Source organism: Paenibacillus sp. 1_12, assembly GCF_900114475.1.
Taxonomy (GTDB): domain Bacteria; phylum Bacillota; class Bacilli; order Paenibacillales; family NBRC-103111; genus Paenibacillus_S.
The window spans coordinates 403,701-461,371 of record NZ_FOTE01000002.1; the positions used below are offsets into that span (position 1 = coordinate 403,701).

Below are 57,671 nucleotides of genomic sequence, written 5' to 3' on the forward strand. Positions count from 1 at the left end.
TACCTGCAAATTTGTCGCTGCCAGCGCCATCGTCTCCCTCCCCTGTTATTTCTTCGTCTGCCAACATCAATTCTCCACCATGAGCTTGGGCAATCTCCAGAGCAGAAGTCAGCTCACTGTGATCCACGAACACTTGAACGATCGTTTGCCCTTCTTGTTCAGCTTGATGAACATGGTAGCCGATCTCCACTAACGTGTCATAAGCCAGCGATGCCGATCGGTCATCCGGAAATCGGAAAACAATAGGTACATAGCTCATTGGCTGATCACCCACTTTCTTATCGATAATGAAATTCTTTCCCTAGATTAAAAATAGCTTCTCCCAATATGAGCCTATTATTCTAATTTGTGATCGGTTAAATCCGTTTGACAGAAGAAAAGCTAGTCGTCTTGTATAGAATCAGAATCGTGGACTTGGATGATTTCACTGACGGATGAGCATACTTATAATTAATGGAAAGGAAGGTCCGATATGGAACGACAAGTTATGATTACCAATCATCAATTGCTGGCCTTAGTAGTCATCTCTACGGTTGGAGCTTCAAGCTTATACGCTCCAGCAGCACTTGCCCACTATGCGGAACGCGACTCCTGGTATTTAATATTGATGGGTGGAATCATCGGCTTATTCAACATATTTGTATTCGTGTGGCTGGACCGGCTATTTCCCGGTAAAAATATAATTTCCATCAGTATTTCCCTGTTAGGACGCTGGATAGGCAGCATGGTGGCTGCTTTAATTATTTTTTATTTTATGGACGTATCGACATGGACACTTCGCGAGTTTGCAGAATTTTTTATTATTGCTCTTGATCCTACAACTCAACAAATATGGTACATGATTGCATGCGTAATTATGTGTTCTTATGGTGTTTTTCATGGTCTTGAAGTTTTTGCCCGTGTGTCTGAAATTATTTTCATTGTCATCCTGTTCACGTTTTTAGGTATTTACCTGTTGTTGGTCAACCAGTATCATCCGGAATACCTGCTTCCAATATTAGAGAACGGACTCATTCAGCCTTTGAAAGGTTTATTGCTTGCTGTATCCTGGTTTGGCGACTTGATGTTTATTTCCATGATTCTCAAGCATGTTCGCAAGACCCCACAAACCCCTTTTTACGCAGCTGGTGCAGTTGGACTCATTACTTGTGTGCTATTAATGTCAGTCATGGCCTGTACCCTGTTATTTGGATGGAGAACAACATCCGCCTTTACCTACCCAAGCATCAGTCTGATTCAGAACATTCGATTATTTACCAATATTGAACGATTTGATGCTGTACTTATTGTTGTATGGGTCATGAGTTCATTCATTAAAATAACGGCTTATTTCTGGTCTGCCCTTCGAGGCCTGACAGATTTGCTGCGGCTTCAACATCCTCATATGTTCATCGTACCTATGGCTATCATATTTGTCATATGCTCCAAGTATAAGGTGTGGGGCCTTATCGAATTAGCATCCTTATATGATAAAAAGGCATGGTATTTTGTAACCTTTCAATTATTCATTCCTACCCTGCTGTTAGTCATCGCCCTTGTGAAAAAAAAGTCTTTAAAAGCGGGTGAGCCTCATAAAAGCTAATAAAACCTTATTGACGGACAATGTTTCGTATAACAAGCAATTGTTGTTAGAGCGGCTGCAGCAAACTGAGGATCTGATGATGGTCGATTTGTGTATGGATGCCGGGCAAACCATAACGGTGTGTTACCTCGAAGGAATGACCGACACCCAAAAGCTGGAGCAGATGTTGCTGCTGTTTAAAGAAAACAAGGAAATCTTGCGGCCTTTTCAAAAAGAGACCCAAGTCTACACAATTGAGGATGCTGCTGATCATCTCGTATCCGGGTTAACCGTGCTGCTCATTCCCTCTGAGGGATATGGATTCGCTATTGCTACATTTGGCGTTCAACTCCGAAATGTGGACGAGCCCAGTAGTGAAGCTACGGTGAAGGGGCCGCGAAGCGGGTTTACAGAATCTTTGCAAAATAATATTGCTTTGGTTCGATTTCATTTTCCGTCTACGAATCTGAAGGTCGAATATCGGAAAGTCGGCTATTTAAGCAAAACAAGCTTGGCAGTTCTGTCTATTGGCCAAATAACGAATCCTGACATCCTTAATGAGCTTCACCTCAGACTTAGTGAAATCCCCGTAGATGCGATATTGGGAACCAATTATATTGAGGAATGGATCATTGATAATCGGTATACTTTGTTTCCACTAGTCGAGTCAACAGAAAGACCGGATCGGGTGATCGGTGCATTGCTCGACGGAAGGATCGCTGTTGTTGTTCAAGGGACTCCTTTTGTCATTCTGCTCCCATTCGTATTCCTGCAGGCGTTTCAAGTGAGTGAAGACTATACCTGGAATTTTTATATCGGGTCTTGTGTTCGCTTGCTCCGTTTATTTTGCGGCTTTCTTGGCCTGATTCTTCCTGCTTTTTATGTGGCGACGGTAAATTTTCACCATGAACTCGTGCCAACTCCACTATTACAAAGCATTGCAGCAGCAAAAGAACCCGTCCCTTTTCCCGCGGTGGTGGAAAGCTTTATGATGATGTTTGCTTTTGAAATTATGCGCGAAGCCGGTGTACGTATGCCCAAGCAGGTTGGCCAAGCCGTAAGTATTGTTGGAGCGCTTATTTTGGGACAAGCAGCTGTACAGGCCGGGATTGTATCTCCAATTATGGTGATAATCGCTGCATTAACGGGGATTTGTACGTTCACACTTCCGCCAACGGCCATGAACTACGCTATTCGGTTTCTCCAATTCGCTATGACGCTGTTCGCTTACCTGTTAGGCTATGTCGGGATTATGGTAGGGATTATTATGCTGCTGACCTATTTGGCTTCACTTCGTTCATTTGGAATTCCTTATTTGGGACCTGCCGCCCCGTTTGATATGGATCAATTGACCGATATCATGATTCGAAGACCACATGCGGTCAACTACAAGCGTCCCAGTTTGTTCAGGCCCCTGAATAGAACCCGCTTTATGGGTAAAAAAAGATGAAGCTGCGTATAGGGATGATTGCAGTCCTTCTTAGCATTTGCCTGATCATCCTTTCGGGGTGCAGAGGCAATATGGAACTGAACGAATTGCATCTTGTCCATTCGGTCGCCATTGATGCTGGGAGCAATGGATCCGTTAAGCTTACAGCCGAAATAGCTGAACTATCCCCCAGCGGACAACAACCAAAAGGGATGCATAACGGTACCTTTTTTCTGTCTACGGAAGGAAAAAGCTTGTTTGAAGCCGCCCGCCTAATGAGAACCAAATCGGACCGAACGCTGTTATGGGGACATACCACGGTTATCTTATTCAGCAAAAAGGTGGCTGATACTGGTATCGATAAGCATATAGAGGGCATTCGACGATTAAAGCAGTTCCGTAATTCCACGCTGCTTTATGTAACAGATGGCAATGCCTCTGACGTCCTCCAGGTGTCTAAGCCGGACGGTCCGATTTTTTCACAAGCTTTAAAAGGATTGTCACTGGGTGATAAAGACACCGCATTAACACAGCAAACGAGTTTAATTGATGTTTATAAAGAGCTGGTCAATCACACCCAAGATTTAACTATACCAGCGCTTCAGGTTCTCAAGGATCCAATTAAAGGAAATAAACCTCAGCTGCAAGCAATGGGCCTATATGCATTCCAGGGCGAGCGACTCATCAGTCTTATGAGTGCAACGGAAACCAAGGGATATTTACGATCCTTAAACAAGATGAAGAGCTCTGTAGAAACGCTCACCTGTGGATCCAACCAGACCATCACATTTGAAAATGTCAGTAACAAGAGTCTCATACAACCATTTGTCGATGGCACTCTGAAACCAAAAATCCATATTGAGATTTATGCGACGTTGAATATTACCGGATTTGAGTGTAAGGGGGCTCAAATCACTCCCGATAAGATCATTGATTTGGAAAAACAGCTAAACAAATCAATCGCCAGTGAAGTACAGCAGTATATCCGTTATTCTCAAAAGCATAAGGTCGACTTGCTCGGTATCGGGGAAAAAATTCATCGCAGCCATCCAAAATATTGGAAAAGCATGCAAGCAGCATGGCCAGATATTTACGCCTCCTCCCAAGTTACGGTCACGGCCCATTGCCGAATTGATCACACGAATTTTATTTTCGAGATCGAGCCCGGTGTGGGTTAAACATTTACAGCCCGGTCGTGTGATTATTGTACATTTGGAGCATAAACATAAAGCCGATCCTTCCTGACTTGCAGGAGGGTCGGCTTTTAATTGCATAACTAGACGCGAACGGTTTTGACAGCTTCAAGTGCCCTCAGTGTTTCCCTAATAAAAGCTGGCTCATCCTTAGGCGTACGCGACGTTATCAAATTGCGGTCAACTACAACCTCGGCATCCTTAAAATTCGCTCCTGCGTTGGTCAAATCATCTTGTAGCGGCGGGTAGCTGGTCATGGTGCGGCCTCGGGTCAGCTTGGCGCTAATCAAAATTTGCGGTCCATGACAAATCGCCGATATCGGCTTACCCTGCTTGTCGATTTCACGAATGAACGATTGGATGTCAGGATCAAGCCTAAGCTGCTCTGGTGAAGAACCTCCAGGAATCACAACCGCGTCGAAGCTTGCCGGATCTGCATCCTTGGCAGCTTTTTCGCTCACATAGGTGACCGACTTCTGCTTGCCCTCCATTTCACACCGGCTTTTAATCCAATAATAACAGTATCATGTCCAGCCTTGCGAATAGCCTCATATGGCTGCTGCATCTCACTATCCTCAAATTGCGCTCCTAACAAAAATGCTACTTGTGCCATTATCATCAGCTCCTTTCAATAACGAGATTGTTATCAAAGCCTATGTCATTTTACCCCATTATACACGCTATTAATCAACGGTTGATTCGACTTAGGGGTCTTATGGTATACTGTAGGCAGATCTTGGTAAAGGTATTTAAGGTCATTACTTCGACAATTTAAAGGAGGTCAGCTCATGACTTTGACATCAATTGTTGTTATTGTGCTTCTTGTTATTGTCGTCGTCGTTATCAGCAACGCCACTATACGTAAATCCAATCAAGAGAATTTCTCCAGTCGTGACCGTCACAAACGTCAAAAACCGACTGCGCCAAGGAGAAAGGTTCAATCAACTCAAGCAGCCTCTTATGAGGATACTCCGGTTCCATCCTTGCTCGGTATCCAACCCACAATGCCCATGAAGCAAGCAGTGCTTCGATTGGAAAAGGCATTGACGGCCGAATTTACAGCTAAGCTCAAAACCCGCATACTAAACAAACAACCGCAAATGTCTCCGGCTGAATTTGAATGGAAATTCCTTGAGCTAAAGCGATATTTTTTGATGACCGCGATTTTGAAGGATGTTCCCATGTTTAGTGATGCTGTTGACGATATCTGGCATGAAATGCTTATGTTTACACGTGAGTACAGCCAGCTTGGAGAAGCTTTTCTCGGTTCTCCCATCCATCATGCTCCACATATCGACGGTGTTCCTGACCCCGATGGCCGGGCTTGGTTTGATTGGATATATGCCCATATGTTCATCCATACTGCTTATTCCAGTCGGATCTGGGGTCCCTTCTTCCGGTATCCCTTAAATCCCGAGCGGCTTGAGGAGCTTAGGCAGGCAGAAGGAGCAGCCATACGGTCTGGTAGATTCAATCAACAGGCTTCGGATCGTTATCCGGAGATCCATGAAACTATTAATAAGCTAATCCATCAGGCCAAGGAACAAGTATCTAAGGCAATTCCCGGTACTACTTACTCCGCAGAGCGACCCGCTTCCCAATCGGCAGCCTATATGCCTTTTTTGGCTGGAGCCTTACTGTTTTATTCAGCTACCCAGCTCGACAGCTTCGATTCCCTGATGGAACAGCATTATACCCAAGAAGAACTCATCAAGCGTGAACAAGACACTACGGGCTATGGCGGCGCCTCATCCTGTAGCGGCAGCGATTCAGGTTCATTAAATCACGAAAGCAATTGCAGCAATGATAGTGGTGGCGGCCATGATAGCGGCAGCTCCTCATCGTCAAGCTGCTCCTCATGTGGTGGCGGAGGGGATTAGTTCATCAGCAGTCTAGAATAATTGAAATTCAAGTGAGGAAAGGAAGATCATAATGTCACTCATCGGTGAAGAACGCAAACGCATAATTATTGATCTTCTGGAAGATAACGGAGAAGTCACCACAGCAGAGCTGGTTCTTTTATTACAGGTGTCCAAGGAAACCGTGCGCAGATATCTGGATGATCTTGAAGCTCAGGGTAAGCTAAAAAAAATTTACGGTGGCGCGGTTAAACGCAGCTATGCTCAGGAGGAATCCCCTTACCTGGAGCGTGTAAACCTGTTTCAGAATCAAAAAACACAAATAGGCCGCCTTGCGGCTGGCCTTGTGCAGGACGGGGACGTCCTCTTTTTGGATGAAGGTACCACTACCCTATCCATCGTTCCTCATTTGAACCATCAGCATCTTACTATTGTGACCCACTCATTCCCCATAGCGGCCTTGTTGATAGAAAGAAGCCATCAACATACATTTAAGGGACGCGTGCTGTTTCTTGGTGGTGAAATCAGTGTGAAGCAAGCACGCTGCTCCGGGTCCATCACCGAAAACATGCTAAGTTACTACTATGTAGATAAAGCGTTCATTTCTGTCGATGCTCTTCATCCTGAAGCAGGAATCACAAGTTTGGATGAAGGCAAAGCTCTCATTTCCCGAAAAGCGATCGCACAAACGAGCGATGTTATCGTCATTAGCGATTCCTCCAAGCTGGGTCAACGCTCTCCTTATAAAATTAGCGGTCTGGAGCACCTATCCCGTATTGTTTGTGATCTGGAGCCTCCCATTGAATGGAGGACGGCGTTGCAGCAGCACTCGATCGAATGGCTGACTGCGGCTGAGATTTAGAAAGATTTAATCCAGTGCCGATGTGGACGCTTTGTTCGTCTCATTGGCGAATAAGCCACTAGGCAGCTTTGCATCCCAAGCTTTAGGCGCTTGGAGCCCAAGAGCATGGGCGACGACAGCGGCTGTATCCATGATTGTAAAACCTTCAAGTGCTGCCCCCGTCTGAATACCTGGACCGATACATCCCCAGAAAATAGTTTTGTCGAGTGGATGGTCACTTCCATGTTCCTGTGGATGAATACCTCCGCCTCCATGATCGGTTACAATAATAAGCAAGCTGTCCTCCCCTATTCCCGCTGCTTGTATGGCATCAAGAATAATCCCCGTGTGTGCATCTGTCTCCTCAATCCCTCGAATCTGCTCCGGCGTATTGAAGCCATAACGGTGTCCCATTGCGTCCGGCCAGTCCAAGTCAATATACATCAATAACAAGTCAGGATTGTCACGAATATAATTCGCTGCTGCTTGAGCCAGTTCACCATCTACTGGGTTATTGACTTTGTACACACTCAATGAACGTTCAATAATTCCATCATTAATGGGCTGCCAAGCGCTGAAGGATGCCAGCTTTTTATGAGGATAAGCTTCCCTTGCCAAGCGAAAAACGGAAGGATATGCTGAATCCTCTGGAAAGGCTGCTTCTGCTGCCAAGTCATTGGTTAAACCATGCTTCTCAGGGACAACTCCGTGCAAAAGAGCCCCCCAGCATTGCGCACTAATAGAGGGTAAAACCGTCTGAGCATCGAAGGTAAACGCCCCCGACTGAATGAATCGATCCAAATGAGGCGTATGTGCCCTTTGCACAAAAGTTCCTGCTCCGTCCCACCCGATAATTATGACACGATTAATTGGCTCCATACCAGATCACGCTCCTAATATGAGTTTACGGGTTTCCCCAAATACCAATCGAAATGACACCTGCAGTGATTACTCCAGATAAAACAATTCTGCGCAAGCCATCCGATTCTTTTAATAAAAAAATGCCAAATATAGCACCGAAAACGGTTCCAATCTCGCGCATAGGGGCCAAATACGATAATGGTGCAAGCTTCATCGCAAATAGAAACAGCAGGTATGAACCCGGTGAGCATACCGTTCCCAGCAAAATCGTCTTGAAATTCATTTTCCATTCCTGCTTGATCAAACCGGATCGAAGCGCAATCGGACTTAACACAAGCAAATACGCGATATTCGCAAGCTCGATTAAAGCTACTGGCGAGAGCGTCTGTAATACAATTTTGTCAGTCATGACATAACCAGTGATACACAATCCTACCGCCAATACGGGCAAAAAATTTCGAAAAGCAAACGTTTTGTTCTCTCGTTTCTTGGTAAATCCACCGAGTGCAAACAGACCCAGAACGATACCGCATACACCAGCCCAACCTACAGGTGTCATCGATTCACCCATGAATACTACGCTTAGAACCGGCACAAGCAGCGCACCTGTTCCACGCATGATAGGATACATTTGAGACATGTCCCCAAGCCGATATACAATCGGAAGCAGAAGACAATAAGCCATTTGAAATGTCATGGAAAGCAGCATGAGTGCCAACACAGATGAGGAAAGCTGAGTCTGCAGCAATTCGCTAACAAACTGGGGGAGCAAAAGCACAAACGATGTAATGTGAATCGACCATAGGAATACAATTTTATTAGTGCTGGTTTTGGTGAATAAATTCCAAACTGCGTGCATCAGCCCTGAGCCTATAACGAGTATAAAAGCAATAACGATAACCGTTTTCCACCTTTCCAAAAGATGAATACTTATGGCTTCATCATACTCCGCGGTCGACATCATGTCAACTAAAAACAATTAAAAGCAACAAAAAGCAAGTACCACTTAATTACTAGCCTGAGTACTAGACAATAGCAAAGCCCGCCGGTTATTCACTGCGCCAGCGGGCTTACTATCCGATTATTTCCTATTCATCCACAAGTGTCATTTCCTTGGAATTATTTTCGTAAAAATGATTGTAAACTTCATTGAGCAGCAAGATGAGCGTTCTGCTTTGCTCCTCCCCCAACTTCTCGATGAGACCAGAGAAAATAAACTGGTATCTTTCTGTGGCTTTCTGAGCAACAACTTCTCCTTTTCCCGTCAGCCGCAATAAAGTAATCCGCTTATCTGTAGCATCATTAAAACGTTCTACTAAACCAGCAGCAATTAAATTTTTGATCATTTGTGTGACAGTCGGTGAGGTAACCGATAATCTTTTGCTAATGTCAGAAATATTGACCCCATGATCGCTTTCATTCGTGAGTAGATTTAAACAAAGCAGAACTCGGATCTCGCTTGATTTAATACCGTTGACGGTTTGCTTTCGCCACGCGGTTTTACCAAACCGCTCGAAGGTTTCAGACATTTCCTTTACAATAGAAGCCATTTCCTCAGCCACTGAAAATATTACCTCCATTTGATGTTAACATTTACAGGATTACTCCTGTTCAAGAATGGATGCCTCTCGATCACGGATTATCCGTCTGAGCTCGTTCGCAATGTCCCGAGTAATTATACCACGCTCGTATAAGGCCTGTACCTCATCTCGCTCCGCTTGGATGGCTACCCAATGCAAATCTCTTTTGATTTCTTCATTTCCTTCCTTATTTCCTTGTCGTGAAAGATAAGGCTTTGACAGTTTATCTTTAATAAAATGGTAGTGGTTAATAACCTCCATTACTTCTTTCTCCTTTGATCCGGAATGGAGCCGTCCCAAGGTTTCGATAACCACATTGCTGGTTTGAAGCTTAATTTGTCTCATTGCCTCTCGATCAGACCTCGATTGAGCGTCCGAAAGCCTCGATTCCTCCTTGAAAAAGATTCCCTTAAACCTTTTAGCAATAGACTTTAGGATAATAAGCAAGAGATGCGTCCGATTTGATAAAATCAGCTCAAGCTGTTCCAAGCTGGCAAGAAATAAGCCGGCATGCTCCTTGCTAATCTCTTTACTTGCCAACAAACGACGCGTTTCTTCACGCTCTATTTCAATAGCTTCGATTCGAAATTTGGGTTCATTCTTACTCATGTGCAGCCTGCCATACCTGCCTTCACTTGGCTGAATGTGCTTCATCCAACGATTATAATCTGCAAGGACAGCCGCGGATTCAACTTCGTTGTCTTCACTCGTAGCGTGATGAACCGCCTCAATCGCTGCGCTCATCATCTTGATCTGACCCAGCCGTTCTTTTTCCAGACGCTCCACTTCATTCTTCTTTCCATCGTTGTTGGCTAGCAAGGGAAGCACAATGCTAGCTGTAAGAAGAGACAACAAGATAACAACCGTTGCCAGAAAAATAACCAAGCTGCGTTCTGGAAATGGGTCACCATTCTCGATAATCAGCGGAATTGAGAAGGCTCCCGCAAGCGTCACAGCACCGCGAACACCGGATAAAGAAGTCATCGCAAGAATTTTAAAGGATATATTCTCACCGTTTTTATTACGGCCAAATAAGCTTCCTACTCGCGAAAAGACGAAGGTCCATAGATACCGAAGTACGATTAGCATAATGAAAATAGCCAACGCATAAAACATGACTTCCCCATTGTTAAATTCAGGGCTTCCCAGTACTGTACTGAAAACACTTGGAATTTGTAAGCCCAGAATAACAAATACGAGCCCGTTTAACAGGTAAAGGATCACGGACCAAGTATGGTCTGAAACCTCGTTCGTTCGCGGTTTGGCTTTTTGCGACTTATCCCGTTCCACAGCATGCATAACACCACCGGCCACAGCGGCTAATATGCCGGATAAGCCTATTTCCTCTGCTGCCAAAAAAAGTGCGAACGGAGTCAGAATATGTATGAGCATATGCATGGTCTCGTCTTCGAGTCCGGATCTGCGGAGTAAAATACGTAAACCGGTAATGAGCGATGCCAACACCGCACCAACCACAAGGCCGCCAATAGCGATTATCAAGAAGCTGACGCCAGCCTTGGGTAAAGAAAATACGCCGGTTACAGCAGCTGCCACAGCGAATTTGAAAGCGACCAGCCCTGAAGCGTCGTTCATCAATGCCTCACCTTCGAGCAGATGCATCAAGCTTTTAGGCAGACGGATTCTCCCTGCTAATGCACTGACAGCTACGGCGTCTGTGGGCGATAGTATGGCAGCGAGGCCGAATGCCACAGGAAGTGGGATTGATGGAATCATCCAATGAATGGCATATCCAATCACAAAAACAGTTGCAAACACAAGGCCGACAGCCAGTAATAAAATAGGAGCGCGAAGACGCCATAGTTCACCGCGTGGTGTGTGTTTACCATCGTTATAGAGTAGAGGAGCGATAAATAGAAGAAAGAAAAGCTCAGGCTCAAGGTGCATATGAATGCCCATTGGAATAAAGGTTACAGCAACACCTAAAGCAATTTGTATGAGGGGAACGGGAACGAATGGGATTTCCCGATTTATAACATTAGAAACCCCAATAAGAGCAAGTAGAACCAAAATCGTAATAAATAATTCCATACCCAAGCTTCTCCTCTTCAGAAATGGCATGACAGGAAACAATCCAGTACGCCTCTTTCATATATTAATGAGCAATTGACTTTTCGAGCTTATTGTTTTTCACTTCTAACTGAGCTTTTTTAGCATGTTCGGGCATGAATATATTAAATCACACAATTAAATAGGTTTGCAACCTATTTAATTTCTTGCGAAAGTTAGCACAAAGAGCCATCAGTAAAGTGATCGTATTTAGATCCGATGAAATTAATGTATCCCTCAATAGAAATTTGATACCTTTTATTTACAAACAGAATATTCAATGACAGCATTGTCGTAACGGCTGGGGCTTCGATCCGATCACTAAACGACGCCGAACTTATTATGAATTGGGTCGAGACGCATTACCAGGAGCCTTCACCATCCACATACTCGCCAAGGAGATTCATCTGTCCCATAAGCATATGTTTGCGCTGTTCAAGCAAAAAACGGGGGAAATACAGAAAGCAGTATCTTGGATCTACAGCTCTCGTTTGGTTTTCAACTGGTTGCGTTGGTCTCTGGGGGAAATCCCTCTGTACAGCTTGAATTGCTTATTAAAGTAACTCAAGGAATGGAACCCGCATTCAAAAGCGATGTCAGTGATCGATTTGGTCGTGTGGTCCAGCAGATAGACCGCAGATTGTAATCGAAGGCGGCTAATAAACTCATTGGGGGAAAGATTCGTAATGCCTTTGAATTTTTTATAAAACAATGTTTTTCGCAGATTGGACATCACAATCATATCATTTATATCGATATCCTCGGAGAAATGGGACAGCATATATTGAATGACATTAATGATCCCTTGGTCCGTTTTTGAATTAGCTAATTCAGCCTGCTGCATAGCTTCATAATAGCGGAATATCATAACAAGAATATCGATAAAATAAAGAAATTGCTTGGCTCTCCACCCGGGAAGCTGCTCTTCCCCTTCGGCTATCGCAAGCTTGGAAGCGTGTTGTATGGCTTGAGCATACGGTGTATGCGCAGGAATTAATGGCGAAAACTTGTCAGCTGCATAAAATGGCGTCAGCAGCTTATGCCCTTCTGGAATGGATCTTGCAATGGAAGGGGCAAACAACACCATCGTCCATTCCACCGGTTTATCGCCATCCTCAGCCAGATTCCAGTGCGGCTCAAAAGGACGAAACACATAAACATCGCCAGGCTTGCCATGGTAATCACGGTCGCTCAGATGATATTTCACATTATTTTTTAGCACGATGCTAATCTCAAGCGCATCATGAACATGCAGCTCGTGCTCGGTTAAAGTACCGACTTTTTTGACAAAATTAAGTTCATCGTCCAACCGAATATCATCGTAAAACATAGCTGCTCCCTCCATCATCCCAGCTGAAGCTGAAATACTTGTCAGCCTTTAAGTATAGCAGAACTCTTTTTAACATGAAAGCGATTCCAAAATTCATAAAATCACAAAGGATACCAGTCACCCGGTATCCTTCGTGTATAAAACGGATATTAGTTAGTTATAACTATTTGACTTGGTCCAGCAGCTTGGCAATTAGGGTAACTGCTTCTGCACGGGTTGCACTCGCATTTGGCGCAAACAAATTATTGTCTCTTCCGTTAATGATTCCCTTATTGGCAGCAGCAGCAACATGCGGACGTGCCCAAGATGGAATGTGTTCTGCATCTGCAAACGAGAGCATTTCTTTTCCATCAGTAGGAAGCTCTAATGCCCTGCCCACCATCACAGCAATTTCCGATCTGGAAATTTTGCGGTCTGCACGGAATGTTTGATCCTCATAGCTCGTAATAATACCTGCACCTACTGTCTGAGCCAAGTGTGGTTTCACCCATTCTGGAATGCTAGAGAGGTCAGCAAAAGCTAATTCGGTAGCTTTACCCTCTAATTTAAGCGCTCGACTGATCATTACCGTAAATTCAGCACGATTGATTTCACCGTCAGGGCGGAACGAACCATCCTCATACCCATTTACGATACCAAGTGCCAATGCACGCTCAATAGCTGCTTTACTCCAATGGTTCTGGATATCGTTTAGAATGGTCTGCCCTGCTGTTGGATTAACCATTGGTTGATTACCCTCGATGATTGAGGTCAAGGTTGCATTCTGATCAATGGCCTTCATGCTGGACTTATCGTACGCTACTTCAACCTCATAGGACTGGATGTTATTGGGTGCCGTCTCATCCAGTTTGACCCAAGCTTTTGATCTCGCCGATAAATCCTTTACTTCGTATTCGATCTCACGTGTATTCGTCACATCATTCTTGCTGAGGACACTAACCTCTGACAAGCTTCCATTTTGCTCAACCCTAAACTCAGCAATTTCTTTACTTTGTTTAAGGATAAAAGAAATATATGGCTTCCCACCCATAATCCTTACAATACCCGGTCTTGTCACATACTCCTCAATGACCGATTTCTCATCAGTTCCGCTTTTGAAAATCGTGAAGTTCATACTGTACTTGCCATCAACCAACGTAGATGACACTGCAGCTGAACCGCCTCCAGAGCCGCCTCCAGAGTTGCCTGTGCCTGGCGTTGTTGGCGTTGTTGGTTCGTCAGGTACATTGACTGGAATGACCTTGTCAAATACCAGTTTAAAGGTATGAGCTTCCCCTTCTGAACCGGTTAATTGAAGTGCATAGGTAGCTGTCAAATCCTCAGTTTCGAACTCTACCTGCCTGGTGCTTTCCTCATTAGCCAGTACTCTAACAATCCCGGATTGTTTAAGTGAGTATTGCGGCAATAACTCGGATATGGTGCCATCAGCTTTAATAAGTTGAATTTTCGAAACCGTTACTCCACTTTTTAATTTAATTACTGCCATTTTCTTGCCGTTAACAACTTTCAGAGTGCCTCCATTGGCGACATAGTTACTGATTGGAGTTCCGGAACCATCCTCTGACACTGCTGCTTTGAAGGTAAAGCTGTATTCACCGTTTTTAACCGGCTTATTTAAATCAATAGCCTTATCGACTGCTGCTGCTTTGAACAAAGTCAATGCTGCTTGCAGAGATGCCTGTGCTCCATCCAATTGCTGCTGGGTTGCAGCTGTAAGACCAGCCGTTGCCTTGGCTTCGTTAATAGCCACTAGCAATGTGCTCTTAGCACCTGTTGGATATTGGCCATTATTGGTTCCTTCTACAGCTGCATCATGGAAGGCTTGAGCTTCTGCTATGAGTGCTTGTAAGGAGATTGTTTTCACAATATCAAATCTCAAGCGAATCGAATGATCCATTTCATAAGGCGATCCATTCGGGAGTTTGGTAGACACATGTACCGCTGCATTCAGCAACGCCGTCATGTCGCTCACCTCAAACTCAACCACTCTTGTATTCGCTGCTGCATCTGTGCTGACTACAGTCGTTTCGACCAAAGTACCGTTCTGCTCAACCTTGAAGCTCGGCACCACCGTGCTTTCTTTGATCGTGACCGATACCTTGTTCTTGCCATTCATAATCTTCCATTTCGCTGGTTTGTTAAAGTACTTATCCATGGAGGAAGCTTCATCCTTGGTTGCATGCAACGCTGTGAAGTTCAAATCTCGTTCGGAGGTTATACTGGAAAAAACAAGCTCCACATCGTAATCATTGTCATACAAGAAAGTCGGCGTCACCTGCCAGTAAATTTTCACCCATCCGTTCAATCGTTTAGTCAAATCATTGACTTCGAATTTAATGACTCGGGAGTTGTTAACGGCATCACGGCTTACGATATCCGCTTCTTTCAAAACTCCAGCCTGCTCAGTCTTGAACGAAGTGATTTCAGCACTTTGCAGCAAATTAAACGAAACGTATTGTTTACCGCCGACAACCGTCAATTTGCCACTGCTCTTGTCTACGTAATCGTACATCACCGAATTCTCATTCGTGCCTTTTTTGTAAATGTTGTAGTTGATTGCATACTGACCGTCAGCTAATCCTCCCGTTCCTGTCCCCGGGTTAGTGACAACAACTACCACTGCTTTGAACGCAGTCAATGCTGCTTGCAGTGATGCCTGTGCTCCATCCACTTGCGGCTGGGTTACGGTTGCATTGCCAGCTGTTGCCTTGGCTACGTTAATAGCCACTAGCAATGTGCTCTTAGCACCTATTGGATATTGGCCATTATTGGTTCCTTCTACAGCTGCATCATGGAAGGCTTGAGCTTCTGTTATGAGTGCTTGTAAATAGCCTTTAAACATCACGTTATCAAATTTTAAGCGAATCGAATGATCCATTTCATAAGACGATCCATTAGTGAGTTGGCTAGACACATGTACCATAGCATTCAAAAATGCCGTCATGTCGCTCACTTCAAACTCAACCACTCTTGTATTCGCTGCTACATCCGTGCTGACTACAGTCGTTTCCACCAAAGCACCGTTTTGCTCTACTTTGAAGCTTGGCACCGCCTTGTTGTCATTGATCGTGACCGATACCTTGTTCTTGCCATTCACAATCTTCCATTTGGCTGGTTTGTTAAAGTAAGTATTCATGGTGGAAGCTTGATCCTTGGTTGCATGCAAGGCTGTGAAGTTCAACTCTTGATATACACTATCGCTCACATTTCCGCCATAGACCGAAGTCGTGGTAGATTCTAATTGTACGATAGGATTGTTGCTGACCGCCATGGCATCCGGAAGCGGGATACCTGCTAGCAGGACAAACAGGATGAGTAAGCTTGACAAGACTTTCTTATATTGCGCGTTCACAGTATCTCTCCTTTACGAATAAGCAGCTTCGATAGGCCACCGATAAAACTCAGCAAGGGCTAATAGTTCCTTTAAATAATAACGATAATCATTCTCATTAATATCACAAAAAAAATATTATTACGCCTTCTTATTCACTTTGTATTTGCTAATCAATCTTCATTCCTAACGTATACCGAGATAAATGGATTGCCGTATGCATACAATTTCGATAATAAATGAAGGAGCAAATAATTGTCAACCCCCAAATAAATATATTTGTGCTTGATAGGTGGCATTAAAATTTGTTATAAATTTTATCATTGACAATGAGAATCATTTTCAATATTATTTAATTTAATGTGTAATTATTCACTTTAATTTCTGAAGGATGATAGGTTCAACCCGTGCTGAGCATTGGCAATCCCTCTACCCACTAATCTGATGCCTCTGAAAAAAATAATGCTACTCACGTTATACAACCATGAGTAGCTTAACATGAATTAATCACAACAATTAAATCATAATAATTCATGCAGCAGTACAATCACCTCTTGTAAGGTGACAAATCTTCGCGGTCTGTCAGCAGCTTACCAGTCTCGGCATATCGACAGACGGCCGATGCCACCTGGAAAGCATATGCTCTTCTTGGCAGGTCAGTATGGTTGGTTTTACTATGATGCAGCGTTTCCCTATGGAAAATAACAGCATCTCCGGGAGCCATAGGCTTGCAGGCTATTCCATTTTCCGGTTCAGCAGCACGGCGATGCGTTTCTCCAGCTTCATTCAGATCCTTTTGGCGACCCAAGCGATGGGATCTAGGTGCCAACCACAAGCCAGCGTTTTCTTGAGTGATATGATCCAATGCGACAAAGCCATTAAGCATATGCCCCAGAATATGGGTGTACATATTATCCTGATGCCAGGCTAAGCCTTCACCACGGGGAGGAACCACTGCATACATCCCCATCCACAGCTTAACATCATCACCCAAAATGCGTTCAAAGGATTCAATAATTGTTGTATTGCTCAGGAAATTGACTGTTTCCGGGAACTGCGCCTGACTTTTAGCCAAGCTCAAAGTCGGATTGGACTTCCATTTGCCATCATGGGACTGCTGGGTTGCAAATTCCGCATTTTCCTGGTTAATTTTATCAACCGTTTCTTGGGTCAAAAATCCGGGTGCGTAGAAATAACCTTCGCGATAAAATTGTTCAATCATTTCCTCAGTCAATACAAAATTCGATGCGTTGGTCATTAGCATGGGTTGAATCCTCCTTGATTGGTTTGCAATAAATATAGCAAAGAAACACTTTATTCACTGCTTCAATCCAATCAATTAGTTGTACTTTTGTTCATGAGACTTAGTTCATCATATGGCGGGTTCTAATTCGATTTCGGCCAATGCCACTCTATCAGGTCATCACTCCAAGCGATTCCAATACAAGCGTGTGTATCAAAGATGACCTGCTCGTCCTCAGGACCGCTCCCATGAAAGAACATCAGAAATTTTCCAATCCCTTCAACCTGCTTACAATCCAATACGAAACCCGCTGTAATCCTGCCTTTTGCCCATTCCCATTCCTGCTGCCCCAAGGTCAGCAAACGGTTTTGATGCGTCCAGCTTTTCAAATCCGATGATCTCATCACTCCGATACCGTTCTCGGGTGAGTGGAACATCACATATTCATTGTCTATTTGGAGAATGCACACGTTCTCTCCAGCACGCTCGTTTCCATAATAAGTCCAGTTCTCTAAATCATAGGAGTACGAGAGACTTACCCCATTTTGCTTGTAAAAGCACCACCATTTCCCCGAATCTTTATTATCTTTAATCAAATAAGGATCAATCATCCGTCCCATTTGCTCAGCGGGAACCTCTGGGCCTTTTAACAACAGCAATTCCGGCTCTGCCCAGTTCACAAGATCCTCGCTCGTCATCGTCCAGATTCGGGAGTCACGGCTGCCATACTTCTCACCGTCTGGTCGCGGATAGGTTTGCAGACACATCACCCAACGATTCTGATAGCGAATCACATTGCCAGGACTGGAATAATTCAAGCTTCGGTCTCTCGGTGTCAATTTCCTTGGCTCGCTCCACGTCAACAAATCCTTGCTTTCACTCGTAGCTGTATACATGTATATACTTCCATCCGGCTCTGTTTCCGTTAGCGTATAAAACAACCTGAATACACCTTCATGATGCATTGCAGCCGGATCGCGGTAAGCGATCCGGCTATTGCCTTGCAGCAAAATAGGTGATGATATTTCATCCAGTCTCAAGACAGCCAAATTCATCCCTCCATTCATACATCAAGCTATTGATGAGATCCGATCTAAGCTGAGGCTGATTCAAGCACTTGGCCTAAAGTCTTCGGATTTCTTTATAGGCCGAATTTGTCCGTTCACATCGAATTCGATGCGAAACGCACCCGGCTTTTCCTTGAACGGAGCACTGTCGTTATTGCCAAAAAATGTACTCCACCACTGACCTGCTTTATCCTGAAAAATCGTATTATGCCCACCGTGCGGAATCGCTACATATCGGTCGCCATACGGACCATACAGCTGATCAGAGCTTGCCGCAAAGCAGTGATAATCACCGTCTACAAAATCCGCACCGACCAGATGGTATCGTCCTTCTGCTTTAAACAGAAACGTTCCTTCGAAGCCGACATGCTCGGCATTGGCAGGTTTTAGCTGCTGCAGTTCCTCTGCCAATGCCGTCAAATCTTCATTCATTCTCGCAATTTTACCATTATCACATAAGAAGTATACCTGACCGTCATCATCTTGAAAAAGTGAAGCATCAATATGAGGACTTATCGGTGCATCGACCTTCATGTTGTCCACATAAGGTCCCTCCGCCTTGCCGCTGAGGCTCCGCAGCAATCCGTTTCCAAGCCGCGGAATGCTGTAGGTGATCCAGAAGGTGCCTTTTAAATAATGGATCTCGGGTGCCCAGAGGGGACGGAACGGCGCTCCGTCGCGCAGCTGAATTTCCTTCTGCCACGTACCGTCCCGATCCACATTCCATACGGTCGTCCGCTTGCGCGGTTCCGTAATCAGCGGTGTCCAATGCTTTAAATCTAGCGACTTCCACAGCTGAATATCTCCTGTCACCGCCCACCAATCGGGAAACCCGGTCGTTCCGGTCATGTAATAGGTACCGTCTTCCCCTAGACAAATAGAGGTATCACGAATCGGATAGTCCAAAAAAGGTGTCAGGACGTGCGGCAGTTCCGGCATTTTCATCATTGTGATCTGTTCCTTTTTGTCATGATGGGTTCGCAGTATTACAGATGATGCTTCCCATTCTGTTTATTTAGCGTTTTTGTTATAGTCGGCTGTAAATTCTTCCATGATCTTGTCGCCGCCGCCTTTAACCCATTTGTCTACTGCATCGCTCCAGCCTTTGTCATCCAGCTCGCCTAGAACAAACTTGGTTTGTGCATCCGTAATTGCTTTTTTCAAGTCCACGCCTTTTTGTGTGTTAGTATCGGATAATAAAGCAGCGCTTAGATCATTAACCGCGATACCTTTATTGTCAGCGAACATTTTGTCAATCTTGGTTTCAACTGCATTTTTAGTAATCTTGATCCCGCCGTACTGATCGCCCCATCTTAAGTTAACAAACTCTCCAGATAGCTGCGAGCCATCGACTCTTTTGGCTGCTCCATTTTCAACCTTGTAGTCGGTGCCTTCAATCCCATTATTGAGCAGTGTGAGCATCTCTTCATCACCCAATTTATCGAGGAACGCAAGCACCTGCTTCATTTTGGCTTCTGTCGTTACACTTGACTTCGGAATCACAATCAGGGAATCGTAGCCGAGTGTACCTCTTACCTTTTGTCCTTGCGGGCCATCGAAATTTTGAGCAACATCAACGACCACTTTCGGATTCGCTTTAACCATATCCAAATGGCGGGAACCGCCATCATCAATTACAGAGAAGTACATGCCTGCTTTACCTTGATTGAAGTAATCGTATTTTTTGGCAATCGGGAAATCCGGGCTGATCAGCTTTTCGCTAACCATCTTTTTGTAGAGATCCAACGATTTCTTGAACTCTGGATAGAGGAAATCCGGTGTAATCTTGCCGTCTTTCAGTCCCCAAGCATTCGGACCCCCATTATAAATGGTCAGCTGCTTCAACAATTCCATCGTAGCGTCTTCCTGGATACCCGTCGTATTGTTCTTGCCATCCTTATCAGGATCATTCAACGTGAAGGCTTTGGCCACATTGTAAATATCATCGGCCGTTTTCGGTGTTTGCAATCCCAGATTATCCAACCAATCCTTGCGGAATATCATCCCATAACGAGCCAATACGCGCTCCCGAGGGATCCCATACAGCTTGCCGCTGACGCTCGCATTTTTAACTGCAACCGGATTCATTTTACTGAGGTTTTTCGTGTCTTTAATAAATGGCGTCAAATCCCAGTACATGCCTGACATTTGCGCGTTCAGCATGGCAGATTCCTTCGTTTTACGGATCAGCATTACATCAGGCAGCTTACCGGAAGCATTCGTTGCACTAACCTTGTCATCATAGGCTGTACCCGCCCCAGGTACCCAGATAATATCAAGCTTCGTATTGGTATACTCCTCGATCTTTTTCTGAATAGGACTGTCCTTCTTGGGCGGCTCAGCACCTTGTTGAATCATCATAATCTGAAGCTCTAACGGTTTGGCGGGTGTGCCTGCTGCCGGTTGTCCCGCAGGTTTTTCGGTTTTACTCGTGCAGGCTGCCAGCAGTGACACTGACATGCAGGTCAAACAAACAATGCTAATCATTTTTGCAAATTTACGAGTTTCATTCTTTTTCATAGTAAAATCGCCTCTTTCATCTGTAGTTTTAGTTTAGCCTTTTACTGACCCCAATAACGCGCCTTTGGCAAAATGCTTTTGCAGAAACGGATATACAATCAGAATCGGCAGTGTCGAAAGCACAATAACCGCCATCTTAATCGTTTCCGCTGGTGGAGCGACAAAATCTTCACCGAAATTCGTAGAATCTCCAATTCCTGCCTGCGATAGAATAACGATTTGTCTGAGCCATACCTGAATCGGCCATAGCGTGCTGTCGTTAATATATAGAACGGCATTGAAGTAAGCGTTCCAATGCCCTACCGCATAAAATAAAGCGAGTGAAGCCAGTACTGGCGCCGACAAGGGAAGCACAATCCGGAACAAAATCCCCACATCGCTGCTGCCGTCAATCCGCGCTGCTTCCTCCAGACCATCAGGCAAATTTTGAAAGAAGCTGCGCATAATAATCAAATTAAAGGCGCTGATCAAGCCCGGAATAATGAGGGAACCAACATTATCGAGCAACCCTGTCTCCTTCACTACCAGATACGTAGGAATCATCCCGCCGCTGAACAGCATCGAAAATACAACCAGCTTCATGAACAGCTTGACGCCCATCAACTCTCTCTGCGCCAGCGGATAAGCCATCAAGGCGGTAAATAGCAAATTAGCCAATGTCCCGACCACCGTGATGAATATCGAAACGCCAAGACTCGATAAAATAATGTCTGTCGATAAAATATACTTGTAACCGACCAGCGAGAATTTGGTAGGGAATAAGATAAACCCTTTTGTGATCAATTCCTCGGGTGCTGTCAGTGATGAAGCGATAATAAAAATGAATGGCAGGATACAGCAAGCAGCAATAGCAAGCAGCAGCAAGTAGTTAACTCCGTCGAGTAGTCTGCTGGATAGTTGTTTTTCTACCATGATCGGTAAGCATCTCCTTATAGCTTCCAACGGAAGCTGGGATCGTTAGCACAAGCTTTATATCAGTATATACCTTCTTCTCCGAACTTTTTGGCCAAACGGTTCGCACCAGTCACCAACAACAGTCCGATGATCGATTAAAACACACCAACCGCCGTACTGTAGCTGAACTTCCCTTGCGAAATTCCCGTCGTGTACACATACGTGTCAAACACTTCCCCAACCTCACGGTTTAAAGGATTTACCATCAGGAAAATTTGCTCAAAGCCCGAATCCAGAAAAGTACCGATCCGCAATATAAGTAAAATGATGATCGTACTGCGAATCGCAGGAAGTGTAATATGCCACATTTGTCTCCAGCGGTTAGCCCCGTCCATACGAGCAGCTTCATATAACCCAGGATCAACACCCGCAAGCGCAGCTAGAAAAATAATCGTGCCCCAGCCGGTTTCCTTCCATATGACCTGCGAGGTAATGATCGTTCGGAACCAATCCTTGCTTAGCAGAAACTTGACCGGCTCCGCTCCCATACTGTTCAACATACTATTGACGATACCGCCCTCTGTCGAAAAGAACAGAAAGCTGATTCCGACTACGACAACCCAAGATACAAAATGCGGTACATAGATAAGCGTTTGAATCCATCGTTTAAATAGATCTCTTCGCACTTCATTAAGCATGAGTGAAATGATAATCGGTAACGGAAAAAAGAAAACAATATTATACACAGCCAGAATGAATGTATTTCTGAACAGCTGCCAAAACGCCTCATTTCCAAAGAACGTCTCAAAATGCTTGAGTCCCACCCACTTGCTCCCAAAAAAACCGAGGAAAGGCTGGTAATCCTGAAATGCAATGAGTATACCCCACATCGGCATATATTTATAAATAAGGAAGTACAGCAGCCCCGGCAGCAGCATAATAAAAAACCATTTTTGCCGTTTGAGCCTTCGTTTAAAAGAATTCATTTTTGAATCTGAAATGGATCGTTTCGTTTCAGATACAGCCTGCATCTTGTTTCACTCCCAATTCATCCGTCGTATGTTCACTTGTCTGTAATCCATACTTTATAGACTTGGTAAGTGATAGTCTACAATCACAGCAGCAGATGATTTTGTCAAAGAGGCGGTGGATACTGGTTTTAGAGCTATTTTGAGCATTAATAATCATTGCGGCAGATCAGATAATCCTTGTAGATAACAAAAAGAACCTCCTTTGAAGGAAGTTCCCGGGTTCCGATCAGATAAAATGCTCAGCTCGCTGAACAATCTATATGTTGTCATGATAAAAAAAATTCGGTTTTACAATCGTATCGGCATAATGCTGGTGAAAAATAGGTGTGGCTGCAGGCGATAACGGTGGGATTAACCATGACCAATTCCCGGTGACCTGACGGTCATTCTTATGTTCATTCGCCTCAAATCTCATAAATTGCTGAGCGGCTGTATGGTGGTCTACAATGGCTACGCCATGCTGCTTGAAAGAATCTAATACGGCGATATTTAACTCGACCAATGCCTTGTCCTTCCATAAGGAAAAGTCCCTGCTCGTATCCAGTCCCATGATGGCCGCTACCTTGGGCAGCATATTATAACGCCCGGTATCGGCCAGATTTCGAGCTCCGATCTCAGTACCCATGTACCAGCCATTAAAAGGAGCCGCCGTATAATGAATGCCTCCAATCTCCAGTCGCATGTTAGAAACGATGGGCACTGCGTACCATTGTAAATTCAAATCGGCAAAACCCGTGATCTCTGGATGGGTTAGTGGAACCTCCAGTATGAGAGATGATGGAATTTCAAATAGTCTTGGCACTCCATCACCGATTTTTACAAGGAGTGGAAGCACATCAAAGGGACCACCTTCTCCCCTCCAGCCCAGCTCCTGGCAAAGCTTCGTGATGACAAGCGAATCCGGATCTCCAATTACCCCTTCATCGGTTTCATAACCCGCATAACGAATAAGCTGGTGATTCATAATGCGAATCTGCTGCGCAGGCTGAAGAGCGGGCTTGAAAATGGTGATCGTCGGACGAATCCGACCGCTGTTCGTAGCATATTCGATATGACGGAAAAGCGCCTGCGCGATTTCTTCCTCCGTCTCCAGACTACGAGCATCCATAATGTGCAAAGTCTCCCAGAATAGCCTGCCGATACACCTGTTGCTATTGCGCCATGCGAGCTTAGCACCATACTGCAGCTCTTCAAGCGTATGCTCATAAAAGCCCTGCTCGGCTATGGCTTGCCGGATCTCCACGAATCTTTGATCCATTTCATCCGATGTTCTACCGGTCTCACTATAATATGTATGAATAAAACGCTCGGCTTCCTCTAAGTTGTGATATACGCTCATATTGAATTCGTACTCCTGTCCTGATTCTGCTCTTTATTATAGTAGAAACAGGTGTTTATTCCAAATGGCAGGTCTTGTCATGATTTAAACTTATCTTGGAATTGGCTTGGAGTGATATTCACATACTTCTTGAAAATGCTAATAAAATATTTGTAATCCTTGAAGCCGACATCTGAGGCAATATTGTATACTTTGCCATTACCCGTCTTTAACTGATCCATGGCTTTTTGAATCCGGTAACGGTTCAAGAATTCATTAAACGTATAGGTCGTTTCCGATTTAAACTTCTGATTCAAGTACGTAGAGCTAATCCCAAGCTGTTTGACTAGGTCTTGAATGCTGATCCGATCCGCATAATTTTCTTGAATATACGTAATCATTTGGGCTACATACTTGGAGGCTTTGGTGGGCGTGTTCAGCATAGCAGCACTTAGAACCTCATCCAATTGATTCGGGTTGTTCTTAATAAATTGATATTTTTTCTTAAGTTCAATTTGAGTCTTCGCCCGCTCCAAAGCTTCAAATAATTGATGCTGCTCCAGGGGCTTAAGCAAATATTCACTAACTCCCAAATGTACGGCTTTTTGGGCCAGATGGAATTCATCATATCCCGAAATGATAATAAAGCTGCAGGTAGCCGCTTCGACACTACGCTCAATCATCGTAATTCCATCCATTAAGGGCATATTGACATCCGCGATAACAATATCCGGCTGCAATTCTATGATCTTCGAAAGACCATCCATTCCATTCGCAGCCTCATCGATGACAATACAATTGGACCCCAACCAATCAAATGTATAGCGCAAGCCTTTGCGTATCATTTCCTCATCTTCCACAAGCAATACTTTAAACACTTTCTTCACCTTTTTCGTAGGGAATTAAGATGGTTACACACGTACCTGAGCCTGGGGAGCTTTGAATTTGTATGCCGTATTCCTCACCATATAACAGCACTAAGCGGCGATGAAGATTGTTGAGTCCAATATGCTTGGTCTGATTATTCGGACTGCTCAGAATATCCCTGATCTCCATGAGCTTTCGCTCGTCCATGCCATCACCATTATCCACAACCTCAAGTACCAGGTCCTGATTTACTACATTTCCGCGAATCGAGATAAACAATGCCTCCTGATGCTGATACCCATATTTAATAGAGTTCTCAATAATGGCCTGCAGGAGAAGCTTGGGAACTAAGGCACCCAGCCCTTCGTCAGATACATCTATCGTATAAGTTAATCGATCTTTAAAGCGGATTTGCTGCAGCTTCAAATAATCGATCACATGATTCAAATCGCCTTTCATTAAAACCGTTTGTCCATCATTACTAATACTATATCGCAGCAGCCTTGAGAGGATCATGACGATCTCCTGCGCCTGTTGGCTGTCCACAACAATCGCATAACGTAAAGTCTCCAGTACATTAAAAATAAAATGTGGATGAAATTGGGATTGCAGCTGCTTGGCCTCTATTATTCGCCTCAGGTTCGATAATTCCTCGTTCTTGTGCATTAAATCATTCAGACGATTCAGCATAATATTGAATTGATTCGCTAAGGTTTCAAATTCATCTCCGGTTTTGATTTCAACGTAAGCATCCAAGTGGCCTTGTTGAAGCTTATTTACGGCAAATAACAATTTATCAATCGATTGTGTATTTCGCGAAGACATTTTGTGCGCCAGAAAATGGAGCAGTATCCATAACAAAATAGTTGCCACAACAATAAACACCGTCAATGAAAGGTACGAATACTTTTCAAGCTGAAGAGAATTAAGCGTATACACGTTCATTTGAGTTAATGGGATATTCGATCGGCTTACATAATATTTGCCATTATTTAATTGAATGTAGCCTTGAGAATCGTACACAGGATTGAATTTGTTCATTAACCCTTTAGCAATATTGTTAGTCGTAGCTATAATCGTGTTATGCTGATCGGTTATGACCGCTATTTCATTATTTTGCACAAATATGAGCTTCTGAACATCTTCTTCATATAACTGATAAACCAAATAACCGACTACCGTATTGTTGCGCAGGATAGCTTTTCCGAACGTATAGACCGTATAACGATCGAGTGAATAAGAGATGTGATTCGTTTCGGTCAGCGTTGATGTGGGTATAGCGGAGATACGGGGTACAATATCCTTGAATATCAACTCCTCGATCAAAGCATTAGAAGGAGCGGAGGATGCTACAAATATGCCCTTCATATCAATGATATGAAGCACGCCTTTTACCTTTTGCTGATTATTGAATTCATAAAATTGTTCATACACATCTTGGCCATTGGATCGTGTACGGACATAATCGATAACAAGCGGCAGGGCGGCCATTCGGTTAATTTCTTTATAATAATCGTTGTACACCTTCGACATGGATTGATTGATCGTTCCATTGGCTTCCTCGGTTACTTTCGCCAATATGAATTTATTATTGATAATCGTAAAGAGCAGGAATAAGATAAACAACACGATAATCGGCATAAAGGTATACATTAAAAACAAACGACGCGTGGACTCCTTAAAGTTGTTCTTGTTAGCCTCCATACCTCCACATCCCGCATTGATATAATTTTATTACTAGAACTATTATCATACCTTACATTCATATCCATAAACAAGAAGAATAAGGCTGGCCCTGCTTACCGCAGGAACCAACCGAAAGATCAAGGATTTTAAGAGATTGAAGTGTCTACATCGTAATGTCCTTCTTACCTGACAATTTGAAAAACAAAAGCAGCGACAGGACAGTAATGATAGTAAGCATCGTTGATAACGCTGCAGCCACCCCATAGTTACCACGGATAACCTCTGTATAGATGGCCACTGTCATGGTTTTCGTAGACCCTGTGTATAAGATGATCGAAGTACTTAATTCTGTAATAATACTAATCCAGCTTAATACCGCTCCAGCTATCACGCCTGAAATCATCATGGGCAGCGTAATTTTGAAGAATGTCTTCATGGTAGAGGCTCCAAGACTAATTGCTGCTTCCTCTATACTATCATTTACCTGATGCAGCACAGCTGCGCTTGAACGAATCGTATAGGGGAGTCGCCGAATGACAAAGGCTGCAATCAGTATAATTGCCGTACCGCTCAAGACTAGCGGCTTATGATTAAAGGTAACCAGTAACGCGATACCGAGTATCGAGCCTGGAACAATATAAGGAAACATCGTAAACACGTCTAATATATTGGATGCAGCGCCTCTTCTCTTAACCGTCACATAAGCGATTAGGATGGCCAAGAGGACAATGATCACGATCGAAATCGCTGCTAAAATAAACGTATTCGCAATAGAATCTCCAATCTTGGAAAAAGCGGACCGATAACTGTTTAGTGAATAACCAACAACAAATATTCGTCCTGACGTATTCAAAAAAGAGGTGTACATCACATATATTTGCGGCAGCAAAGCGATGGCGGTATACACATAAACAATGCCATGAACAACGATATTCCCCAAGCCCTTCTTCTCTTTGGGCTGTATCGGATTAAGAGCGCTCATTGTAAACGATTTGCGGTTGGATATATACTTTTGCAGCAGAAAAATCGATGTTGCAAAAATGACCACAAGTACGCTAATGGCAGCTGCAAAACCATCATCACCACCGTTTTCACTAATAAACTCGGTGAAGATGAGCACAGGAATCGTTTTGTACCCTTCACCAATCAGCATCGGCGTACCAAAATCAGCTAACGCACGCATAAATACGAGCATCCCGCCTGCAAGCAATGTAGGCGTAATCAGCGGAATCAATACCTTCCACATCTTGCGGATTCCGGTACAGTTCATGCTCTCCGCTGCTTCCATTAAAGAATTATCTACATTCTTTAACGCCCCTGATACATACATGAATACGAGCGGTGACAGCTGAAGCGTCAGCACTAACACGATTCCGGTAAATCCGTAAACATCCGGCATCGGAATGCCCAGTACTCCCTTAACGAAGTTTGTAATAACCCCGTTTCTTCCGAGTAAGAGAATCCATGAATAGGCACCAATGAAAGGGGCTGACATGGATGAAATGAGAATTAAAATTTGAATAGTGCCGCTGCCCTTTATCTTAATTGTAGACATGATATAGGCTAATGGCGCTGCAATCACTACAGATAAAACGGTAACACAGGTCGTTACCTTGATGCTATTAAACAACGCATTCATATAATATTGTTTGCTAAAAAACTTCTCGAAATAAGCAAGGGAAAACGCACCCGTTTCTCCGTTGATAAAGCTTTTGATCAGCAGAGTAAACAATGGAAAAGCCAGAAATACCATATAGACGAGAAAGATCAGAATCGTAATGGGCATCCATACATCAAACCGCTGCCTTCGTTGATTCATAGGCTGATGGCCCCTGTATAATTAATCTCACCCTGCTCATCATACACATTCACTTTATCCATATTTGCCTTCAAATGAACCCTAGTTCCAGGCTTTAACAGGTTGCCAGTAGTGGATTCCTTTGTAATTTCAACACGTAAGCCCGTTTCTAAATCAACAAAGTAATGGGTATTTTGCCCAAGAAAAATACTGCTGACAATCGTTGCCTTGATTCCTGTACCATCCTCAGAAATGATAAATTCTTCGGGTCGGACAGATATTTTAACTGGTAATTCACTACTCGATACAGGCACCTTAATATTCCGTACTCGATCTTCATAGGTCGGACTGAAATGGACCCTGTACTCATCATTAACTACTGACAGGGAGCCCTCCATGATGTTGGTATGGCCTATGAAGGTTGCAACAAATATATTAGCAGGCCTTTGATAAATTTCCTGAGGTGTTCCAACATGCTGAATAATACCTGATTTCATAACCGCAATCCGATCCGAGACTGCCATCGCTTCCTCTTGGTCATGCGTCACGTAGACAGTGGTAATGCCAACGGTATTTTGAATTTCTTTGATCGCATTACGCATTTCTATGCGAAGCTTGGCATCCAGATTTGACAAGGGTTCATCCATTAGCAGTACATCGGGACGAATCACGATAGCTCGGGCTAACGCTACCCGCTGCTGCTGCCCGCCTGATAGATTTTGGGGCAGTCTATCCTTATACTCATCGATTTGGACGACTTTCAATACCTCTTCCACTTTCTTTTCAATATCAGCCCTTGATAGTTTGCGATTTTCCAATCCAAAGGCTACATTACCCTTGACTGTTAAATGAGGGAAGATTGCATAGTTCTGGAACACCATGCCGATATTCCGCTTGCCAGGTGCTACCTGATTAATGACGCGGTCATTAAAGCGAATCGATCCGCCTTCTATGGAGTTAAACCCGGCAACCATTCGCAAGAGCGTCGTTTTCCCGCATCCTGAAGGACCAAGCAGGGTGAAAAACTCACCCTGCTTAATATCCAATGTCAGCTCAGGAATTACTTTCGTATCGCCATACTTCTTAACAACATCCTGGAATGATATGGTAACGCTCATCTGTACCACCCTATTTCGTTATGTTTATTTTTGCAATTTGGTAAACGTATCTGTGTAGCGACTAATGATCTCTTTCTTGTGCTCTTGTACATATTTATTATCTTCCTGGATCAATTTAATTTCACTCATCGGCTTCATATGAGTTCCGAGCTTAGCATTCGTACGCAAAGGCCGGTTAGTGAGTTGAGTACCAAATGCATCTTGCGCTGGCTGTGAAATAATGAAATCCATAAATTTCTTGGCATTTTCCTCGTTTTTGCCGCCTTTTACGATACCGGCAACCGCATCGAGGAATACAGCTCCTTCAGTAGGATAAACAATTTTGACAGGACCGCCACTTTTCACGTAGCTTGCAGATGGATCTTCATAAGTTAATGCCACTATATATTCACCGTCAGCCACACTTTTATGAACAGCACCGGAGCCGCTGGCGATTTTGCCATTCAAATTCTTAATTAACTCACCCATGAAATTCCAGCCCTTGTCAGACGTGTAATCTCCGCCCTTGGCCAATAATATATTGGTTAATTGGGCAAAAGCTGAGCTGGAGCTTGCCGGGTCCGCCGATGCAATTTTACCTTTTAGTTTGGGATTTAATAAATCTTCATAGCTCTCAATTTTGATATCTCCAACCAAGTTCTTATTCACCAACAGGACGCTGCCATCAGAAACGTATGGAGTCAAAAATCCTGAATCATTCCGATGTCCTTCCAATAGATCCTTATCATTGGGAGAAACATAATTGGCGAACAAATCACTATTACCTAATAATACAGCCTTGGAGCCTCCAAACATGACGTCAGCGTATGGATTTGCCTTTTCTGATTGTAAGCGCTTTATTAATTCACCTGTGCCAGCTGAAACCAATTCAACCGTTATACCTGTTTGCTTTTCAAACATAGGAATTAACGCATTAATGATATCCTCGCTGTTAGGCGTATACACAACCAGCTTGGTCGAACCCTTAGGCGTACTTGGAGCGCTTGGCGCACTCGGAGTGCTTGGAGTACTGGCAGTACCCGTATTGCTCGTATTCGATTGACCACATGCTGCCAATAGACTCATCGTTAATACCAACGCGACTAAACTAAACCATTTTTTCAATACGTTCGCCCCCTATTTGAATATAAGGTAATTGTATCAGAAGCTATCCATATTTAAATCCTAAAATACATCAACATCATCTAAAATCGGCAACTAATCTAACACAAAATAAGACATCGTTATCGTTCATCGAATTGAAACCGTTTTATAATTAACATGGTCAATAAACAAAAAAACAATGCTAGTAAAACTAACATTGTTTTAAGTGTTATGATATTTTTTTCGATAATCTCCAGGCGTCATATCCTCCATCTTGCGGAAATATCGGATGAAATTTTGCGAATTCTGGTATCTGAGCTTCTCTGCAATTTGTGATACCTTCATATCCGTTTCCAGTAGCCATTTTTTTGCCTGATTAAGCCGATATTGGGAAACATAATCACTGAAATTCACACCGGTTTCCTTACGGAACACCGTCTTGAGATAATTCGGATGGTAATTCAGGCGCGTTGCACACAGATCCAGAGTCAAATCAGACTCAAACTCTTCATGGATAATTTCGATCATATGCTCGGAGATATTCTTATTCTGGCTTTCCCACTTTTTGTTCAGCAGTGTAACCATCGGCTCCAGTACCATTCTCATAAACCAGCTCTCGGTTTCTGCAATCGTTTTGAGATTAAATAGCTGCTCGAACAGCTGGCGGTCCTCTTGTGAGGAGGCCTGCAGATTCTCACCGGCATTTTGGATTTCCCGAATCAGGTCGGCCAGCAGCCGAAACAAAATCATCTGGTATTCCTGATGCCGTATAGGATCGCGCAGTATGACGGTAAGAAATTCGTGCAGCAGCTGCTGAGCTTTGACCAGGTCGGGAACCTTCAAAGCATCAATAAGCTGCTTTTCGATCCATTCTGGAAAAATCGTCTGAATCCGATGGTCAGGCAATACATCCTCCACATGCAGGATAGCCTCTTCGCCAAATCGAATTCTATATTTTAACGCCTCCAGACTTTCCCTATAAGCCTGCGCCCCTCGATTCAGGTTCGTAAAGAAGCCACTGATGCCTATGCTGATTTGCAGCCCCAATATTTCTTTGACCGTAGACTGGATCAGCTCTGAAAGGGCATACACATCATTTTTACCTTCCTCTGGTGAAGAAGCCCTGTTTCTCAGCAGTGTGATCTGATTGCCGCCAATCACGACAGGCTCGAGACGGGACTCCGGCAGTGTCAGCTCCGAGACAATATTGTTAACCGCAAACATCAACAGGTCATGGTCATTTTCCTGAAAACGCGTTCCCGTCAAGCTGTCAATTTGAACCGTCAGCACACAATAGGAGTCGGTCCCCCAATCATACTGAAATTGCTCTGACTTTTCCTGAATCTCTTGCGTATTCAGCTCACCTAACAACAGCTTTCTCACAAAAAATTCCTTTAGCTGCTTCGTATGTCCCTGTATTTGGTCGAGCAGTCTCGATTGTGATTTTCGCAGCGAAACGATATGTTTGCCAATGAACTGCAGCTCATCCTCATTTCTGTTCTCGATGGATCTGCCTCCAGCAGCAGACTCGAATACGAGACGGATGGGCGTATAGATTCGATTGGAACCGATCAATGAGAGCACCAGCAAAATGAGGAATACCCCTGAGCATACATAAAATGTATACCAACCGATCGCCCCAGACTCCTTTGTAATCTGTTCAATGGAGACAAGTGACACATATACCCAGCCGTTAAATGAAGATTTTTTGTAGGTGATTCCGATAGAACCGTCCTGCAGACGAATTTCATTACTGCCGCTTTTCTCTGTAGATGCTTTTAAATGGCGGACCACTTGATCGATCTTTTCCTGTGAAAAATCGGGATTCGATACCTGTGTCAATAATCGGTAATCCGAATCGAAGACGATGGTATCCGACTCGCCGTTATATTCGGGAATCAGCTTTTGCAGCCTATAGTTAGGAACGTTCGCCACAATGACGCCGGATAAATCCTTAAATACATTGATAGGAAGCTTTTTCACCAGCAAAATATTAGGAGTCTCATTGTTCGTAACCCATTTCGAAAATTCCGGAAAATTTACGCGTTCAGTCAATATTTTCAATTCTTTATCGGTCATAAATTGTGAAAATCCACTGTTATCCAAGGACCATTTATGTGAAAAGCTCGCTAGCTGGACGTTGGAAATCCCTAAATCAAACGATTGCAGCTTGTAGAGCCCGTTCGCCAAATCCGTCACCAACATAAAATCCCTTGCCTCAAAGCCCCGAGTTATCGATTCATTGACAAGCTTGCTGTTACTGAATTGGACAATCGCGTTATCAATCGTTTGCAGAACCTGCTCAACCTTCAATTCCGTTTGTGTAAGCACCTGCATATTGCCCATGTTGACCTTTTCCTGGACAATATCCTTGGCTTTAAAATAAGATAAAATCCCTAATGATACGACGGGGATCGTAACTAGGATCATACTAAAGATAATGATTCTCCGTAAATATATGGATTTATACATGGCATTCCCTCACGATTCAGGCTTATAGTCATCGCGCTTGATGTAAAGGTGAATATTTACATAAACAGAATCTAAACGTTGTTGTCCCTCAATGTTATCTCGTTTCTACATTATATAGAATTCAAAATCTGTATACAAATAAGTCCTTATCCTCTCTAAGTTATCTGTTGTTGTCATGATTGTATATAATCATCAGGGCAGATTATTCAGGCAGTGATCCTACTGACAGCACAAATAACTACTGTCTCTGTTCAGATCCAGTAGTTTTGCGCTTCGTTCAATTAATTTAGGACTATTTCTGTTTCTCCTTAGTTTGACAGATGGATAATATACGCATGTAAATCGTATAGAAAATCTTCCTCGTATACTCTTGCGCAACCAGCCATTTTTATCCGCGGCTATCACACTGTATTTCCAGCGGCCAGTTCGTATGGCCCGCCTCATGTAAGCCTAAGCGCATTCTTGTATCTACTCTTCCTTGCTCTCAATGCCGCTTATAACCAGCTTGCGGACTGATTCCCGCAAGCTGTCACGCATATCTGTTGGCGTACCTTCATCCGTTACAAGCGTATGAATGCAGTCCAATCCCATACCGTACAGAAAACCGCTGCGATTTACCTTCGATGAGTCTGCCATCAGAATCAGATGATTGCTCTGCTCAACCAGCATCTGGGCGATTTGCAGCGGTTCCCACTTGGAATAATAGATACCTTCTGGACCAAAACCCATGCAGGAAAACAATGCTTTATCAAATCGATACTGACGAAGCTCACAATGCAGCTTGTAGCCGAACGTTTTTCCATCCTCATCGACTTCACCGCCAACCAGATATACCTTCAGCTTCCCTTTCTTTTGAACTAGATTCAACGTGACCATCGAGGAATTCGTAACGATCGTAAGATTCTTATCATCCGGGATAAACCTCGACAACACCAGCCCTGAAGTATTCCCATCGATAAAGACGCTGTCGCCATCCTCCAGCAGCTTCACGGCTTCGCGGGCGATAGCCTCTTTGCGCTCCAGATTAAGCTGCATTCTTTCGTAGTAAGGTAAGTCCCAGGTCGTCTGTTCCCTCTTCACCGCTCCACCGTATGTTCTGCGTACCAATCCCTTTTCGTCCAAAATACGAAGATCTCGGCGGATCGTTTCCACCGAGACTTGATACGTGTCGACAAGCTCTTCAACAGCTACGCTGCCAACACGACGTACAGCCATTATGATTTCATTTCTTCGATGAACCGAGCTCATCTATTTGAATTCCTTAAGCGCTTTAGTCGCATCCACCTGCGCTTTCTTCAAAGCATCAGCAGGAGTCAGCTTGCCCGCATTCATGGCTTGCAGTGCTTCGCCGACGACTGTATCCATCTTGCTCCTGGCAGCGGATGAAACATCGATTAGAGCATAAGGGAACACTTCATCAAAAGCCTGCTTCTTTTGCGGGTTCTCCGCATAATTTTTCTTGAGCAAATCCGTTTCCTGTGCGGATTTTGTAGCTGGAAAATAACCGGTTTTCGCTGCATAGATCGCCTGTGCCTTGGATTCTGCAAAATATTTCAGAAATAACCATCCCGCCAGCTGCTTCTCGGGTGTTGTCTTGAACAATACCTGATTACCGCCGTACAGCTCTGTTACTTTACCGCCGCTTTTACCTTGCGGAATAAGGGTGATTCCCCATTTGAACTTATCCTTAATCAGATCCAGCTTCGAGCTTGTACGGGCGGTTGTACCGATTTCCATAGCCGCTCTGCCGTTCGTGAATTCTTGCTCTGTGTTTTCAGCTAGCATAATGGCTTTTTTATCGAGTAGGTTTTTCATCATGGAAGCCAGCTCAACCGCCTGCGGATTATCATAATTGACACCGCTTTGATCCAGCTTGATCGGGTCGATGCCGTAGGTACGCAGCCATGTACGGAACGTCCCTCCATTGTTAGCATTGCTCATCACCAATGCCGGTTCACCGGATTTTTGCGTAATATCGAGCGCCATTTTTTCGAATTCCTGCCATGTAGCTGCTGGCTTGTCGTAGCCAGCCTTTTTCAGTAAATCAATGTTGTAATATACCCCCATTGAGGAATTACCGTGCGGCCAGCTCATGGTCTTGCCATTGTATTCTGGAATACGCTGACGCGAAAGCACTCCAGGCATAATATCGTCGAGTGCCTGCTTGTTCAGTCCGTTCACTGGATCGTTAATGTAATCATCCAGTGCAACAATTTTATCAGCCTTCATATATTCCAGCGTATCGCTCTCGTAGGACATCGCAACCGCAGGAAGACCTCCACCCTGCAGAGCTGCGCGCACCTTTTTGTTCAGGTCATCATAAGATCCTTGGAATACTTCCTTGACGATAATCTTTCCTTCGTACTCCTTATTAAACGCCGCAACCATTTCTTTAATGGCATCGCCATAGATCGTAGCTTGAATATGCCAGAAATCGATGGTAATCGGTCCGTTTTTGCCGAGCTCTATGCCTTTGGCAACCTGGCTCTCTGTTTTCTTCTCTGCAGAACTGCCTGTTGTTGATGCTGGAGCCGCCACCCCACAGCCTACCGTCGAAATCAGAACCAAAGAAGCTAGAGCCGCTTTCCAATGAGCAAACGATTTACGTGAATACACTACTACCACTCCTCGATTTTTGTAATTTGTACACATTCATATCCATGACTATTTGATAAAAACGTCCTATACAGTTGTTAAACTGCCCAACAGCTCGGATACCTTGAAGCTCTCTCCCGGAGCCGGATAATATTTGCGGACGCCACCGCTGTTGAACAATGTAGGGTGGATGCTGTGCAGGGGAATTACCACCCTCGGCGCAATAGCCGTCGTCAACTCCGTGATCTCTTGTGGTGCAGCGTGCCCGCCGGTTGCACAATAACGATACTGCACACCGAACTCGTTTAACCACTTTAGCAGCGTTTCGTCAGCGGAAGTAAGCGGATTGCCGTCAGCATGAACATAGATAGACGTTGCTTGCTGCGAACCTGCTGTCTCCAGCTCCGCTAATAATGCCGTGAGCGAGTAAATTAGGTAAACGGCATACTGTGACTTGTTCGCGGTAATTTCACTAAGCGTAATAGGCGCATAGGGAAGCTCGATGACCTTGATCGGACGGGGTCCTTGTGACCAATCCGGTGTACGAAGCAGTCTGATCACATCGTGTCCAGCTTCCAATGCAGGGTGTCCAGATAATACCTGCAGCTTGCTTGATGCTTCAAACCAGAGCACCGCCGTACTATCGTCCAGAACCAGCTGACGTCCAGCTTCCTGCGTCTTCATAATTAAATCGGCTACCCGCTCCACGTTGCGTGCAAGAATGTTAACGTACACCAACCCATCCGTTTGCTCCATCGCCTGACGGCATTCAACAGCAACCTGTACCTCAAGCCGATCCTTCGGCTTTCGGAACAACGTGTCGGGACGCATTCGAGTCCCTTCTGTTATCAATACATCTACAGAATCAGCCTGACAGCGCTCAATAAAGCGGTCCAGACGATGATGGTTCCGTCCATGACGGCGCCAGTCTGCGGTAAAGGCAATCCGATGCTCCGGCCCGTGAATGATAAAGCCTGTAACGCCTGGGCTATCATGATCAACTTCAATGAATTCAATACGGAATGTACCAAAATCGACGATCTGTCCATCCTCGATGATGCGAATATCCGCACGAGTATCTTCGTATTCACCCGCAGCTACAATCGCTTCATACACCGCATAGGCATCACGATGCATCCACACTGGAAGGTCGGGACGAAGCGAAGGTAGAAGTGCCATATGGTCCTGATGAATGTGGCTGACAAAGCCGTGCAAATTGGTTACCTGCTCCAACTGCTCTCTGCCCCATATTTGCAGCAGTTCCGCTTCGCCCAGATCGCCCAGCAGCTCAGGATCATATAAGTCAAGCACCGGGGGTGCCATACGTGTCAGCAAAAAGCTGCGAATGCCATAGTCCGACCGAACCCTTGTATCTCCATTAAAAAAGCCTCGTGCCATACCAAGATCGAATACGATTCCCGTATCCCCGCAGCTGTACATGATGTGTACACCGCCAATGGTCGTGAGACCACCGTAAAATGTCAATCTTTCCTCAAACCGATCGCTCATTATTGTTCCCTCCTGTGGAATGTATTTTGTTCAAACCTAACCAACCCCATCAATATCCGCCGTATTGGTGTTATGCAGCTGCGCAGACAGTATCTATTCTCCAGTAGGAATACAGGGATTTATAGCATAATCCGTGTTTATCGACTCTGAAGTTTTGCTTCCTGCAGCTCGACAAGCAGAGCCGTCAACTGATCTAGCGTGGACAACTGCACATCCCATTGCTCCGTTTCGGAGGTTGGATACGGAGATAGCCAAACGGTATAGCCGCCAAGCTTACGCACCGGATACAGATCATTCCAGGCATGATCGCCAATCGAAAGGATCTGATCCGGACGCAAACCTTCCCGCTCCATCATCTCCGTCATATATTGTTCAAGGCCGCTCGGCTTACCGGCTCCATACACGATTTCGTCGAACAGCTCCGTGCAGGCAAGTGCTGATATGAACTCACGACCCGTATTTTCAGGCGAGTTCGTAAGCAGTATCCGTTTGCGAACTCCGGTCAAATTGCCGATAGACTCATACAATCCATGATGGCGCTCGAAACTCGAAGCACCCTGCAGCATCTCTTTGCGTACCTGTTGGAAAGCCTGCTGGCGCTGCGCTTCCCCTACCCCGTATTTGGCAGCGAAGATACTGACCAGACTCCAGGCATCCCCAGCATAAATCGAAGAGATAGCTGTCAATTCAGCCGCTGCCTCCACCACTTGCCCCTGCCAATTCCAATATACCAGCGAGCCGCACCCCCGAGACCATGAATCGGAGCCCGGATGATACCAATCTCCAATACGGCTCGAATGTCCGCCATCTAACAACAAAGCCATCTCCGCAAGCAAATCGTCCAATCGGGCAGCATACTCCCCATTTCCAAACAATAGCTCCATGTAACGCTTATAGAAAGTCCCATCCTGATACAGCGTACCATCCAGATCGAAGAGCACGACCTCCACATTGTGCAGCCAATTCATCTGTAATCCTCCCATATGTCAAATAGCCGTAAAGTTGAATTTAATCCTTGTTCATCCTTTAAGTCCTGTTGCTGTAATACCCTGATGAAACCAGCGCTGAGCGAACAAATACAACAGTACAATCGGCGCAATCGTAAATGTAGCGGCTGCCATCAAAAGGTGGTAATTCGGACCTTCCTCACTGACAAAATACAGCAGCCCCACCTGCAGTGGTCTTAGAGATTCACTGGAAGTGATCAGCAGCGGCCAGAGCACCCCATTCCACTTGCCTATAAAAGCGAGCAGAGCTGTTGTAATTAACGATGGTAGCACCAGCGGAAGCAATACCGTCCATAGATAACGGCCATTCGACATTCCATCAACCTGGGCCGCCTCCCAATATTCCTTTTGCACGGAAAGAAACGCCTGTCTCAGCAAAAATATCGTGAACGCTTCCGCCAAAAACGGCAGCATCATCCCCATGTAGCTATCATAAAAGCCCTGGCCTCCGTCACCTGCCCAATCATTGTCGCCAGCAAACGGGATATGCCTCATTGTCACAAAATTAGGAACAAGCGTGACATCATAGGGAATGAGCATCGTAATAACTACAAGCATAAAAATGAGATGACGGCCGCGAAACGAAAAGTGAGTGATGGCAAAAGCTATCGGAACACATACGAGCAGTTGTAGAGCAGTTCCGATCCCCGCGATAATAACCGTATTGATAAAATACTGTTCAAAAGTCGATTCCGGCTTTAACCAGGCAGCTGCATAGTTTTTAAAAAGCCATAGCTCTGGCAGCAGAGTTGGTGGTATACGGTTAATTTCCTCTGCGCTTTTTAGCGACGTCATGAGCATCCAAAAGAAAGGAAATACGACACAGCAAGCCAATATCCCCACACTAACCAGCACGACTGTCCACATGATTTTGGAAGAACGCCGTACTCCAACCATTCCGTGCATGCTTGATTCCTCCTCTAATCCGTAGCAACCTTAATGCATATAATGAACTTTTTTCTCTCCGTAGCGCAGCTGCAGCCAGGTTAGTCCAAGCAATAGCACAAACAGCACCATTGAAACAGCCGAAGCATAACCAATCTGACCATACACATAGAAGCTGCGGAAAATATACAGCGGTAACGACATCGTTGAACCGAGCGGGCCGCCCTCGCCACCGGAAAATACATAAAAGGCATTAAATGATTCAAACGCCCCGATGACCGACACGATAGTAAGCAGAAACCAGGTCGGAGACAGCAGCGGTAGAGTTACGTGACGGATAACTCCCCAGGTACGGGCTCCATCTATGCGGGCTGCCTCTGTCAAATCATGAGGAATTTGTGTCATGCCGGACAGAAACACGATAATCTGAAAGCCAAGACTGCTCCAAATGGAAAACAAAATGATGACAGCAAGCGCCCAGGTCGGACCTGCGAGCACAGTCGGAATTGCCGCTGGCCATTCGCCTCCAAGCGTATGAATCAGCTTGATCAGAATCGGATCCGGATCGGTAAGCCACTGCTGTGGTGTCCAACCCAAGGAACGAACCATCCAATTGGCAAGACCCACGTTCGGATGAAAAATCCATTTAAACACGATAGCAGCCGCTACGTGAGATGTAATATAGGGCAGAAAAAACAGAACACGCAGCAAAGTCTTTCCTTTCGTTATATGAAACAAGACATAAGCAACCAAAAAAGATAACAGCAGTGTCAACGGAATCGTCCCGATTCCATAAAAGATCGTCACCATTAAAGCCTGCCCGACGGCACCTAACTGCAAGCCGACAGTCGGATCACTCACTATTAGATCCTCGGTAAAAATACGGACATAATTATCCAGACCAATGAATCTCTCCGGCACGTATCCCCATTTCCATAAACTGATCCACATCCCGAACACAAGCGGCCAGTACCGGAACAGTAATAACAGTGCCAACGCAGGCAAGGCGTACATGACACCCGTCCATGCTTCTTTGCTTCTTCGTTTGGAACGCGGCAATGCTTGCTTGCGTTCGCGAGTCATTACGGCAGGTTTAACTATAGCCTTACGGCCCCATGCTGCCTCTTTAGACATCACTCAGAATTCTCCCTTCCTGATTGCTTCCTCGTTTGGCTTACAACTTCATTTTATATAAGCAATGTTTGATAAGGATTAGAGACAAGTAAAGAAATTGTTGATAAGGTTGCCGTTGTTTACATTCGACGGCATCATATCCAGCTATAACAGTAACAAACGCTACAATACCGGTCACGTTCTGCATCTTCTTCGTGCTTGGACGCAGCCCTTTTATTTGAACAGCCGCTTATTACACCCAACATTTTACTTTCGAATCCAAGTAACCCATACTTATAGGAGTGAGGTTGCATGACCCTAAACAAAACCAAACAAGGCAGGAGTGAATGTATGAATGAAGAATAAGAGTATGATCAGACTAGGTGGCAACGGAGTCCCTCTTCATAGCGAAGATCCGCGCGAGATGGCCATTGCCCATCGTCAATTTGGTTATCGGGCAGCCTATTGCCCCCAGATATCGTTAACGGATACTCACCGGATTAAGGCTATTCGTGAAGGATTTGCAGCAGAGGATGTTATCATTGCCGAGGTGGGAGCATGGTGTAATCTCATCACTAGCGAGGAGGCGACACGCAGCAAAAATCTGGATTTCGTCTGTGAAAAGCTGGCGCTTGCGGATGAGATTGGAGCCTTGTGCTGCGTCGACTATATCGGCTCTGTAGCACCAGGCACGGATTACGGGCCTCATCCGAATAATCTTACCGAAGAAGCCTTCGAGCTTGCCGTAGAAACGGCTAGGCTGATTGTGGATCGCGTCAAACCGAAGCGTGCCAAGTTCTGCCTGGAAATGATGCAGTGGACGCTTCCTGATTCCCCGGAAATCCTGCTTGACATGATCAAAGCGATTGATCGCCCTACTTTTGCAGCGCATCTCGATCCGGTCAATATTATTGTGTCACCGAGACAATATTACAACAATGGCGAGCTGATTAAACGCTGCTTTGAGCTGCTGGGACCTTATATCGTGAGCTGTCATGCTAAAGACATCATTTTGCAGGATAGGCTTTCCCTTCATTTGGATGAAATTCGATTGGGTCTTGGGCAATTGGATTACAAAGTTTACTTAACGGAGCTGAGCAAGCTGGCGGGGGATGTACCGATTATGCTTGAGCATCTTCAAACTTCTGAGGAGTATATACGGGCTCGGGATGAGATTGTTAAAATCGGCAGTGAGCTTGGTATTGCATTCAATGGAAGGGATGCATAAGGTTTTTAGGTTCCAAATTATAACCGTTCTAAAAAGCTCATAGCCATAGAAGCAATACGTTCATAGCCTTGTTCGTTAGGGTGTAACCGATCCTTGCTCAGATAAGAAAGCGTAAACCGATTGAAGCCGCTCTCGGCATACAGGTTCAGTACCGGGAGCGCATAGCGTGTACCGATCGCCTGAATAACCTCCACATAATCGATAAGCCGATGACCGGAGAGATTTACAGAATCTATATCGAAACCATCTTTGTCGCGCTGAAGAGGCGTCCATAAATTGAGCCGACATGCAGGGTTTTTGTTCAAAATATCCTCGATCAGTGTGATATAAGCTCCATAGAAGGTATGGATATCACGATCATCCTTGCACCCTATAGGCTTGTCCAAGCGAAAATCATTGGTACCCGCAAAGATCGTTACACAATCGTAAGTAGGTTCGATGCTGCGGCCTATATGAACGGTTGCGCCATAATCCCGGTCACCACCAGCTGTAAGCGGACACCCGCTTCTTCCTTCATTGCGAATTACTGAGAATCCCAGTGCTTCACCAACTAATGGCTGGTAGCCATTGGCTTCTGTGATGCTGTCACCCAAGGTGCACCAGCTTTTCCCTTGCCACTTACGTTCCAATCGTTTATCCATTTTCCCCTCCATGATCATTTAATAACCACTGGGCATTTCCGAGGTAAATACAACAAACAGCAATCCCCGCACCCTAACAGCAGTGCAGAGAATTGCCGCGAATTTTCTTACTTCTTCAATGTGCCATACCAATCATTAACTTCCTTGTAGCTTGCATCTCCACCGGAGGATTTAAACTTTTGTATAAAGCTGTCTATATTCGTCATCGGCTCAGCGCCATAGATCAGCTTGTTGGTGTAATCGCTCACTAATGTATTCAGCTGCTGGAAGTTCTTCGAGAACTCGGGCATGTAAGGAGCAAGTCCGAGAACGTCCTCTATCCTTGTGTTAGCAGGCTCCGTTACATTCATAAAATTCCAGGCATCGAATAAGCGCATATCCTTACGCACACGTGCTTGCCAATACGTTGGATAGTTTTTGTCATCCGTACCCGTCAAAAAGTTATTAGCTTGATTTCGTTCATCCGTGAATATCGGTTGAATTGGTGTATAAGCACCGTCCTTGAGAGTATAATGCTTGTTTTCCTCACCTATAGCCATCGTTCTGAAGGTATCCTTTTCGAGCTTAGCATTCATCCATTTGATCGCATCCTCAGCATGCTTCGAGGACTTGGGAATATAGGTAATACGGTCAAAACCAGCGGAAGCACTCAGTCCAATCTTGCCATCCTTACCTTTAATTGCCGGAATCACTTTGACTTTGGCATTAGGAACGCTTTTGGTCAAGGCATCGGCAATCGTCGGCACATCCGACCAATTCATTACAATCATGCCTGCTCGACCACTGGTGAATTTTTCTTTGGCAGTCGCATCCTTATTCGCACCGAACTCCTTATCGAGCAAGCCCTGCTTGAACAAATCCGAAACAAAGATCACATAATCCTTATAAGCGGGGTCCATCGCACGAGGCGTCAGCTTCCCATTCACGTTGTTCCAGAAACCTGCGATACCAAAAGCGCCGGTAATATTGGCAATAAAGGAAGAATCACCATTGATTGTCAAAGGAATATTTTTGTCGCCATTGCCGCCCGGATCCTTGTCTTTAAAGGCCTTCAAGACAGTTACTAGCTCATCCAATGTAGTAGGCGCTTTCAAACCGACCTTTTCTAACCAATCCTCACGAATAAAAAGACTAGTGGCAGCAAAGGGAATCGTTCTGGTAGGAATCGCATACAGCTTGCCATCTACTTTAGCTGCTTCCAGTGTTGCCGGATCAACGGCTGCTTTAATATTAGGTCCGAACTTGTCGATCAATGGACCTAAATCGGTTAATGCGCCTTTTTTGGCATAATCGGCATACAATGCCTTGAAATCCGTAGAACCGACTGTTGTAATGGAATCATAGGGCTCACCGGAGGCAATCAGAATGTTCAGCTTGTCTTGAGGTTTGTCCTGCGGCAGCATATCGTATTGGACCTTATAACCCGTAGCTTGCTCTAAATACTTGGCAACCGGATACGTATTATAATCGTCCTTTTGCCAAATTTGGAGTGCTTTCAACTCCGGCTTGGGAGCTGCTGGCGCTGGTGCTGGTGCTTGAGCTGCCGGAGCAGTTTTGGCTGGACTTGCAGCACTGTCTCCGGTTTTGTTTGGGGTAGAGCAGGCGGCAAGAGACGCCACGGACAAGGTGGCTGCAACCGTAATCAGCATTGTTTTTTTGTTTATAAACATGTATAACCCTCCCGATTCGATTATATTTACTATATCATTAAACCCAAGATGCAAGCACCCGAGCTTTAACGCCAGTTTATCCTTTGACAGAGCCGATCAGCACACCTTTGACAAAATGCTTTTGCAAATACGGGTACACAAGGAGCATCGGAATAATCGAAGCGATAACCGTTGCAGCCCGAACCCCTTCCGGTGATACGTTCATCAAATCGTCGATACTTTTGTTAGCTGCATTTGAGCTGTCCGCATCCATGACAATGTCACGTAAATATAGCTGCAGAGGCTTTAATTTAGCATCATTAATGTAGAGCATGGGATGGAAATAATCGTTCCAGAAATAAACTGCGTAGAAGAGCGCGATGGTCGCAATAACAGGGACACTTAAAGGAATAATAATTCGGAATAAAATCGTGAAGTTGCGAGCGCCATCCATTCTGGCCGACTCCTCCAGTGCTTCCGGCAGCGACTCATAGTAGCTTTTGATCACAAGCATATTGAATACGCTAATCAAAGCTGGCAGCATGAGCGACCATAGACTGTTAATCAGATGCAGCTGCTTCATTAATAGGTAGTTCGGAATGATGCCGCCATTGAACAGCATGGTGAAAATAAACAGCAGCATGATAAAAGAGATGCCAGGCAGATGCCTCTTGGATAAGGGATAAGCTGTCACTGCTGTCAAAAGAATTGCAAGCGCGGTACCCACCACCGTGATCAGTAATGAGACGCCTATCGAATGAAGAAATTGAGCGGAAGATACAACATGCTTCATCGTGTCAAGCTGGAAGCCTACGGGGAAAATTCCGACTCTACCGGATACTACCGCGGCTTCATCACTAATCGCTTTGGAAAGGACATTAGCAAGCGGCAGTAAGGTGGCCAAACCTGAAAGCAGCAATACCAGATATACGGCTATATCGAGTGACCAATCACCAATCGTTTTTTTATGCATGTTCTTAGCCTCCTACCAGATACTGCGTTTAATCAGTTTTTTGCTAAGCTCGTTACCGCCAACAATCAGGATGAAGCCGACTACCGAATTGAAGATACCGACCGCTGTACTGAAGCTGTAATCCTGCTGCCCAAGTCCCTGTCGATATACGAAAGTTCCTATAACATCACCGGATTGATATACAACCGAATTGTACATCGTCAAAATTTGTTCAGTGCCCGCTTCCAGCAAATAGCCCAAGCGCAGAATAAAAATCAGAATGATTGTCGGAACAATGCCGGGTAAAGTAATATGCAGCATTTGTTTAATCCGCCCCGCCCCATCAATCGCGGCCGCTTCATACTGCTCCTGCTCGATGCCTGCAATAGCAGCGATAAAGATGATCGCATTCCAGCCTGATTCTTTCCAACCAGCCGTAAATACGATTACACTGCGGAAAAAGCTATTGTCGAGAAAGAAGGAAATCGGAGTGCCGCCAAAGGCTTGAATGACGTTATTGACCAATCCCCCGCTCGGCGAAAGAATGTTAATGAACAATCCTGAAATAATAACCCACGATAAGAAATGTGGTAGGAAGATGATCGTTTGCACCGTTTTTTTGAACCAGGCTCTGCGCACTTCATTCAGAAAAAGTGCAATCAGGATCGGTATAGGGAATAGCAATACGATTTTGTACAGCGAGATCATTAACGTATTGATGAAAACCTGGTAAAATTCCTCCGAGCGAACCAGCTTTTCGAATTGGGCCAGTCCCACCCATTTACTCCCGGCAAATCCGTCAAAAATGTTGAAATCCTGAAAAGCGATGACAATGCCATACATCGGCGCATACTTGAACAGCAGCAAAAACAATAAGCCAGGAACTAGCAGTATATAGAGATCAATGTTGCTAAGAAACAGTTTAAAGCGACCGCTGCTTACTTTTTTCGCCTTGGTGTGAACTGTTTGGTGCTCCGGCTCTACTAGGGTACGACTCATGTGATCAGTTCACCTCCGTGTGTGTATATTTATATTATATAGAGGGAGCTGATCGGGCTGTAGATGGTAATGTTTGTGTTTCTGGTACTATCTTAAGGTATTTATACAATTAAACCGCCCTCATCATCTTCGAAGAGAGCGGTTGGTGATTCTGTCTATGTGGTTATACTTTTTATCAACGATGGGTTCACCCGACTCATGTCGGCTTTCGATCTTAGGAGTGGATTGGGCGATCAGGCTGAACGCATAGGAAACGAACGGTAACTGTCGTACCTTCACCAAGGCTCGATGCAATCGTCAATCCATACTGCTCTCCGGCAAACAGTTTAATGCGTTCGTTCACATTGTATAAACCATAAGAGCTGCCTGACCCATCAGATCGCATGGCAGGCTGCGGTTCCGTCAGGAGCGTGCCCACAAGCTCCCGCTCCATGCCAATCCCATCATCGGCAACCGACAGTGTCAGCTCGTCACCATTCATAGCTGCGCGAATCCATATCGTGCCCGCTTTCCCCTTCGATTTGCGGATACCATGCAGCAGCGCGTTTTCGACAATGGGCTGCAGGGTCAGCTTAGGCATTTCGTAATCATCAAGACCTACTTCAGCCTCGATATGAAATTCAAAGCTTTTGGGAAACCGTGTTTGCTGAATTTCCAGATACACCTTCGCCAAATTCAGTTCATCGCTCACACTAACCCGATCTTTGCCTTTATTGAGACTAAGCCGAAAATACTTGGCTAGACCGTCAATCATTTGGCTAATATCATGAGCTCCCCGCCCTATAGCAATCCAATTAATCGTATCCAATGTATTGTAAAGGAAATGTGGATTAATTTGCGCCTGCAGTGCCCGCAGCTGGGCTTCCCGCTCCTGCACCTTGGATCGATACGTTTCTTCCATAAGATCATGAACCTTGTGAATCAAATGATCGACACTATTCTCCAAAAGATTAGAGTCACCTTCAAAAGCACCCGTGCGTTCATCCAGACTTTCAATCCCTTCCCGTTTGATCATCATGATCACGGATTGCATCCTGCGGTTCATTCCCCGCACAATAACGGCTAGTAAAATAAATACAAGCAGCAGGAACAGAATCGTGACACTTGATAACGTCGCAATACCGGAAAACTGATTTAGTGTAGTCGCTCGAGACGTAATCTCTGCTTTGGGGATTTCAGCAACCAGCTTCCAGCCCGTAGAACGAATCGTTGTATAAATGACATAACGAGGGTTATTGTCCTTCATGACGGGGATAATGCCTTCTTCACCTTGTCCGAATGCAGACAGCACCTCATCAAATTCTATTTTGCTGCCGAGCAGTGATTTATCTTTATTCGATATCATCGTCCCATCGGGTTCTGCAAGGTAAATCGTGCCCTGTTGGGTCAGCTTGATTTTGGTCAAAATATCTTCGATTGTTTTCTCAGACACATCAATTAACAGCATGCCTGAAATCTGATCATATTCATTGGGATCTCTCAGCATTCGGGCACCGGAGAACACATAGAGTGGACCTGGATCGAGATAGGATTCGAGATAAGCGCCTGTCCACACAATCATACCGCCTGCATCCATCACCTCTTGAAACCAAGGTCTGTCCTTCAAGCTATCCAATGTAAAAAAGTTGACCCGTTCCCCGGAAAACATCCGATTGCTGTTCACAAATAAGCGAACCCGCATCACATTCGGATTCGTTTGCGCATTATCGACCAGATACCTAAGCTCCTTGAGTGAGTCGAGCTGCTGTCCAATGGAAGCCGTGCTGCTTAAATATTGGTTAAGCTTCGGATTCATAAAAATAATACTCGACGTATCGCGTACGGAGTCGAACTGATAATCAAGATTGATGCTTGCCTGTTTAATCGTCTGCAGCATCGTGCGGGTTACTTCCTCTTCAATGATTTGAGAGGACTTTTGCATATAGGAATAAAGCAGCAGCGCAGCAGGAATCAGAATGAGAATGACGTAAGCCAACAGCCAGCGTCTCGCCGCCATGGCTCCCTTCAAGAGCAGCAAGCTATAGTTCCAGCTTCTTTTCAAGAGCCTTCTCATAATTAATTTCTACCTCCTTTACGTCAATTGATCGCGAAATGCGCTCGGTGTGAGACCCGTATACTTTTTGAACAGCTTACTAAAATAACTCGGGTCCGAATAGCCGACTGTATAACAAACCTCATAAAACTTGTTGCGCGGATCGCTCAGCAGCTCCTTGGCTTTTTCGATTCTTACCTTGGTTAAATATTCGTTGATCGTTTCTCCGGTTTCCTGTTTAAACAGCAGACACAAGTAGGTCGGCGACAAAAACACTTCCTTGGCAATATCGCCAACCTGTAGGTTTTCGGCGTAACGTTGGTCTATTAGGGCATGAACCCGTTCAATAGCATTTTTGGGCTTGGCGCTTCTCTTTTCACTGATCCGTTCGCACACATCTAACAGATGAGCCTCTACCAGGTGACGCAGCTCAATAATCGTTTCCTGCTTGAATACTTGTTCCCACAGCATCGCTTCTTTGTCACTCATCTCCGGCCCCATCATATTGAGCTCCAGCATCAGCCGGCTTGCCATCAGAATCAGCTGAAGGCTGACGTTGCGGCAGTTGGTAAAGCCCTCCTTGCGGCTGCGTGACAAAGGCTCGAAAATCTCATTCAGCTCAGCGAGCAGCTTATCCTGATCCGTTGCCTTTAGAACCGACAAGATGCGTTCACCCTGAGCCATATCAAATCGGTAAAGACTGTCTGTATTTTGCTGTAAATTATCGATGGAAATAATATGATTTTTACCTAGATACCATCTTTGATCGGCTGCTTCCCGCGCTTGATTGTATGATTCAGGCATCGATTGCAATCCAGAAATCCGCTCTCCCACACCAATGGTGACACTAATTTTCAGCCAACGCTTCAAGTTATCGCGTATTTGCTCGGTTAAGCTGAATAACCTTTCCTCCTGATTGTCTTCCTCCCCCATTCTCAGAATGACGACAAACTCGCCATTACGGGTCTCAAAGACATATCCCTGCAGCATCTGCTCCGTCAATTCCTGCACAATATTGAGTACCGAATAGGAAAGCAGCTGCTGATCCCTCTCTGTTCGAGTTGCCATAACCTCTGCGCTATCATCGATTTTCAGTACAAGCGTCCAATAATCGGCTTCCGCAGGCAAATCGAGTCCCAGAAAGTCCAGTCGGTCTTTGATCCGTGACGGATTCGTTACGCCATCCCAAATCAATGACATCAGAAATTTCTCCCGCAGTAATGGCATGCTTTGCGTCAGCTTTACCTGCATGTCTACAATGTAAGTGCGTTCCTGCTCCGCATCCTGCAGCTGCTTGACAACCCGTTCCACTACGGCAGCCAGCTCCTGAATATTCACAGGCTTGAAAATATAATCGACGGCATTCACCTTAAGTGCAGATTTCAAATAATCCGCATCATCATGCCCGCTGACAAATACAATTTTGATCCCAGGAAAGCGCAGCTTAATTTCACTGGACAGTTGGATCCCATCCATTTGAGGCATGCGGACATCAGTCAGCACCAGATCCGGCTTGACCTGTTCAATTAATTCGAGAGCGACATCCCCATCATCCGCTTCACCGACAACCTCAATTCCATATTGACTCCAATCAAAATAAGTACTCAGCCCGTGCCGCACTGTAGGCTCGTCGTCCACAATGACCAATCGATACATGAGCTGCCACCTCCTGTCTATTATGTAGTATAACTTGAATTACATATGGACACACGCAAAAAGACAAAAGATCGCCGCTCCCGCAATCAAGCAGGAGGCCGATCTTTATTCGGGTTCATTTAACTTGATCAGGCTTCATCGTCGAATTCAACCTTACCGGAAGTGCCTACAGCCACAGCATCCGCACGGCCCGGGCGCTCACCCAACCAGGCTCCTTGCTCGATAAGCTTACGCTGGAGCTCGGGTATCGCTACCTCACGGAACCCGCCGCCGGTTACACTAGCCATTGCCGCTGCCGTTCCGGCCGCCTGCCCCATTGCAAAGCAGTTCGGCATCACACGAAGCGAGCCCTGCACGGGACGGTCAGAGGAAACCGAGCGTCCGGCCACGATCAGATTGGATTTGCCCTGCGGCAGCATGCAGCGATAGGGCACACCATGCGATTGACCTTTTGGCAGATGTTTGATCGTCATCGTACTGGTCGCATTGGCAAGATGAATATCGATAAAATAAGCATTACGTGCTATATCATCCTCGAACGTCCGCATGGATATGAAATCGTCGACAACCAGTGTATAATCACCAGCAATCCGCCGTGTTTCCCGAATACCGATCTGATCGCCGGAATGCACCAAATGAATGTTCTCGAAGCCCGGTACATATTTACGCAAAAATTGGATTTGCACATCGATCAATATGCGCCCTTCAATCGCGGCACGGGTCAAGTCCTCAGCCTTCGTCCCGTCAATTCCAAATATATGTCCAAAATTAAATCCGACCACCGAGTCCGTAATCCAGGCCATCCCTGAAATACGTTTGCGGCCCTCCGGAAGATCGCCGTTAAGCTGGGCTTCTACAACGGTTTTCTCCAGGCTGTTACCTTGCCCCGACTGCTCGATAAATTGCTCATAACGTGCTTTTTCCACTCCCGATACGACATAGCACATCGTACCCGGTTGCAGCTCACCCTGCTCTCCACCCGTCTGAAACGGAACACCCGCCAGCGCCGCTAAATCGGCATCACCTGACGCATCGATGTACAGCTTCGCTTGAACTACCGAACGTCCTGATTTATTGCTAATGACGATTCCGCTAATCCGATCTCCATCAAGCAGCACTTGATCAGCGACCGTATGAAATAATAGTTGGGCACCGCTATCCAATACCTCTTTGTCATATACCCGTTTTAGCGTTTCCACATCAATCGGTACCCAGTCCAGCAAATCCTTGTAGCTGCTAAGAAATTTGTCACCGGCCGCCTGCTTCATCTTTTCTAGCAAATCCAGACCGATACCGCGAATGATCGGCTTTTCCCCATCCGTATACGGGCAAAAAGCAGGCACTAAAGCTGCTGTTCCCATGCCGCCGAGATATCCACGCTGCTCAATCAACAGTGTATTCGCTCCATTACGTGCCGCTGCAATCGCAGCAGCAATCCCCGTCGCCCCGCCTCCGATAACGACAACATCCGGTGTATGGGATACCTGCAGCTCTGAAGTTATTTGTATGGTTGATGACCCTTGCTTGTTCATAAAACCAGCCTCCTCAATATGATACCTTCATTATATGCTGCCATGACTGGAGAACTAGTTTCATTTTAGTTTCATCTAAAATGATTGCGTGGTAGGATATACATAAGCACGATGATTAGGCAGCAAAAGCACAATAAAGAGGCTTCATCGTCGGCTGGGGTGTTCCTCTGTAACCATGATTATAATAGGAAACGTACATTCTATATCTAGATCAAGAGGTGCACAATATGCCCATACAGAAACCAGTTACTCTTAAAACTATTGCTCAAGAGTTAGGTGTCACTGTTCAAACGGTTAACAAGGCGCTAAAGGGAAAGCCCGGGATGGCGGAGGCTACAAGACAGCTTATCGTAGAAACCGCAGAGAAGCTGGGGTACTTTACGAAGGAGCAAATTCGCAGCTTAAGAGCGGAACGGATCATCTCCTATCCCATAGAACGCAAAAGATTCCTGCTCGTTCAAACCGAACAATCCGTCGGCTATAATCGTCTGCTGCTGGAGGGGCTGCATGATCGCTTTGCCTCCTTTGGGCACCATATTGAAATCTGCTTACTTCCTGCTTTGAGCAAGGAAGCTGCAATGGCAGAGTGGCTAGAAGAGAAAGGCGTGGAATTCGCGGACGGCTTATTCATTGCACCCAGCATTTCACCCAAAACTTGGGAGTCCGTGCTGCTTCAGATACCGATACCAAAAATTCTGCTCAGCTACCCCCCGCTTGGCACCAAGGCGGATAGTGTGATCTGGGATATATACGAAGTCACCTATCAAGCAGTTGCTTATTTAAGATCAATCGGCCACCATAACATCATGTACATTGGCGATACGCATACCCAGAGAGGATTTATTGTACGCTGGCAGGCTTTCATCCATGCCATGAATGAGTTCAACTCTGAGGTTGACGCTTCAGCACATTCGATCAGTCAACGCAGCCTTCATCCGGAATGGCTGATGGATCTGCGTGATAAGTTGGTTCTTCACGGTCCCACCGCTGTGATTTGCGGAATTCATGATGAGGTTGCTCCAACATATAAGCTATGTCAGGAGCTCAATCTTCGTATACCTGAGGATATATCCATGATAGGTTTTTTAAATGAGCAGCCCGAATCTTTACCGTTATTTACGAGACCGCAGCTTTCCATCCGACAAACTGGATATCGGGCCGCTGACCGTATGCTTTGGCGTATCGCTAATCCTTCACTCCCCTTTGAGCACATCCGAATTCAGGGAGATTTATGCATAGCGGGAACTACGGCTATACGTGTGAAATAAATCATCATCTGTATTGACATCGATATATTTTCCAAGTAAAATTTACATCATAAAAATGTGGTAGCGATACCACATTGCTTTTTAAGAGTTATGGTACCGCTACCACAATGTATACTTACCAGCAGCATCTCTCTTGAAGGAAGTGATTATTGGTGGCAACGATCCGGGATGTTGCGCAATTATCAGGTGTGTCGGTCTCCACCGTATCCCGTGTTTTAAATAAAAGTGGTTATGTCAATCAAGAAACCGAGCTCAAAGTGAATCAGGCCATCAAGACTCTGCAATATGAACCAAGTGCAGTCGCAAGAGGTTTGGCCAGCAAGAGGAGCCGAACCATTGCTTTGATTCTTTCTAATATGACGAATCCCTTTTTCCCAGAGCTGGCCAGAGCCGTCGAGGAAGTAGCCCGAACATTTGGATATACTGTATTTTTTGGCAGCTCAGATGATCAAGCGGATAGGGAGCAGGCTTATATCGAGATTTTCAGACAAAGATATGTCGACGGAATCATTTTCTCCTCTCATACGTTTGGCATGGAAGAGGCTCTTCGCATGAACAGCAGCCATATCCCCTATATCGTTTTGGATCGTGCGCCTTCTGAAGAGCTGTGCAGCGTTGTCCGCTCGAATAATCGGGCAGGCGCCAGACTGGCTGTTCAACATTTGCTTGATAGGGGCTGCAGCAAAATCGCGCATATTTATGGACCTCAGGAAATACAGACCGCCCAGGAACGACTTCGAGGGTACGAGGATACCGTGAAGCACCTATCGTGGTACAGCCCGAGTTTACAGGTGCCTGGGAACTTCCTTTTGGATGGCGGGATGACAGCCGCTGAGCAGCTTATAGAGCGCCACCCCGATGTAGACGGCATTTTCGTTGGTAATGATTTAATGGCAGTCGGTGCTTTGAAAGCATTACTCCGAATGGGAATTAAGGTTCCTGAGCAAGTGGCGATATGCGGATTTGATGGCATACAGCTTACGGAAGCCACAGAACCGGAGATTACAACGGTAGCCCAGCCGATCTATGAGCTTGGTGCCTTAGCAACAAAACTGTTGATTCAAAAGATTAATGGAGAAGCTGTAGAAAACAGCCTGTACGAACTGGAAGTTACCCTCATACCCAGAGCTTCTACAAGAAAGGATTTGAAACAATGAAGCCATCTATCGTAGTTGTAGGAAGTTTGAATATGGATATCGTGATTAATGTGAATCACATGCCTAAAGAAGGTCAAACCATCTTTGGAACCGAATTAAAGGAAATTCCCGGAGGAAAAGGCGCCAATCAGGCAGTAGCGATCGGCAAGCTGCAAGCACCTGTCCACATGATCGGTAAAGTCGGAGCAGATCCATACGGTACCTCTCTCTTGAGCTCCCTTACAGCATCCAACGTCAATACACAGCATATCGTGACCTCTACCGAGAAATCCGGAGTCGCAGTAGTTACCGTAGATCAGAGTGGCAGCAATCATATCATTGTCATTCCAGGCGCCAACTTCGATATCTCTGAGCAGGATATTGAGCTGCAAAGACAGGCTATCGAGCAATGTGAGATTGTGGTGCTGCAGCTTGAAATTCCGATGGAAGTTGTGAAATACACCCTTCAATTAGCCAAGCAGCTCGGTAAAACAACGATCTTGAACCCGGCGCCTGCCAAACCTCTGGATGATGAGCTCTTATCTTATGTGGATATTCTGGTTCCGAATGAGCATGAGCTGGCCGAAATTTGCGGGTTTGAGCTTATTGATGACCAAAGCCTTAAAGATGCGACTGAAGCACTGCTGGCCAAAGGGGTACAATCACTTATTGTGACACTTGGCGAAAAAGGCTGCTGTTATGCAAATCATCAAACTTTTAAATTGTTTCCTGCCCATAAGGTCAAAGCACTTGATACCACTGCTGCCGGAGACAGCTTTATAGGCGGATTAGCAGCCAGCTACGTGTCGGATCGAAATATGGATGAAGCCATTCGACAAGCTCAAATCGTAGCCGCCATAACCGTCACCCGCGCCGGTGCTCAAAGCTCACTGCCTACGCTCGAAGAGGTTCAACAGTTTGGTCGCGGATGAATTGAATCTTAATACCTCACAAGAACGCAGCAAATGCGTTCTTTTATTTATTAAAATGCAGCTTCTCGCCGATATATAAACGGAGTTATCACAAGGAGGAGAGATATTTTTGACAGAGAGAATTCGAGGTTTAAGAACATGGAAAAAAAGCGCAATACTCAGCACGACTGTATTTCTTTCAAGTATGGCTTGGGCGGTTCATGCGAACGCAGAAGGCAATACGTCACCTTTTGTAGCGGGCCACAATCCTGAAGAAATCATTGCAAAATGGGAGCAGTACCGTCCTAAATTCAACGGGAACCCGATGATCGAGCAGCCGCTTATGGTACCGCCTTACTCAACCGGCAAGCTGAATGCCGAATTTATTCAAGACGGTGTTAACATGGCCAACTATGTTCGTTATTTGGCAGGTTTACCTGACAATCTGGCTGCGGACCCCATGCTGAACGATCAGGCACAACACGGTGCCGTCTTGTTAGCAGTAAGGGACAAGGGATTATCCCATACGCCGGAAAAGCCGTCATCGATGGATGATAGCTTTTATAAGATTGGCTACAAATCAACCAGCAGCAGCAATCTCATGGGTATGGTAAACAAATTACATTCAACCGTATTGGGTTACATGAGTGACAGTGATATGAGCAATATCGATCGCCTGGGACATCGCCGCTGGATACTGAATCCACCACTCAAGTATACAGGGTTCGGTTTAGCCAGTGGAAACACAACGTATACGTATTCACCCATGCAGGTATTTGATAAAAGCGGTGCAGGAGCTTTTTCCCTGCCTTATATCGCTTGGCCTAGTCCGGGAGCATTTCCTACCAACGCTTTTAATCGTGGAGATGCATGGTCTATCACGCTTAATCCAGCACAATATAAAACGCCGACCCCCGATCAGGTTAAAGTCGTGCTTAAACGAAAAGCGGATGGTAAAGTATGGACCTTTGACCAAAAGGACCGGGGAATCCCCTCCGATGCAAAATTGTTCCCTGAGCGCAATTATTTTAATGTAGAAACAACAGGCTTCGGGATTGCCAATTGTATCATTTTCCGTCCAGCGCACATAGGCTCTATAGCGAGTAACGACGAATTTGAAGCTCAAATAACAGGCATCCAAGCCATTAACGGCACGCCTGCCACAATTATATATACGGTACGTTTTTTTGATATACCGGATAAAGAGGATACAGCCACCTTCCTAAGCGAATGGTCCAGACCTAATGAACAGAAGGCCAATTTAAACCCGGTCACTTTTCAAAGCACCGATTTTGAGAAAATGATTCGCACCATCCTGGAAAAACCTCAGGAGCCCGTAACGGAATGGGATTTATCGAGAATTGCTGCCTTGGATTTTGATTACAGCAGTGGAGATATGGCCAAAGACGCCGGTTTGCTGAGAAAGCTCACGAACATGAAGAGACTTCAGATGTTCTACATGAAGGATGCCGATATCTCGTTTTTGTCCGAGCTGAAGTCGCTCCGTGATTTGACGGTACGCAACCAGAATTTGAATATCACCGGTGTCGATGCCCTTAAACAGCTGAACAATTTAAAGATTCTATATCTCCAAGGGGATGTAGACACAAGCCAACTCACCGCCTTGCTCGAACCTATGAAATCGCTGCAACAGCTCGACATTTGGAACGATGCTGTTACCGATTTGAATTTTGTTCCACATATAGCCAACCTTCAGCGCCTGTCTGTCGGCGGCAAGGCATTACGTGATATTACTCGTTTGGATAAAGCTTCCCAGCTGCGAGAACTCGGGTTGCACAGTAAAGCCATTACGGACTACACCAGTGCAAGCCGCCTCAGCCAATTGGAAAAGCTGGAATTGAATTCATCGGGCCTATCCGATTTAACATGGGTGTCTGCACTTACGCGTCTCCAATCCTTGGATATTACGGACAATGCAGTAAGTAATTTATCACCGCTCTCCACCCTGACCCGCTTGGAGACCTTGTTTGCCAGTAACAATCGGATTCAGAATGTAGCTCCGCTTGCCGGTCTATCGAAATTATCCAGCCTTTATTTATCATCAAACGCGATCAAAGATATTTCTCCGTTTTATTCAGTGAATACAAAATGGCAGTACCTGAATTTGAGTTACAATTTCCTTGATTTCACTGCCGACAGTCAGTCGAAAAAATGGCTGGACTCCTCGCAGAACAAGAACATTTCTTACGAGAAGCAGCAGCAATTGAAAATTAAGGGCCTCCGTCTGGCGGACAAACCGACTGCCTCTGCATCAAATTCGTATATGCTTGTAGACGAAGCCATTGCAAAAAAAGTCATGGCCTTATACAACGATTACAGTGAAAAGATGCTGGACGAAGGCGTAATTTGGGAATCCTCCAAACCGGATACGATAGACGTAGATGGCGACTCACTTGTGTCCAAGAAGAAAGGTAATGCCCAAATCAGAATCAAAACAGATGGTTATGACCAATCGATCAGCATCACGGTGCTGGACAAGCATAACATAGACAGCTATAAGGCTAATGTGCTATCCGACGCGTCCAAAATCAAAATGAACGCAATGATCCTCCTCGCTGTCAACAGCTGGAGCGCGTACGTTCAAGGGGAGAAAAAAACGCTGCAAGCCAAACCGATTATCGATAATGACAGCACCCTGCTGCCCGTTCGATTCGTCTCGGAAAATTTGGGCGTGCAGGTTGCCTGGGATGCTGATACGCAAACAGCCACTTTAACCGGTAATGGCAAAAAGATTACAATTCCCGTTGGCGCTATGCAAATGAGGGTGAATGAAGCCAACGTCGACTTACCTGTCTCTGCACAAATAATCAACGGCAGCACCTATTTGCCGCTGCGTGTACTTTGCGAAGCACTTGGCAAAAAAGTTTCCTATACGGATGGAGTTATCATCATCGGCGATCAAGAGTATGAGCAGGATCATCAGCTGTATGACGAGCTTGTCGCGATGTACAGTACCGAAATCAGATAAAACTGAATGAAGAAATACAAGAAATAAGAGGCTGTCACCTGAGTAGATTTCTCTACTTTTGGGATAGCCTCTCTTCCTCAATGTGACATAGCTTTTTCTCTTTCAACACATTCAAACTTGGTCAGCTTTCACATGTTGTCATAGGTGATCAACCACACCTATCTGGACTCAGTCAAAATCCTTATGTACCCATTCGTCTTCGGGAATCGGCAAAGGCTCGCCTGAAAAGCGCTGCTCTTCAAAAGCGTCGGCCGTATTGTGAAATCCATTACGCTCCCAGAAGCCTTCACGGTCTTCCTTCATAAATTCGATTCCTTGAACCCATTTGGCACTTTTCCAAAAATAAAGATGTGGCACCACTAAACGCAGCGGCCATCCGTGCTTCTTCGTAAGCGGCTTGCCATCATATTTCATCGCAAG

At 45.2% G+C, this 57,671-nt stretch carries 43 protein-coding genes and 2 pseudogenes (2 of these 45 cut by a window edge); 10 read left to right on the top strand and 35 right to left on the bottom strand.

The genetic code is table 11. The annotated features are described in order from the left end of the window. Nucleotides 1-259, bottom strand: partial view of a hypothetical protein gene (locus BM210_RS05880; RefSeq protein ID WP_091165547.1) — the 5' portion only. The gene continues 125 nt to the left of window position 1, outside the view; only the first 259 of its 384 coding nucleotides appear in the window; it begins with the start codon at nt 257-259; the stop codon falls past the left edge of the window. Nucleotides 260-472: 213 nt separating this feature from the next. Here BM210_RS05880 and BM210_RS05885 point away from each other — a divergent pair, with 213 nt between their 5' ends. Genes BM210_RS05885 through BM210_RS05895 form a run of 3 tightly spaced genes read left to right on the top strand, consistent with a single transcriptional unit; the run spans nt 473 to nt 4,168 of the window. Then, nucleotides 473-1,582: a GerAB/ArcD/ProY family transporter gene (locus BM210_RS05885; RefSeq protein ID WP_091165549.1), complete on the top strand. Its 1,110-nt coding sequence runs from the start codon at nt 473-475 to the stop codon at nt 1,580-1,582. Further along, nucleotides 1,563-3,011, top strand: coding sequence for a spore germination protein (locus BM210_RS05890; protein WP_091165552.1), 1,449 nt, complete (start codon nt 1,563-1,565; stop codon nt 3,009-3,011). Before BM210_RS05885 ends, BM210_RS05890 begins: the two co-directional genes overlap by 20 nt. Before the next feature lie 14 nt (nt 3,012-3,025). Next, nucleotides 3,026-4,168 carry a Ger(x)C family spore germination protein gene (locus BM210_RS05895; protein WP_256223327.1) on the top strand — a complete coding sequence of 381 codons (1,143 nt, stop codon included), beginning with the start codon at nt 3,026-3,028 and terminating at the stop codon, nt 4,166-4,168. A 98-nt stretch (nt 4,169-4,266) separates the two neighbouring features. On the opposite strand, the pseudogene BM210_RS05900 reads toward BM210_RS05895, so the two are convergent. After that, nucleotides 4,267-4,796, bottom strand: a pseudogene (locus BM210_RS05900) (type 1 glutamine amidotransferase domain-containing protein). 175 nt (nt 4,797-4,971) lie between these two features. On the opposite strand from BM210_RS05900, the gene BM210_RS05905 reads away from it, so the two are divergent. Further along, nucleotides 4,972-6,063: a glycine-rich domain-containing protein gene (locus tag BM210_RS05905; protein WP_091165556.1), complete on the top strand. Its 1,092-nt coding sequence runs from the start codon at nt 4,972-4,974 to the stop codon at nt 6,061-6,063. A gap of 52 nt (nt 6,064-6,115) precedes the next feature. Continuing rightward, a complete protein-coding gene (locus BM210_RS05910) occupies nt 6,116-6,904 on the top strand; it encodes a DeoR/GlpR family DNA-binding transcription regulator (RefSeq protein WP_091165559.1) in 789 nt (262 codons plus the stop codon). A gap of 6 nt (nt 6,905-6,910) precedes the next feature. Here BM210_RS05910 and BM210_RS05915 read toward each other — a convergent pair whose 3' ends face one another. From BM210_RS05915 to BM210_RS06035, 25 genes and pseudogenes are all read right to left on the bottom strand, one after another. Beyond that, nucleotides 6,911-7,762, bottom strand: a complete 852-nt coding sequence (locus BM210_RS05915) for an alkaline phosphatase family protein (RefSeq protein WP_091165561.1) — start codon at nt 7,760-7,762, stop codon at nt 6,911-6,913. A gap of 25 nt (nt 7,763-7,787) precedes the next feature. Next, nucleotides 7,788-8,723, bottom strand: coding sequence for an EamA family transporter (locus BM210_RS05920; protein WP_256223253.1), 936 nt, complete (start codon nt 8,721-8,723; stop codon nt 7,788-7,790). Between the two features lie 109 nt (nt 8,724-8,832). Then, nucleotides 8,833-9,306 (bottom strand): MarR family winged helix-turn-helix transcriptional regulator, encoded by a 474-nt coding sequence (locus BM210_RS05925; RefSeq protein ID WP_177237652.1) that lies wholly within the window; start codon nt 9,304-9,306, stop codon nt 8,833-8,835. Nucleotides 9,307-9,345: 39 nt separating this feature from the next. Further along, nucleotides 9,346-11,373: a Na+/H+ antiporter gene (locus BM210_RS05930; RefSeq protein ID WP_091165566.1), complete on the bottom strand. Its 2,028-nt coding sequence runs from the start codon at nt 11,371-11,373 to the stop codon at nt 9,346-9,348. Nucleotides 11,374-11,869: 496 nt separating this feature from the next. Continuing rightward, nucleotides 11,870-12,721, bottom strand: a complete 852-nt coding sequence (locus BM210_RS05935; protein ID WP_177237653.1) for an AraC family transcriptional regulator — start codon at nt 12,719-12,721, stop codon at nt 11,870-11,872. Nucleotides 12,722-12,884: 163 nt separating this feature from the next. Next, complete coding sequence (locus tag BM210_RS05940; protein WP_091165570.1) at nt 12,885-16,073, bottom strand: NEAT domain-containing protein; 3,189 nt, start codon at nt 16,071-16,073, stop codon at nt 12,885-12,887. Nucleotides 16,074-16,599: 526 nt separating this feature from the next. Then, nucleotides 16,600-17,316, bottom strand: a complete 717-nt coding sequence (locus BM210_RS05945) for a phytanoyl-CoA dioxygenase family protein (protein ID WP_091165573.1) — start codon at nt 17,314-17,316, stop codon at nt 16,600-16,602. A gap of 122 nt (nt 17,317-17,438) precedes the next feature. Next, complete coding sequence (locus BM210_RS05950) at nt 17,439-18,344, bottom strand: glycoside hydrolase family protein (RefSeq protein WP_091165576.1); 906 nt, start codon at nt 18,342-18,344, stop codon at nt 17,439-17,441. A 60-nt stretch (nt 18,345-18,404) separates the two neighbouring features. Then, nucleotides 18,405-19,310: a family 43 glycosylhydrolase gene (locus BM210_RS05955; protein WP_091165578.1), complete on the bottom strand. Its 906-nt coding sequence runs from the start codon at nt 19,308-19,310 to the stop codon at nt 18,405-18,407. Nucleotides 19,311-19,373: 63 nt separating this feature from the next. Next, on the bottom strand, nt 19,374-20,882 hold the full coding sequence (locus BM210_RS05960) for a type 2 periplasmic-binding domain-containing protein (protein ID WP_091165581.1): 1,509 nt from the start codon (nt 20,880-20,882) through the stop codon (nt 19,374-19,376). 33 nt (nt 20,883-20,915) lie between these two features. Further along, complete coding sequence (locus BM210_RS05965) at nt 20,916-21,797, bottom strand: carbohydrate ABC transporter permease (protein WP_371263435.1); 882 nt, start codon at nt 21,795-21,797, stop codon at nt 20,916-20,918. 59 nt (nt 21,798-21,856) lie between these two features. Next, nucleotides 21,857-22,762 (bottom strand): annotated as a pseudogene (locus BM210_RS05970) (ABC transporter permease). A 301-nt stretch (nt 22,763-23,063) separates the two neighbouring features. Continuing rightward, the gene (locus BM210_RS05975) at nt 23,064-24,146 is read right to left on the bottom strand and encodes a nitric oxide synthase oxygenase (RefSeq protein WP_091165585.1); all 1,083 of its coding nucleotides are present in this window, start codon (nt 24,144-24,146) and stop codon (nt 23,064-23,066) included. 77 nt (nt 24,147-24,223) lie between these two features. Next, complete coding sequence (locus BM210_RS05980) at nt 24,224-25,003, bottom strand: response regulator transcription factor (protein ID WP_091165588.1); 780 nt, start codon at nt 25,001-25,003, stop codon at nt 24,224-24,226. Next, nucleotides 24,996-26,696, bottom strand: a complete 1,701-nt coding sequence (locus BM210_RS05985; RefSeq protein WP_091165590.1) for a sensor histidine kinase — start codon at nt 26,694-26,696, stop codon at nt 24,996-24,998. The genes BM210_RS05980 and BM210_RS05985 overlap by 8 nt, the downstream gene beginning before the upstream one ends. Nucleotides 26,697-26,841: 145 nt before the next feature. Continuing rightward, the gene (locus BM210_RS05990) at nt 26,842-28,497 is read right to left on the bottom strand and encodes an ABC transporter permease (RefSeq protein ID WP_091165593.1); all 1,656 of its coding nucleotides are present in this window, start codon (nt 28,495-28,497) and stop codon (nt 26,842-26,844) included. After that, a complete protein-coding gene (locus BM210_RS05995; protein ID WP_091165594.1) occupies nt 28,494-29,594 on the bottom strand; it encodes an ABC transporter ATP-binding protein in 1,101 nt (366 codons plus the stop codon). The genes BM210_RS05990 and BM210_RS05995 overlap by 4 nt, the downstream gene beginning before the upstream one ends. 24 nt (nt 29,595-29,618) lie before the next feature. Further along, the gene (locus BM210_RS06000; protein WP_371263429.1) at nt 29,619-30,698 is read right to left on the bottom strand and encodes an extracellular solute-binding protein; all 1,080 of its coding nucleotides are present in this window, start codon (nt 30,696-30,698) and stop codon (nt 29,619-29,621) included. A gap of 201 nt (nt 30,699-30,899) precedes the next feature. After that, the gene (locus BM210_RS06005; RefSeq protein WP_091165597.1) at nt 30,900-33,149 is read right to left on the bottom strand and encodes a helix-turn-helix domain-containing protein; all 2,250 of its coding nucleotides are present in this window, start codon (nt 33,147-33,149) and stop codon (nt 30,900-30,902) included. 468 nt (nt 33,150-33,617) lie between these two features. Continuing rightward, nucleotides 33,618-34,397: a DeoR/GlpR family DNA-binding transcription regulator gene (locus BM210_RS06010; RefSeq protein WP_091165598.1), complete on the bottom strand. Its 780-nt coding sequence runs from the start codon at nt 34,395-34,397 to the stop codon at nt 33,618-33,620. Further along, nucleotides 34,398-35,765 carry an ABC transporter substrate-binding protein gene (locus BM210_RS06015; RefSeq protein ID WP_177237654.1) on the bottom strand — a complete coding sequence of 456 codons (1,368 nt, stop codon included), beginning with the start codon at nt 35,763-35,765 and terminating at the stop codon, nt 34,398-34,400. A 66-nt stretch (nt 35,766-35,831) separates the two neighbouring features. After that, nucleotides 35,832-37,253: an MBL fold metallo-hydrolase gene (locus BM210_RS06020; RefSeq protein WP_091165602.1), complete on the bottom strand. Its 1,422-nt coding sequence runs from the start codon at nt 37,251-37,253 to the stop codon at nt 35,832-35,834. Nucleotides 37,254-37,390: 137 nt separating this feature from the next. Then, nucleotides 37,391-38,221 (bottom strand): HAD family hydrolase, encoded by an 831-nt coding sequence (locus BM210_RS06025; RefSeq protein ID WP_177237655.1) that lies wholly within the window; start codon nt 38,219-38,221, stop codon nt 37,391-37,393. A gap of 51 nt (nt 38,222-38,272) precedes the next feature. Continuing rightward, the gene (locus tag BM210_RS06030; protein ID WP_091165606.1) at nt 38,273-39,166 is read right to left on the bottom strand and encodes a carbohydrate ABC transporter permease; all 894 of its coding nucleotides are present in this window, start codon (nt 39,164-39,166) and stop codon (nt 38,273-38,275) included. Nucleotides 39,167-39,196: 30 nt separating this feature from the next. Beyond that, on the bottom strand, nt 39,197-40,279 hold the full coding sequence (locus tag BM210_RS06035; protein ID WP_091165608.1) for a carbohydrate ABC transporter permease: 1,083 nt from the start codon (nt 40,277-40,279) through the stop codon (nt 39,197-39,199). Between the two features lie 334 nt (nt 40,280-40,613). Between BM210_RS06035 and BM210_RS06040 the strand changes: the two genes are divergently transcribed. Next, nucleotides 40,614-41,486, top strand: coding sequence for a sugar phosphate isomerase/epimerase family protein (locus tag BM210_RS06040; RefSeq protein WP_218184893.1), 873 nt, complete (start codon nt 40,614-40,616; stop codon nt 41,484-41,486). A gap of 17 nt (nt 41,487-41,503) precedes the next feature. Here the strand turns inward: BM210_RS06040 and BM210_RS06045 are convergent, their stop codons facing one another. The 7 genes from BM210_RS06045 to BM210_RS06075 all read right to left on the bottom strand — a co-directional run bounded on the left by BM210_RS06045 (nt 41,504) and on the right by BM210_RS06075 (nt 50,947). Then, nucleotides 41,504-42,127 carry an SGNH/GDSL hydrolase family protein gene (locus BM210_RS06045; protein ID WP_177237656.1) on the bottom strand — a complete coding sequence of 208 codons (624 nt, stop codon included), beginning with the start codon at nt 42,125-42,127 and terminating at the stop codon, nt 41,504-41,506. 107 nt (nt 42,128-42,234) lie between these two features. Further along, nucleotides 42,235-43,797 carry an extracellular solute-binding protein gene (locus BM210_RS06050; RefSeq protein WP_256223254.1) on the bottom strand — a complete coding sequence of 521 codons (1,563 nt, stop codon included), beginning with the start codon at nt 43,795-43,797 and terminating at the stop codon, nt 42,235-42,237. Nucleotides 43,798-43,873: 76 nt separating this feature from the next. Continuing rightward, entirely contained in the window at nt 43,874-44,749 is an 876-nt protein-coding gene (locus tag BM210_RS06055) for a carbohydrate ABC transporter permease (RefSeq protein WP_091165613.1), read from the bottom strand. Nucleotides 44,750-44,761: 12 nt separating this feature from the next. Beyond that, a complete protein-coding gene (locus tag BM210_RS06060) occupies nt 44,762-45,727 on the bottom strand; it encodes an ABC transporter permease (RefSeq protein WP_091165616.1) in 966 nt (321 codons plus the stop codon). A gap of 214 nt (nt 45,728-45,941) precedes the next feature. Next, nucleotides 45,942-47,780, bottom strand: coding sequence for a sensor histidine kinase (locus tag BM210_RS06065; RefSeq protein ID WP_091165617.1), 1,839 nt, complete (start codon nt 47,778-47,780; stop codon nt 45,942-45,944). Between the two features lie 18 nt (nt 47,781-47,798). Further along, nucleotides 47,799-49,415 carry a response regulator transcription factor gene (locus BM210_RS06070; protein WP_091165619.1) on the bottom strand — a complete coding sequence of 539 codons (1,617 nt, stop codon included), beginning with the start codon at nt 49,413-49,415 and terminating at the stop codon, nt 47,799-47,801. Nucleotides 49,416-49,543: 128 nt separating this feature from the next. Then, on the bottom strand, nt 49,544-50,947 hold the full coding sequence (locus BM210_RS06075) for an FAD-dependent oxidoreductase (protein ID WP_091165621.1): 1,404 nt from the start codon (nt 50,945-50,947) through the stop codon (nt 49,544-49,546). 227 nt (nt 50,948-51,174) lie between these two features. Here BM210_RS06075 and BM210_RS06080 point away from each other — a divergent pair, with 227 nt between their 5' ends. From BM210_RS06080 to BM210_RS06095, 4 genes are all read left to right on the top strand, one after another. Continuing rightward, entirely contained in the window at nt 51,175-52,215 is a 1,041-nt protein-coding gene (locus BM210_RS06080) for a LacI family DNA-binding transcriptional regulator (protein ID WP_091165624.1), read from the top strand. Between the two features lie 152 nt (nt 52,216-52,367). Next, nucleotides 52,368-53,372, top strand: coding sequence for a LacI family DNA-binding transcriptional regulator (locus BM210_RS06085; protein ID WP_091165626.1), 1,005 nt, complete (start codon nt 52,368-52,370; stop codon nt 53,370-53,372). Then, a complete protein-coding gene (gene rbsK / locus BM210_RS06090) occupies nt 53,369-54,283 on the top strand; it encodes a ribokinase (RefSeq protein WP_091165629.1) in 915 nt (304 codons plus the stop codon). The genes BM210_RS06085 and rbsK overlap by 4 nt, the downstream gene beginning before the upstream one ends. 109 nt (nt 54,284-54,392) lie before the next feature. After that, on the top strand, nt 54,393-57,251 hold the full coding sequence (locus BM210_RS06095; RefSeq protein ID WP_091165631.1) for a stalk domain-containing protein: 2,859 nt from the start codon (nt 54,393-54,395) through the stop codon (nt 57,249-57,251). A 168-nt stretch (nt 57,252-57,419) separates the two neighbouring features. On the opposite strand, the gene BM210_RS06100 is transcribed toward BM210_RS06095, so the two are convergent. Next, on the bottom strand, nt 57,420-57,671 hold the 3' end of the coding sequence (locus BM210_RS06100; protein ID WP_091165633.1) for a sulfite oxidase-like oxidoreductase. The gene runs 420 nt beyond the window's last position; the window shows 252 of its 672 coding nt (coding positions 421-672); the start codon falls outside the window, past its right edge; its stop codon occupies nt 57,420-57,422.

What these genes read in the sequence shown, in the direction of transcription:
- BM210_RS06025 (WP_177237655.1), bottom strand. Translation starts at nt 38,221, where the DNA reads ATGAATTGGCTGCACAATGTGGAGGTCGTGCTCTTCGATCTGGATGGT.
- BM210_RS05885 (WP_091165549.1), top strand. Translation starts at nt 473, where the DNA reads ATGGAACGACAAGTTATGATTACCAATCATCAATTGCTGGCCTTAGTA.
- BM210_RS05985 (WP_091165590.1), bottom strand. Translation starts at nt 26,696, where the DNA reads ATGGAGGCTAACAAGAACAACTTTAAGGAGTCCACGCGTCGTTTGTTT.
- BM210_RS05895 (WP_256223327.1), top strand. Translation starts at nt 3,026, where the DNA reads ATGATTGCAGTCCTTCTTAGCATTTGCCTGATCATCCTTTCGGGGTGC.
- BM210_RS06020 (WP_091165602.1), bottom strand. Translation starts at nt 37,253, where the DNA reads ATGAGCGATCGGTTTGAGGAAAGATTGACATTTTACGGTGGTCTCACG.
- BM210_RS06065 (WP_091165617.1), bottom strand. Translation starts at nt 47,780, where the DNA reads ATGAGAAGGCTCTTGAAAAGAAGCTGGAACTATAGCTTGCTGCTCTTG.
- BM210_RS06035 (WP_091165608.1), bottom strand. Translation starts at nt 40,279, where the DNA reads ATGTCTAAAGAGGCAGCATGGGGCCGTAAGGCTATAGTTAAACCTGCC.
- BM210_RS06030 (WP_091165606.1), bottom strand. Translation starts at nt 39,166, where the DNA reads ATGCACGGAATGGTTGGAGTACGGCGTTCTTCCAAAATCATGTGGACA.
- BM210_RS06055 (WP_091165613.1), bottom strand. Translation starts at nt 44,749, where the DNA reads ATGCATAAAAAAACGATTGGTGATTGGTCACTCGATATAGCCGTATAT.
- BM210_RS05910 (WP_091165559.1), top strand. Translation starts at nt 6,116, where the DNA reads ATGTCACTCATCGGTGAAGAACGCAAACGCATAATTATTGATCTTCTG.
- BM210_RS06060 (WP_091165616.1), bottom strand. Translation starts at nt 45,727, where the DNA reads ATGAGTCGTACCCTAGTAGAGCCGGAGCACCAAACAGTTCACACCAAG.
- BM210_RS05960 (WP_091165581.1), bottom strand. Translation starts at nt 20,882, where the DNA reads ATGAAAAAGAATGAAACTCGTAAATTTGCAAAAATGATTAGCATTGTT.
- BM210_RS05935 (WP_177237653.1), bottom strand. Translation starts at nt 12,721, where the DNA reads ATGTTTTACGATGATATTCGGTTGGACGATGAACTTAATTTTGTCAAA.
- BM210_RS05995 (WP_091165594.1), bottom strand. Translation starts at nt 29,594, where the DNA reads ATGAGCGTTACCATATCATTCCAGGATGTTGTTAAGAAGTATGGCGAT.
- BM210_RS06080 (WP_091165624.1), top strand. Translation starts at nt 51,175, where the DNA reads ATGCCCATACAGAAACCAGTTACTCTTAAAACTATTGCTCAAGAGTTA.
- BM210_RS05915 (WP_091165561.1), bottom strand. Translation starts at nt 7,762, where the DNA reads ATGGAGCCAATTAATCGTGTCATAATTATCGGGTGGGACGGAGCAGGA.
- BM210_RS05990 (WP_091165593.1), bottom strand. Translation starts at nt 28,497, where the DNA reads ATGAATCAACGAAGGCAGCGGTTTGATGTATGGATGCCCATTACGATT.
- BM210_RS06045 (WP_177237656.1), bottom strand. Translation starts at nt 42,127, where the DNA reads ATGGATAAACGATTGGAACGTAAGTGGCAAGGGAAAAGCTGGTGCACC.
- BM210_RS05905 (WP_091165556.1), top strand. Translation starts at nt 4,972, where the DNA reads ATGACTTTGACATCAATTGTTGTTATTGTGCTTCTTGTTATTGTCGTC.
- BM210_RS06075 (WP_091165621.1), bottom strand. Translation starts at nt 50,947, where the DNA reads ATGAACAAGCAAGGGTCATCAACCATACAAATAACTTCAGAGCTGCAG.
- BM210_RS06040 (WP_218184893.1), top strand. Translation starts at nt 40,614, where the DNA reads ATGAAGAATAAGAGTATGATCAGACTAGGTGGCAACGGAGTCCCTCTT.
- BM210_RS05955 (WP_091165578.1), bottom strand. Translation starts at nt 19,310, where the DNA reads ATGATGAAAATGCCGGAACTGCCGCACGTCCTGACACCTTTTTTGGAC.
- BM210_RS06005 (WP_091165597.1), bottom strand. Translation starts at nt 33,149, where the DNA reads ATGTATAAATCCATATATTTACGGAGAATCATTATCTTTAGTATGATC.
- BM210_RS06010 (WP_091165598.1), bottom strand. Translation starts at nt 34,397, where the DNA reads ATGAGCTCGGTTCATCGAAGAAATGAAATCATAATGGCTGTACGTCGT.
- BM210_RS06050 (WP_256223254.1), bottom strand. Translation starts at nt 43,797, where the DNA reads ATGTTTATAAACAAAAAAACAATGCTGATTACGGTTGCAGCCACCTTG.
- BM210_RS06070 (WP_091165619.1), bottom strand. Translation starts at nt 49,415, where the DNA reads ATGTATCGATTGGTCATTGTGGACGACGAGCCTACAGTGCGGCACGGG.
- BM210_RS05930 (WP_091165566.1), bottom strand. Translation starts at nt 11,373, where the DNA reads ATGGAATTATTTATTACGATTTTGGTTCTACTTGCTCTTATTGGGGTT.
- BM210_RS05945 (WP_091165573.1), bottom strand. Translation starts at nt 17,316, where the DNA reads ATGCTAATGACCAACGCATCGAATTTTGTATTGACTGAGGAAATGATT.
- BM210_RS05975 (WP_091165585.1), bottom strand. Translation starts at nt 24,146, where the DNA reads ATGAGCGTATATCACAACTTAGAGGAAGCCGAGCGTTTTATTCATACA.
- rbsK (WP_091165629.1), top strand. Translation starts at nt 53,369, where the DNA reads ATGAAGCCATCTATCGTAGTTGTAGGAAGTTTGAATATGGATATCGTG.